Source organism: Leifsonia tongyongensis (assembly GCF_010686705.1).
Lineage (GTDB): Bacteria > Actinomycetota > Actinomycetes > Actinomycetales > Microbacteriaceae > Diaminobutyricibacter > Diaminobutyricibacter tongyongensis.
The window spans coordinates 1-54055 of the sequence record NZ_JAAGWY010000006.1; the positions used below are offsets into that span (position 1 = coordinate 1).

Sequence of the window (54055 nt, forward strand, 5' to 3'; positions counted from 1 at the left end):
GTCAGCTGCTTGGACACGATCTTCAACACGGCGACACGAGCACGAGACATAAACCCGACTGTGACGGATGTCCCGACTCATCAGGGACCTATCAACTGTGACCTATCTCCTGAACCCAGACACCTCCGGGCGCACTTTGTGATGAGTCGGGACATAGGTCTCACCTGAGTCGCGACTTAGGTCTCATCTAGGAAGCCCCTGGCCATCGGCCGGGGGCTTTTTGGTTGTTGCGCCAGTAGGTGTGATGAGTCGGGACATAGGTCTCACCTGAGTCGCGACATCGTTCATAGTTCAGAAGAGCCCGGCCATCGGCCGGGCTCTTTGTTTTCGTCCCGAGAGAGGCCGCGTGCTCGCCGACTTGAGGCATATCGGGTTCCCTGAAGCCGCGACAGCGCGTTCGACTCAGGTCGCGCCGGACAGTCGGACCCCAGACACCTGTCTTGTGGGTGTTGCGCCGCTCTTCGACTGTTAGCGCCGATGGGGTCCGAAAGGTGAGAAATACTCTTGAATACGGAAGGCGCGGGGGCGTACCGTTCGACCATGTACGCGGACGACCCGGACCCTGACGCCGACGATTACGTGATGGGCTACTGGATGTACGAGGAGGAGGGGCGCGCCTACCTGGCCACCCGTCCCGACCTGAACTTCGGGGAAGACCACCTGATCCGCTCGGTGGAACTCACCGATTACGGCCCGCGAGGCGGCACGATCACGGTGAGCGTCTCGTACAACCTGACGCCTGAAGAGACCCAGGCCTTGATCCGGGAAGCTCAGGGCAGGCAGACCCTGCGAGGCGAATAGTCCTCGAACGGCTGCCGAGCCGAGTCTGTGACCTTTCGCATAAATGAGCGACGCACGTTCTCTTGAGTTCGCTCTGCGCACCCTGTTAGCTGAAGTGTCCGTGCTTTCGATCCCCCGCGAAGGCAATTCCCGGACATGGGCGCAACTCGTGGGCGGGCCGGTCGGGCCGTCTGAGGGTGTCCGAGCGGCGGCGGCTGAACCTTTCGGGTAGGTTGGGTCGTCGCCGCACTTCGATGCCCGGGTCCGGAACGCTCACCGGGAGAAGAGATCCAAGATCGCCATCACACCGTGGGTGATCCCATCGAGGATCCGCTCGACCCAGAGCCGTACGGTGTAGAGTCCGACACGCGTCGGGCGGCGCGCGCTCAGCCTGCCGCCCGCCTCACCAGTTCGCCGATCCGCGCCTCGACCTCGGGTGTCAGCTCCGTGATCGCATAGGCGACCGGCCACATCTGCCCGTCGTCGAGGCTCGCCGGATCGTTGAATCCAAGGGTCGAATACCGGGTCTTGAACTTCTTCGCCGGCTGGAAGAAGCAGATGGTCTTGCCTTTCCTGGCGTAGGCGGGCATCCCGTACCAGAGCCGGGGCGTCAGCGTCGGCACGCTTTCCAGGATGACGGTGTGCACACGAGCGGCCAGCTCGCGGTCCAACCCATCCAGTTCGGCGATCTTCGCCTGTACGTCGGCCTCGCCGTCCTCCCGGACGGTCTTCCCGCCTCGGCGGGCAGCCTTCCGCACCTCCGCCGCTCGCTCCTTCATCGCCGCGCGTTCTTCCGCGGAGAACACGTCTGGTGACTTCTCTGGCGTCTCGCTCATCGAACGCTCCTCATTTGCGTGAACCTTGGCTTCGCGTGAACCTTGCCGACGCACCCATCCTAGGGAGAGGGCCATAATGTGCTCGAGGTCCGCAGGCACAGGATGAAGGGAGCACGGGATGCGGAACGAGTCAGTCCCGCGAGCTGAACGCAACCACGCCCGGCCGATGCGTCAGCTCCCACCCGCCCTCGTCGCAAGCTACGCCGGGTCACCCGAGCGCACGCGCTCACTCTTCCGACGCACCCTGGTCATCGTCATCGTCTCGCAGGTGTTCGGGGGAGCGGGACTCGCAGCGGGCGTCACCGTCGGCGCACTGCTCGCCGAGAGCATGCTCGGCGCTCCCGGTTTCGCAGGCTTGTCTGCTGCACTCTTCACACTCGGATCGGCGGCAGCCGCGTTCGTCGTCGGCCGCGTCTCGCAGCGTCAGGGCCGTCGGTCCGGTCTCACGGCAGGCTTCCTGGCCGGCGCTGCCGGGGCGCTGGGCGTGATCGCCGCGGCGACGATCGGCAGTGTCCCGCTGCTCTTCATCTCCTTTTTCGTCTACGGCGCCGGCATCGCCACCAACCTCCAGGCGCGTTACGCCGGAACGGACCTGGCCCCGCCGCACAGGCGCGGAACCGCCGTGAGCCTGGCGCTCGTCTCGACGACCCTCGGTGCTGTCGCCGGACCCAACCTGGTCACCCCGATGGGCCGGGTCGCGACGTCTCTCGGCATTCCCGCTCTCGCGGGCCCGTTCCTGCTCGCGGCCGCGGCCTACCTCATCGCCGGCGTCGTGCTCCTCGTTTGGCTGCGCCCGGACCCGTTGCTGCTCGCGGCGGCCATCGAGGGTGCATCCGCTCGCGCCGGCGTCGACGCGACCGCCGAGGGTTCCGCGCTGACCGCGCTCCGCAATCGCGGCGTGGTGGTCGGGGCCACCGTGATGGTGCTCACGCAGGTGGCGATGGTCGCCATCATGACGATGACGCCCGTCTACATGGGCGCCCACGGCCATGGCCTGACAGAGGTCGGCGTCGTCATCGGGATCCACATCGGCGCGATGTACCTGCCCTCGTTGGTCACAGGCGTGCTCGTCGACAAGCTCGGGCGGATGTTCATGGCGATCGCCGCCGGCGTGACGCTCCTTGCGGCCGGGATCGTCAGTGCGACCGCCCCGCCGGATTCGCTGGCTCAACTGGTGCTCGCCCTCACTCTGCTCGGACTGGGCTGGAATTTCGGACTGATCAGCGGCACGGCACTCGTCGTCGACGCGACGACCCCGCAGAACCGCGCGAAGACGCAGGGCTCGATCGACGTGCTGATCGCTCTCACGGGTTCGGCGGGAGGAGCGCTCTCCGGAGTGGTGATGGCGAGCACCAGCTATGCGCTGCTGTCGCTCGCCGGCGGCATCCTCTCGATTCTCCTGATCCCTGTGGTGCTCTGGTCGCGCCGCCCGACCGCCGCCGCCTGAGCGCGCCAGTCCTCATCGAGTCGTCACGCTCTCCCCTCAAACGCGACGGTTAGGGGGAGTTGGTGACGACTCGAGGGCTCGCATCGACGGCGAGACCTTAGGCTGGCGGCATGGCCGGTGGTGCAGGCGACGAGCGCAGTGTCGCGGAGCGCGTCTTCGCCATCGCCGACGCGTTCGAGCGCGGGGGCGAGCTGACGCTCAGCGAGGTCGCCCGCCGCGCGAACCTGCCGACGTCGACCGCCCATCGCCTGCTCGCCGAATGGGTCTCCTGGGGCGGGCTCGTGCGCGGCGACGACGGCCGCTACCGGGTCGGCATGAAGTTGTGGCGGCTGGGCGTGCGGCAGCCCACGGCACGGCGACTCCGTGAGGTCGCGCGCCCTTACCTCGAGGACCTCCTCGAGGCCACGGGCGAGCACGTCCACCTCGCGGTGCGCGACGGGCTCGGCGTCGTCTACCTGGAGCGCTTCTCCGGGCCTGGTGCGGTGAGGGTGATTAGCGATGTCGGATCACGCCTGCCGCTCCATGCGACCGGTGTCGGTCTCGTCCTCCTCGCCTACGCGCCGCCGGAAGTGTTCGCGGAGGTTCTTGCCGGTCCTCCGCGGAAGTTCCTCCCCAACACGTTGACGGGTGAGGCCGAGTTGCGATCGCGGCTCGCGGACATCCGCTCGACCGGCATCTCCCGGTCGGTGGAGGAGTTGACCCGCGGCGCCTTCTCCGTCGCAGCCCCGGTGCGCGATAGTGCGGGTGACGTGGTCGCGGCCGTCTCGATCATCGCGCATGTCGAGCGGAGGGATGAGCCGCAGTTCCCGCTCGGCGTGCGGATGGCGGCGCGCGGCATCTCGGGAGCCCTCAGCATCCGTCGCTGATTCGCTTTCCACTCAGTGGAAATCCGTACCCCAGAGCGACGACGAGCGACCACGATGGGTAAACCTTCCCATCGACGCGAAAGGCGGGACCCGTGCGAACGCAGGTCGCCATCATCGGAGCCGGTCCCGCAGGGCTCCTGCTCGGCCACATCCTCCGCCGCGCCGGCATCGACTTCGTGATCCTCGAACAGAAGTCACGCGAATACGTGCTGGGGCGCATCCGGGCCGGGGTTCTCGAGCAGGGCTCCGTCGACATCCTGCGCGACCTCGACCTCGACGCCGACCTCCGGGAGCGCGGGCTCACCCACCACGGCATCTACCTGCAGTACGAGAGCAGGCGCCACCACGTCGACTTCCTCGAGCTCGTGGGTCGCACCGTGACCATCTATGGTCAGCAGGCGCTCGTGCACCACCTTCTCGCCGAGCACGACCGGTTCGGCTCCGACGTGCGGTTCGAGGTGGATGCGGTGCTCCCGCACGCCATCGATTCGAACGATCCGTACGTCACGGCCATCCACGCCGGCGAGGAGCTCCGCATCCACGCCGACTTCATCGTGGGCGCCGACGGGTACCACGGCGTGTGCCGGCCGGCCATCCCCGGTGTCTCAGCGTACGAGCGCAGCTACCCGTATGCCTGGCTCGGCATACTCGCCGACGTCGCTCCGTCGACCGACGACCTCATCTACGCCCTGCATCCCGACGGTTTCGCGATGCACTCCATGCGGTCGGTCGAGGTCTCGCGCCTGTATCTCCAGGTCGACCCCGACGAGTCGATCGACGCCTGGCCGGACGACCGCATCTGGGATGCGCTCCAGGAGCGGCTCGGAGTCCCTGGCTGGACGCTCCAGCAGGGGCCCATCACCGAGAAGTCGATCACGCCGATGCGCAGCTTCGTCGCCTCCACCCTGGAGCACGGTCGCCTGTTCCTTGCCGGTGACGCGGGCCACATCGTCCCACCCACCGGCGCGAAGGGCCTCAACTCCGCCATCGGCGATGTGGCGCTGCTCGGCCGCGCGCTCATCGCGCAGCAGGGCGGCGACGAGTCGCAACTGCGCGTGTACAGCGGCTCCGCACTTGCACGCCAGTGGAAGGTGCAGCAGTTCTCGCAGTGGATGACCGAGTTACTCCACGTCGATCGCCGGCTGGCGCCGTCCGAAGCCGCATTCCGCTACCGCAGTCAGGTCGGCCGGCTCGAATACACCACCGCGTCCCGCCATGCCGAGGCGGCGCTCGCCGAACAATATGCCGGACTCCCGTTCTGAGGATGCACCACAGATGACCGAACCCACCCAAAACGAGATCAGCCGCGAGATCGCTGAAGGCCATGCTGCAGCGGCCGAGGCAGGTCGCCTGCCGGAGCAGGCGCTCCGTGACTTCGCTCCGTACCGTAGCTCCCTACTGCGGCATCCGACCCACGAGCTCGTTCGCGCCGATCCCGAAGAGATCGAGCTCGTCTCACCCACCTTCGGGCACTCGGATGTCGGAGTCCTCGAGAACGACCTCACCAGCCAGCACAGCGGCGAACCGCTCGGCGAACGCATCGTCGTCACGGGGCGCGTCCTCGACGGCGAAGGGCGCCCGGTGCGCGGACAGCTGATCGAGATCTGGCAGGCCAACGCAGGCGGACGCTACGTTCACAAGCGCGACCAGCATCCGGCTCCGCTCGACCCCAACTTCAGCGGCGTCGGGCGCGCGATCACCGAAGACGACGGCTCCTACCGGTTCGTCACGATCAAGCCCGGCCCGTATCCGTGGCGCAACCACCGGAACGCGTGGCGGCCGGCGCACATCCATTTCTCCTTGTTCGGTACGCAGTTCACGCAGCGCCTGATCACCCAGATGTACTTTCCGAGCGACCCGCTCTTCGCTCTCGACCCGATCTATCAGTCGATCGTCGACCCAGCAGCCCGCGACCGGCTCATCGCCGAGTACGATCACGATCTGAGCGTGCCCGAATGGGCTCTCGGCTACCGGTGGGACATCGTGCTCACCGGAAACAAGGCGACCTGGATGGAGCCGGAGGAAGGCGAGCATGTCTGAAACGAATGAGCACGCATACCCGCAGACCCCGTCGCAGACGATCGGGCCCTTCTACGGGTTCGCGCTGCCGTACGACGGCGGACCGCAGGTCGCAGCGCCGTGGCAGGCCGACTCCATCCGCCTCCACGGCGTCGTCTCCGACGGGGCCGGCGAGCCGGTTCCGGATGCACTGCTCGAGGTCTGGGGCGCCGACAGCTCCGGCGTCCCGATCGCGAGGGTCGGCAGCATCCACCGCGACGGCTACACGGTAACCGGGTTCGGGCGTGCACCGACCGACCGCGCAGGAGCGTATTCGTTCACCACCGTCAAGCCCGGACCGACCCGTGCCGGCGCGGCCCCCTACCTGCTCGTGACGGTGTTCGCGCGCGGGCTCCTGCACCACCTCTTCACGCGGGCGTACTTCGGCGACGAGTCCGACCGCAACGAGGCGGACCCCTTCCTCGCCGGCGTCGATGAAGCCCGGCGGGGGACGCTCGTCGCGGTTCCCGACGCCGAGCGAAGCTACCGGTTCGACATCCACCTCCAGGGGGAGGCGGAGACCGTCTTCCTCGACTTCCGGGGGGATGGCCGTGGCTGACGCCTTCGATTGGGGACTTCTCGAGCCGGCGGGGGAAGCTGGATCGGCTGCCGGCGACGACGCGGTGCTGAGTGCGCTCGTCGCCGTCGAACGTGCGCTTGTGCTCGCGTGGGCGGATCTGGACGGACGCAACGGCGAAGCGCTGGCGGCACTGCTCGACGCATCGGCACTCGACCGGGGGGCTCTTGTCGCAGGACTCCGCAGAGACGGTGTGCCGGTCATCTCACTGGTCGAACAGCTTCGGGCGCAGGCGGGCGACCGCGCTGACGAGGTTCATCGTGGCGCGACGAGCCAGGACATCCTCGACTCGGCGCTCATGCTCGTCTCGCGCGACGTCCTGGCCGCAGCCCGCGGCGAGCTCCTCGCGGCGGGCAACGCGTTCGCGGCCCTCGCCCGCCGTGAGAGCGCGACACCGTACGTCGCGCGCACGCTCACGCAGGAGGCAGAGCCCACCACCCTCGGCGCCGCCATCGCGGTGTGGCTCGACGCCGTGTCGTCGTCGGTCGAGGCCCTCGACGCTGCGGCGTTTCCCGTGCAGCTCGGGGGAGCGGTCGGCACGGGCGAGGCCTTCGCACGCCTCTCGGGCCGTGCGGATGCGCCTGCCGCACTCCGCGCATCCGTCGCACGTCACCTCCACCTCGCAGATCCCGGGCGGGCCTGGCACACCGACCGCTCGCCCGTGCTCGCCGTCGCCGGGGTGGCCGCACTCGTGTGTGTGAGCGCAGGACGCGTGGGCCGTGCCCTCGCCCTCGGCGCCCGGGACGGCATCCTGCAGCCCGACCAGGGCGGCGGGTCGTCCGCGATGCCGCACAAGCACAATCCGGTCGATGCGGTCATCCTCACTGCGAACGGCCTTCGAGCGGGTGGCCTGGTCGCGACCTTGCACGCGGCGGCGCTCAGTTCCGATGCCCGCCCAGCGGGCGAATGGCATGCGGAGTGGCAGGCATGGCGCGGTCTGCTCCGTCTCGCTGCGGAGAGCGCGGCCGTGCTCGCCAACGCCGCAGCCCATCTGGTGGTCGATCCGCCGGCGGCGACCGGGGCCGTGACCGCGATCGCCGCAGCCAGTGCCGTCGTGGACGCGTCACGCGCCCGGTTCGCCGCGCTCGCACCCGAAGCGGGGATCCCCCGATGACGGTTCCCACCCTCCGCGGATTCATGTCCTCCGCGGCACCGACGGCAGCGGCGAGCCCGCTGCTCGTCCTGCTTCCCTCCCTCGGCACAACAGCCGACCTCTGGAGCGACGTGGTCTCCCGGCTCTCCGCCTCGCCTGACGCTCCGCGCATCCTCCGTGTCGACCTTCCGGGTCACGGCGCCTCGCCGGCCGCCCGAGAGCCGTTCACGGTCGCCGACCTGGCTGCCGGAGTCCTGAGACTCGTCGACGACATCGGCGGCGGCGCATTCCGCGTCGCAGGGGACTCGCTGGGAGGCGCGGTCGCCCTCGAGCTCGCCATTTCAGCCTCGGACCGCGTGCTCGGGTTCGGGATGCTCTGCTCCGGCGCCCGCATCGCCACCCCCGACTCGTGGGCCCAGCGCGCCGCCCAGGTCCGTGCCTCCGGCACGGCATCCGTCGTCGCCGGAAGCGCCCAGCGCTGGTTCGCCCCCGGCTACCTGAATGCGCATCCCGACGGCCCCGGCCCCGCCGCACTCAGCACGCTGGTGGACGTCGACGACGAATCCTACGCGCGCTGCTGCGAGGCGCTCGGCTCATTCGACCGGACGACGGCGCTCGGCGGAGTGCGCGCGCCCGCGCTGATCGTGGCGGGGGCGCATGACCCGGTGTGCACGCCCGAGTCGATGCGGCAGCTGGCCGAACGCCTGCCGAACGCACGCTTCGTCGAGTTGCCGGGCGCATCCCACCTCGTGCCACTCGAGGACCCGGCACGGACCGCAGCCCTGCTGGCCACGCTCCTGGAGGACACAGCCCTGGAGCCCGGTGACCGTTTCGAGCGCGGGATGACGGTGCGCCGGGCGGTTCTCGGCGACGAGCATGTCGATCGCGCGACCGCCGCCATCACGCCCGAGACCGCCGACTTCCAGGACTTCATCACGCGATATGCGTGGGGCGAGGTCTGGGCGCGGCCGCAACTCACGCGGGCCCAGCGCTCGATCGCGACCCTCGCCAGCCTCGTCACCGGCGGTCACGAGAACGAACTGCGGATGCACGTGCGAGCGGCCCTCCGCAACGGGCTGACGCGTACCGAGATCGCCGAAGTCATCCACCACACTGCGCTCTACGCGGGCCTGCCTGCGGCGAACGCCGCGCTTGCCGCGATGCGCGAGGTGTTCGCCGAGCAGAGCTCCGAACCCACTGACCGGTCAGCCGGCGACATCGAGGAGAACGATGGATAAGACGTACGCGAGCGCCGCCGAAGCGGTCGCCGACATTCCTTCCGGAGCGTCGCTCGCCGTCGGAGGGTTTGGCCTGTCCGGCGTTCCGATCGTGCTGATCCGGGCTCTGCTCGCGCGGGGCGTGGACCGGCTCGAGGTCGTCAGCAACAATTGCGGTGTCGACGGCTGGGGCCTCGGCGAATTGTTGTCGGCGGGGCGCATCCGCCGGGTGATCGCCAGCTACATCGGCGAGAACAAGGAGTTCGCGCGGCAGTACCTGGGCGGCGAGGTCGAAGTCGAGCTCACCCCGCAGGGAACACTCGCCGAGCGACTGCGCGCAGGCGGTGTCGGCATCCCCGCTTTCTACACCGCGACCGGTGCGGGCACTGCCGTCTCAGACGGCGGGATGCCCATCCGCTACGCCCCCGACGGATCGGTCGCCGAACAGAGCAGCCCCAAGGAGCTGCGGCCCTTCGACATCTTCGGCCGCAGCAAGGAGTACGTGCTGGAGACAGCCATCAGCACCGACTTCGGCCTCGTACGCGCGGCAGTGGGCGACCGCCACGGAAATCTCCGGTTCGAGAAGTCGGCACGCAACTTCAACCCTTTGGCGGGAATGGCGGGGCGCGTCACGATCGCCGAAGTGGACCGGCTCGTCGAGCCCGGCGAGCTCGGCCCGGACGACATCCATCTGCCCGGAATCTACGTGGACCGGGTCGTCGAGCTGACGGCCGACGAGTCCTCCGACCTGCCCATCGAAAAGGTCACGGTCCGCCCGCGACCGGAGGGACGCTGACATGGCACGCACCCGCGACGAGATGGCCGCTCGAGCCGCCCGCGAACTGACCGACGGCGACTACGTGAACCTCGGCATCGGGCTTCCCACGCTCATCCCGAACCACCTTCCCGACGGCGTGCACGTGGTGCTGCACTCCGAGAACGGGATCCTCGGGGTCGGCCCATACCCCTGGGAAGGCGAAGAGGACCCCAAACTGATCAATGCGGGCAAAGAGACCGTGACAGTGCTCCCCGGCGCGAGCTATTTCGACTCGGCTGCGAGTTTCGGGATGATCCGGGGTGGACGCATCGCCACCGCTGTGCTCGGGGCGATGCAGGTCTCCGCCGCCGGGGACATCGCCAACTGGGCAGTGCCCGGAAAGATGGTGAAGGGGATGGGCGGCGCGATGGATCTGGTGAACGGCGCCGAGCGCGTGATCGTCGTGATGGAGCATGTCGCGAAGGACGGCTCGGCGAAACTCATCCAGCAATGCACGCTTCCCCTCACCGGACGAGCCTGCGTCGACCGCGTCATCACCGATCTCGCTGTCATCGATGTGACGGGCGACGGCCTGGTGCTTCGAGAACTCGCCCCCGGGGTGACCGTCGACGAGGTCGTCGCTGCGACCGGTGCGCCGCTGGCGATCGCACTGATGGAGGCTGCGGATGCCTGAGCTTCGCGACGTCGTCATCTGCTCCCCGCTGCGCACACCGGTCGGCCGGATAGGTGGTGTGCTCGCGCCTCTCCATGCGCTGCAGCTGGCCGAGACCGTGCTTCGAGCGCTCATCGCGCGTAGCGGGCTCGATCCGGCAGCGGTGGATGGCGTGATCGGCTCGCAGGGCTACCCGACGATGGAGGCGCCCGCCTTCGGTCGCGTCGCGGCCCTCAACGCCGGCTTCCCGGTGACGACCGTCGGGTACCAGCTCGACCGGCGCTGCGGCTCAGGCCTGCAGGCCGTGGTCAACGCGGCGATGGAGGTGCAGACCGGAGTCAGTGACGTGGTCGTCGCCGTCGGCGCCGAGTCGATGTCGAACGCGCCCCTCTACACCGAGCAGGGCCGCCGGGGTGTTCCGGCCGGTGGGTTGTTCCTGCACGACGCGCTGGCGCGGGGTCGCGAGACCGTCGGTGGCCGCGACTATCCCACGCCCGACGGCAACGTCGGTACGGCCGAGACGCTGCGCCGGGAGTACGGCATCACCAGGGAAGCGCAGGATGCGCTCTCCCTCCGCTCGCATCAGCGCGCGGTCGCCGCGCAGGAGTCCGGCGCGTTCGACGCCGAGCTGGTGCCGGTGGACGTGCCGGGACGACGCGGCGTCGCCGTGGTCGACCGGGACGAGCATCCGCGTGCCGACACCTCGCTGGAGGCGCTCGCGGCGCTTCGGCCGGTGCTTCAGCGAGTCGACCCGGATGCGACAGTGACCGCCGGAAACTCGAGCGGCCAGAACGACGCGGCCGCTGCCTGCGTCGTGACCACGCCCGAGCGCGCGGCAGCACTCGGCCTCACTCCGGCACTGCGGCTGCGGTCGTGGGCGGTGGCCGGTGTGGATCCGCGAGTCTTCGGCATCGCTCCTGTGCCCGCCGCGAACCTCGCGCTCGAACGCGCGAGCGTCGGCTGGGCCGACGTCGACGTGATCGAACTGAACGAAGCGTTCGCCGTGCAGGTGCTCGCCTGCCTCGCCGACTGGGGCATCGACGCGGAGGACCCGCGGCTCAACCCCCGTGGCAGCGGCATCTCGATCGGTCATCCGATCGGAGCCACCGGGCTGCGCATGCTCGCGACGCTCGCCAGCGAGCTGCCCGCCCTTGATGGAACCCTCGCCGTCGAGACGATGTGCATCGGCGGAGGCCAGGCGCTCGCGGCCGTATTAGAGCGCGTCTGAGCGCCCGCCCGCACCCCTCGAAGCCTGTTACCGGAGCGGGAACGGACGCAGCGGCACGCCCCCGAGCTCCTCGTCGATGCGGATCAGCTCGTTCCATTTGGCGGTCCGCTCGCCGCGGGTGATCGAGCCCACCTTGACGAGGTCCGCACCCCAGCCCACCGACAGGTGTGCGACCGACACGTCTTCGCTCTCACCCGAACGCGCCGAGACGATCGTGCCCCAGCCCACCGCGCGCGCGGCCGCGTGAGCTTGCGCGGCGCGGCTGACCGTGCCCGCCTGGTTGACTTTGATCAGCGCCGTGTTGCAGGCCCCGTCGGCAGCGGCAGCGGTGATCCGTTCCGGACTCGTGACGATGTAGTCGTCGCCGACGATGAGAGAACGCTCGCCCAGAACGGCGGTCGCGGTGCGCATCCCGTCCGGGTCGTGCTCGCCGGCCGGGTCCTCGATCGCGACGATGGGATAGTCGCGCAGCCACGAATCGATGACGCCCACCCACTCGTCGGCGGCGTACGTCCGCCCCTCCGACGAGAGGGTGTAGTTGCCGCCCGCTTCGAACTCGCTCGCGGCGACGTCGAGGGAGATCGCCATGTCGATGCCCGGTCGAAGACCCGCTCGGACGATGCCATCCGTCAGCAGCGCGAGGGCCTCCTCGTTGCGGGCGACAGCGGGCCAGTGGCCGCCCTCGTCGGCCACGCCGAGCACCGGACCACGCGCCGCGAACAATTCGCCGGTGCAGCGATAGACCTCGGCCACCTGGCAGAGCGCATCGGCGATCGACGCCGCCGTCAGCGGCACGACCATGAAATCCTGCAGGTCGACGCGCCGGGCAGCGTGAGCGCCGCCGCCGATGATCTGCACCTCAGGGCGCGGAAGGGATCGGACGTCGGTATCCAGATACCGCCAGAGCGGCTCGCCGGCGACCGCGGCCGCCGTGTGCAGGGTCGCCAGCGAGGTTGCGACCGTCGCATTCCCGCCCAGGTATGAACGTGTCGGGCTCGGGTCCAGCTGGTCGATGATCGAATCGATCTCCTCCTGTGCGCTGACATCGACACCGGTCAGCGCGGGCGCGATCACCGTGCGGACGCGTTCGATGGCGTCGCCGACATTCATCCCTCCCAGTCGGGTGCCGCCGTCGCGCAGGTCACTGGCTTCGGCCGAACCCCGGGACGCGCCGGCGGGAGCGATCGCCCGCCCGCGGACGCCACCCGCCGTGAAGATCTCTACCTCCACGGTCGGGCGGCCGCGCGAATCCCAGACGCGTCGTGCGCGGAGCTCGCTGATCGGCTGGCTCATGAGAGGGCATCCTTCCAGGCGCTGAAGACAGTGCGCGGGTCGCGGAGCGGAGTATGGATGTTCGGGGTCGCGAACGCTCGCACGGCATCGTGATGGGCGGGGGTGAGGTACTCGGCCGGCGAGCGCCCATCGACGCGGGCCAGGAGGAGTGCAGGCAGCAGCTCTGCCGTGCGGCTGAGCAGGAGGTCGCGCGATTCCCATTCCACATGCGGCAGGTACGAAGCGATCAGAGCGCCGTAGGAGGCCTCGACCGCAGGCCGGTGCGTGTCGAGTACCAGGTATTTCAGCAGCAGGTGGTTGAGGCAGAAGGCGAGATCGAAGGCCGGGTCGCCCCACCACGCGCACTCGGCGTCGAGGAACACCGGGCCGTCCGGCCCGACGAGGATGTTCTTCGGGCTCACGTCGCCGTGCACGAGAGCGAGCCGGGTACTCAACGTCCTCGCCGCGATCCGCTCGAGGGCGGGAGCCAGTTCAGGATGCCGGGCGCCGGTGTGCTCCAGATACGGTTGTATCCGCAGTGCGGCGAACAGGTCGCTCGTGTCGAAGTCCTGTGCGAGGTCGGGACGGGCAGCGCTCATCCGATGGATCCGGCCGAGTCGGTCGCCTACCCCGGTCGCAACGTCCGGATCGATGCGTCCGGCGAAGAGTTCGGACTTCCATACCGGATAGTCCTCCGGCTCGAGGTATTCCATGGCCAGGAGGTTCTCCTGCGGGTCGCTCGCAAGAATGCGCGGACACGCTCCGGGGACGAGATCGCCGACGACGCGCAGCCATTCGGCTTCGTACCGGCTCCGGGTGAGCGGGGCATGCCAGTCGCCGACCTTCAGCTCCTCCAGCGGCTGCTTGACGACGAGCTCGGCTTCCCCCGACCGGACCAGCCAGATCTCCGACGAGACCCCGCCGGTCAGGGGGAGCCCCTCCGGGGCGCCGGGTCCCGGAAGCAGTCCGTTCCGCCGGAGGAAATCGGCCAGCTCGGCCGGCACCGCGCGCGTAGCCTGCATCATGGTCACGCCTGCTGCAGTGCCGCGTGGAAGGCGACCTCGGGGGCGACACAGTGCTGCTGCAGGGATCCCACACCGGCGACGACCGTGTCGACCACGTCGCCTGGCCGCAGATAGCGCGGCGGCTTCATCCCGAGGCCCACTCCGGACGGCGTGCCGGTGAGGATCAGGTCGCCCGGGTACAACGTGAGCACGTGCGACAGGTACGACACCAGCTCGGGAACCGGGAAGATCAGGTCCGCGGTGGTACTCGACTGCACGGTCTCCCCATTGACCCGGCACGAGAGTTCGATGTCGTCCCGGTCCGGATACTCGTCAGGGGTGGTGAGCACGGGCCCCAGCGGAAGGAAGCCGGCGAACGACTTGCCGACACTGAACTGAGGGGCGGATCCGCCGGCCAGCTGCACATCTCTCGCCGAATAGTCCTGCGCAGCGGTCAGGCCGGCGACGTGATCCCACGCCGCTGCCGGCGTGACGCGCCGGGCCTCGCGTCCGATCACGACGGTGAGCTCGACCTCCCAGTCGACCTGGTCGGTCGGGAGCTCGAGAATCCCGACCGGCGCGGCGATGCTGGCGGGGAATTTCGTGAAGACGAGTGGCGCATCCGGCAGCTCCAGTCCGCTTTCGAGCGCATGCGCGCGGTAGTTGAGACCGACCGCGAAGACCTGGCGCGGGCGTGGCACGACCGCATCGAACTCGGTCGGCGCGGGGAGCGCGGACTCGCCGGGCGACCCGCGCGTAATCGTGACGCCGTCTGCCCAGGCGCGGAACGCATCCCAGCGCTCGTAGACCTCTTGCACGTCGGGCCCGAACGCGCCGTCACTCGCCGCATGGACGTCGAGCACGCTCGTGTCGCCGACGAGGACGGCGCGGCCGCCGATGTTTGCAATCTTCATCTGCTTCTTCCGTGCCTTCAGGCGGCGGTGATGCCGCCGTCGATGATGAGTTCCGAACCGGTGATGAACGACGCTGCGTCGCTCGCGAGATACAGGGCGGCATCGGCCACCTCACTCGGAGTGCCGAGGCGTCCGAGAGGCTGGCGCGCGATCAGCTGCTCCCGGTGGGCGACGGGGTCGCTCGCCTCGCTCAGGAGACGGCCGACCCACGGCGAGTCCACTGTTCCGGGGCAGATGCAGTTGCAGCGGATGCCCGCCTTCGCCCACTGGACGGCGATCTGCTTCGTCAACGCGATGACGGCGCCCTTGCTCGCGCAGTACGCGGCCCGGTCCGGGAGTCCGATCGAGCCGGCGACAGAGGCCGTGTTGACGATCACGCCGCTGCCCGCCTCGAGCATCTGCGGGATGACGGCCCTGCTCATCAGGTACGTTCCGCGCACGTTCACGCTGAAGACCCGATCCCATTCCTCCGGCTCGCAGTCGATGAGGTTCTTCGTCGAGCCGATCCCCGCATTGTTGAACAGGGTGTCGACCGGGCCGCCCGCGAGCGCAGCCCGCACTGCCTCGTCGACCTGGTCCACCTGGGAGATGTCTGCGCTCAGGCGCATGGCGCCGTCGGGGATCCTGTCGGTCGCGAGATCGATGCCCACCACCTCGGCGCCGCGGGCGAGAAGTCCGCGCACGAGTTCGAGTCCGATGCCGGAGCCGGCGCCGGTGACGATGGCACGCCGACCACGGAAGTCGTCGATGGGGAAGGGCCGTACCTGAGCGCTCACGCGATGTTCTCCTTTGCTGCGGGGTGTCCGTACGCGGCCTGCTCCAGGCCGCGGATGTAGCCGATCGCGAACAAGCGCCCCAGCGTCTCGTAGCCCGGGCGCTGGTTCGACTCGCCGTCGAGCGTCGGAACGTGGTCTGGCCGCATGGGGCCCTCGAATCCGATCTCGTGGTACGCACGCATGCACTCGGGGAGGTCGGTCTGCCCCGCGTCGTGGAAGGTCTCCTGGAACTTCTCGACGGTGCCCTTCACGTCGCGGAAATGCACGAAGGGGATGCGCTCCGAGCCGAACTCCCGGATCAGGGCCGGCAGGTCCGTCTCGCCGTCGATCACTTCGCGCATGAGGGCGAAGTTGCCCTGGCAGAAGGTGATCCCGGAGTTCTCGGAGGGCACGATTTCGAGCATCCGGCGGTAGGCGGCGACCGAGCTCATGATGCGCGGAAGGTTCCGGTCCCACGGGCGGGGCGGGTCATCCGGATGCAGGCCCAGACGCACGCCCGCCTCCTCGGCTACCGGGACCACGGCCTTCAGGAAGTATTCGAGTGCAGACCACAGCTGCTCTTCGGTGACCTCGCCGGGCTGGACGAGGGGCGGCTTCTTCTCCGACTCGGCGAGCGAGAACCCGGTGACGAGGGCGCCCCCGCGCGTGGGGATCGCGGTGTCGGTGCGGCCCCAGCTGGAGAGGGCCATCCAGTTGTAGCAGAGGGTGGTGACGCCCAGCTCGCCCATCGCCTTCACCTGGGTGATGACGTTGTCGATCTCTTCGTCGCGGCCGGGAAGACCGAGCCGCGCCTTGTCCATCGGCGCGCTGTCCTCGAAGCCGACGACGGTGAAGCCGTGGTCGGAGAAGAGTTCGCTGTTGTGTTTCAGCGCCTTCTTACCCCACGGCACCTCGTCCGCGTCGATGTCACCGAACCCTCTGGCGCCGACGGATGCGAACATCCGCTGGTCCTGCTCGGCGCCGTTGAGGAGCGCGACGATGGTGTCGACGCCGCACTGCTTGATGAGTTTCCAGGATGCCTCCGGTCGCGGCGGCAGCATCTCACTGAGTTGTATCGAGGTCATGTCCTGTCCTTATCTGTGAAGTCGCGGTGTGGTGCGGGTCGGCTCAGGCGTCGGGGAGTGGCGCGGCGATGCGGCAGAGCAGGCCGCCGTCGACGGTGATCTGCGCGCCCGTGATGAAACTCGCGCGGTCGCTGGCGAGGAAGGAGACGACCTCGCCGATCTCACCCGGTCGTGCGATGCGGCCGAGCGGATGCGCGCTGCCCCACGTCGCGAGGACCGATTCGATGCCCGCGGGTGTGCCGTCCGAGAACTCCGAAGCAGAAGTGCGCAGCATCGGTGTGTCGACGGAGCCGGGGAGCACGCTGTTCACCCGCACGCCGTACTGAGCTTCGTCGACCGCCATCGCCCGGCACAGCGCATTCAGGGCGCCCTTGCTGGCGACGTAGGCCGCGACGAGATTCTGGTTGGCGACGCCCTGCACCGACGAGATCACGGCAACGCTGCCGTTCCCGGTCGAACGGATGGCCGGCAGCGCGACATGGGCCGCCAGGTAGACGCCTTTCACATTGACGTCGAACACTTCGTCCCAGAGAGCGGGCGACGTCTCGACCACATCGCCGTACCGCTGGATGCCTGCGGAGGTCGCGAGGTGGTCGAGCCGACCGAACTCGCTCAGCGCGAGACCCACGGCCCGCTCGCTCGTCTCGATGTCGTCGATCGGTCCGATGGTCGCGACGGCGCGGCCGCCCGCAGCCTCGATCTCCGCGACCGTCTCGTCGGCGGCATCCTGCGTCAGTCCGTGAACGACGACCGAGGCGCCCTGCCGTGCGAAGGCCAGGCAGATGCCCTTTCCGATGCCCTGCGAGCCGCCCGTCACCAGGGCGACCTTGCCGTCGTGCTCTGCCATCTTCGTCTTCCTCTCGTTACGTGTGTTCGTGCTGCGTCGAACTCAGCCGGCCGACGCCGGGGAGCGGGATACGGTCAGCATCGTCCGGATCGTCGTCGACTGTTCCGCATCCAGAGCGAGGACGCTCCGCCTGTCCGGTCCCGACGTCGGCGTGCTCGCGGGTTCGATGGCGATCACGCGGGCACGGCGGAACCACGGAAAGTCTGCGCTGTAGTTCAGCTCCTGCCAGAACCAGGCGTACGGCAGCTGGTCCGCGTCCCACTCGACCTCGACGGTGAGTCCGGTGCGCGTATTGGTCACGCGGTACCACGGGCGCTCGAAGTCGGAGAGCCAGCCGAACACCAGCTGCGCGGTGCCCGGCGCGGGAAGCAGTGTGAGATCGAGGGGGTCGCCGGCCACTGTCGTGGCGTTCGGCCAGCCGAAACTCTCACCGGCTGCAACCGTTCCGTCCGTCTCCGGGTCGGCTGTGAACCTCCGTGCCCCGGTTTCGATCCGGCACTCGTCGGAGAGCAGGTCGGCGCCGAACGCCGGATGCTGCACGTAGTCGAACTCGAGCGCCTGGGCGCTGAGGTTGGTCAGGCGGTCCTGCACCTGAAGTGTTCCCTGATGCAGCCGGACCTCGCGTTCGATGCATACGGGCAGCGACAGCAGTTCAAGACGAAGGATGACGACGTTGTCGCGCGCATCGACGACCGTCCACGCGGACACGGCCACCTCACCGTGGAAGCCGACAGCAGCACCGTGGACCGTTCGCGGCGCCCCGGCGTTCGGCGAGAGCGTCTGCCAGCCGCCGCGATACCCGGCGAAGAAGTTCGCGAACGAATCGGCGCTCACGTACGGCGCTCCGGCGAGCACCTGCTCGGCGCGGTCGCGCGACGGTGTCGACCACATCACTTCGGAGCCCGAGGTGTTCTCGACCACCGAGAAGACCTCGGCGCCGCGTCGCGGATCGAGCACGACGGTGAGCAGCGGGCTCCGGAGGGTGATCGCGTGCTGGGGGATGACTGACATGACCACGATTCCGGCTAACCGGCGAACGCCGTGATCGGGACGCCGCGGGAGCCCGTCGCGACGGCGAACACGGAGCCGGCATCGGGCTGGGCGATCAGCTTGTCGGCATCGAGGCCGGACGCGGCGCTCGTGATGTAGAGGGTGTCGTCCGCCCCGAAAGCGCATGAGGAAGGCTGCGTCACCGGCATCGGAACGCGGCCGATGACCTGCCCGCGACGATCGACGCGTACGACCTGCGCGCCGCCCCACATCGCGATCCAGATGCCGCCTTCCTGGTCGACGGCGAGCCCGTCAGGCAGGCCATCCTCTTCGTCGAAGGCGAGCAGCACCTCGAGCTCGCCGATCTCACCGCGGTCTGCGTCGAAGGGGGCGACCATGAGCCGGCGCGTCATCGAGTCGACGAGGTAGAACTCGGTGTCGTCGGCGTTCCAGCCGAGCCCGTTCGGCAGGGTGAGGCCCTCGTGCACGACCCGCGAGGCCGAGCCGCCGTCCCACACTCGCAACGCGCCCTGGCCTGGAACGAACTCCATGTGGTTGGTGCCCGCCCAGAGGCGTCCCCGCGAGTCGCATTTGGCGTCGTTGCTGCGCAGCTCGGGCGACACGAAGTCGGGCGCCACCAGCGCGAGCTCACCGTCGACGACGAAGCCATACCCGTCGGAGACGGCGACAGCGAACCCCGGGGCGCTCTGCCGCGGAACGGCTGCGCCGAGCATGGTGGCGAGCGTCACCGAGCGCTGGTCGCCGCTCGCGAGATCCGTTTCGAAAAGACCGCCGCGGGTGATGTCCACCCACACCAGCCGACCCGTACGGTGGTCGAAGACCGGGCCTTCCCCCACCTCGGAGCGGGCGCGGATGACCACCTGCGGTTCGTCGTATTCCGTCACTGACGTCATTGTCGTTCCCTTTCGTCGCCCTGGCTAGAGCACCCCGTAGGCGCGGAAGGCCTCGGTTGCGCTCATCCCGTTCTCGATCGCCGCGCGGACGACGTTCTCAGCACTGGCCTTCTCCAGAGCTCGCGCGAGCACCTCGTCCTCCACGGCACGTGGGATGACGAGCACACCATCGATGTCGCCGACCACGAGATCGCCGGGCGTCACCGAGACACCGCCCACCTCGATCCCCACGCCGTAGTCACGCACGATCGTTCTGGCGCTCGAATCCTGCGCGTAGGTGCCCGTGCTGAAGACGGGGAAGCCCTGGCCGAGGACCTTCGCGGTGTCGCGGTGGAACCCGTGGACCACGGCTCCCGTCGCGCCGCGCATCTGCGCCGTGGCCGTGAGGATCTCGCCCCACATGGCCGCCTCCTGGGCCCCGCCGCGTGCGAGGTAGACCTCGCCGGGCTGGAGTGCGTCCAGCGCCTCGGTGAGGTAGCCGAACGGTTTGGTCTGCGGTCCGAAGACATCCGCGACGAGGACAGGCATCGCCCGGCCGGCGACCCGCATGCCCGGAAGCAGCGGACGGATCTCCGGGGGGAGGAACTGGTGGTAGAACCCGAGCTGGTCGAGGATGTCGCCGAGCACTGCGGTGTAGAGCTTCTCGTTGATCAGCGCGAAGCGTTCGGCGTCCGAGCCCTGGGTCATCGGGTATCTGTTCCTGTCCGGTTTCGAGGTGACGATTGCGACGATCATATGGACTTGTATACTTGTTTGCAAGTGTTGTCGTGAGAGGAGTCGCCATGTCGGCCGAGTCGCTGTCGGGTGATCCCGGTGCCCGCGTGCAGACGAGGGGTCGACCGTTCGAGGTGTTCGGCGAGTTGAGCCCTACCGCCCCACCGCCTCTGCGTGGTCGGCGGTCCGACTGGGTCTACCAGGAACTCAGCGATGCGATTCGAAGCCTCCGCCTGCCGCCGGGCGCAGCCTTGTCCGAACCGGCCGTGGCCGCCTGGCTCCAGGTCAGCCGCGCTCCGGCGCGCGAGGCGATAACCCGGCTGGCGGATCAGGGACTCGTCACTGTCGTGCCACAAGTGGGCACGCAGGTGGCGCCGATCTCGATGCGAGCGGTACGCGATGCGGTGTTCATCAGGAAGGCATTGGAGACGTCCGCCTTCCAGGATGCGGTCAGCACGAAGGAACTCGACACACGGGAGCTACGCACCATCGTCGAGCGCAACCGGAAAGCTGCACTCGACAACGACCTCGAGGCGTTCATCGAAACCGACGATCGCCTGCACCAGCTCGTGTTCGCACTGGCCGGCGTTCCCGAGGTCTGGGGCCTCGTGCACGGTGCCAAGCTTCAGCTGGACCGGCTGCGGTACCTGAATCTCGCGGTGGCTATCGACAACCCGGAGGTCGTCAGCGAGCACCAGCGGATCGTCGATGCTCTCGACGATCGCGACGAAGCGGCAGGCGTCGCCGTCATCCATCAGCACTCCTACCGCATCCTCGGCGACACCGAGGAGTTACGAAAAGAGCACGAGAGCTATTTCACCGCCTGAGAGTCACGACGACAGCGCCGCCAGCAGCCCCTCGAAGTCGTCGCGGCAGCCCTCGCAGCCCTTCAGGTGCGCAGCGATGGCCGGGTATCGGCGCGCGGCGTCCACTCCGGCGAGGATGAGTTCGACGTAGACGTGCATCAGCGACATCGTCTTGTCGCAGCCGGCGTCGTCGGGCTCGGTGCGAAGGAAGGCAGCAAGGCTGGAGCGTGCGCTCATCGGCTCTCCCTCCCGTCCGCATCCAGGTAACCGTTAGTGACAAGGTAGACCCGCAACTTTCGTCGCGCATCGAACAGCGTCTTGTAAAGGGCGCCACGTGTGGTCTTCAGGCGGAGCGCCAGTGCATCGATCGGGATGCCGTCGACGACGATGGCGAGGAAGACCATCCGCTGACGCCGCGTGAGCTGCGATTCCACCGCGACCCGCACCGCCGCGAGGAGCTCGGCGTCCTGCGAGGCGTCTTCGGGCGAGATCCCGAGCCGGTCGGGCAGACGATCCCAGTCGGGCCCGTCGAGCGGCACGGTGGGATGCTGCCAGAAATGGCGACCCACCTTCGTCGAGACCTCGAACATCGCGAATTTGCACGCCCAGGTCGTGAACCGGCTCTCGCCACGGAATTCGTGGAGCCTGCGGATGACGGCGATCACCGCATCCCCTGCCGCCTGGTGTGCGAGGTCGTCGAGTTCGGGACCCGTGACCCGGATCGCCGCCGCCCGGCGTTGTACTTCGCCGTGTGAGACGCGCAGCAGCAGCTCATACAGTCGCGCGGTCGCGTCCTTCTGGATCGACCCGCCCGCGGTGAGAGTGCGTCGCCACTCGGCGGTCTCCGCTTCGGCCTCCGGCGACGGGCGCCACCGCGGCGTCGCATCGGGGGCGTCCATGTGCTCGATGCTACGGGTCGCGACCGAGCCTGAACCTGAGATTTCGCTGGGCGCGCCCGACCCGATGCGTAAGCATCCGCGCACGGCCGTCACTAACGCGGGGAAGCACCACCCATCGAAGAAACGAAGGAGAATCATGAGAACCGCAGTTCGTCTTGCTCTTGCGGGAGTGGCGGCCGTCGCCGCGACCGCGCTCTTCGCCACCCCTGCACTGGCCTCGACGCCGCCGGCCGGGTTCGGTCATTCCACTCCGGCCGTCTTCGTGCAGACCGACGGTCTCGGCGGCAATGCAGTCGTCGCCTACGACCGTGCACCCGACGGATCACTGCACCAGGCGGGCACCTACCCGACAGGGGGTCTCGGCGGTGCGCTCGCGGGATCTGTCGTCGATCACCTCGCCTCCCAGGGGTCGCTCGTCTCCGATCGAGGGCTGTTGTACGCGGTGAACGCCGGAAGCAACACGGTGACCGTCTTCCTCATCCGCGGTGACAGGCTCATCCGCCTCGAGACTCTCGGTTCGGGTGGCGCCTTTCCTGTCAGCGTCACGACGCACGGTTCGCTGGTCTACGTGCTGAACGCGCGAAACGGAGGCACCGTCCAGGGCTATCTGCGGGTGGGCGATTTCCTGGTGCGGGTTCCGTCCTGGAACCGCGCTCTGGGGCTGGATGCGAACCTCACGCCCGAATTCACCAGTACTCCCGGGCAGGTCGCGTTCACACCTGACGGATCGAAGCTCGTCGTCACGACGAAAGGCAACGGCAGCGCGATCGATGTCTACGGGGTGAACCGCCTCGGCGCGCTCACCGCACAGCCCGTGAAGAACGTGGAGCCGGGAGCGGTCCCGTTCGCCGTGACGTTCGACGCCGGCGGAAACCTGGTGGTCGCCGAGGCCGGAACGAACTCGGTCGCGACGTTCAGCATCCACTCCGACGGCACGCTCGGGCTGATCGCCCAGGCAGCCACAGGCCAGGCGGCGACCTGCTGGATCGCGGGGGCGGGCGCATCCTTCTTCGCGTCGAACGCCGGCAGCGGAAGCGTCTCCGGTTACAGCGACACCGGCAGCGGTGCGCTCGCGGCACTGGGCAACACCGCCACCGATGCGGGGACCGTGGATGCCGCCGCGACCGCAGACGGCGGGTTCCTCTACGTCCAGGCCGGGAAGGCCGGCATCGTCGACGCGTTCCGTGTCGGGGCAGGTGGCAGCCTGACCGCGGTCGGCTCGGTCGTCGTCCCCGGCGCCACAGGCGGAGAGGGCATCGCAGCTCCGTAACCCGGCGGATGCATCACGAGAGGTGCGAGAAGTGGCGGATGCGCGTTGTCGAGACCACTTTTCGCACCTCTCGACGTGTGCGCAACCCCCTGTGCCCGGTGACGCCGCGGTGGGAGGATCATGCCATGACCGACGCGACGAGCGACCTCTTCACCCTTCCGAAGGCCGAACTCCACCTGCACATCGAGGGCACGCTCGAGCCTGAGCTCGCATTCGAGCTCGCCGACCGTAACCGCATCCGGCTGCCCTACGAGTCTGTCGACCAGCTCGCGTCGCGGTATTCGTTCACCGACCTGCAGTCGTTCCTCGATCTGTACTACGCCACGATGACGGTGCTCCGCACCGAGGACGATTTCGCCGAGCTGACCCGCCGCTATCTCCGGCGCGCGACCGCACAGGGCGTGCGGCACGCCGAGATCTTCTTCGACCCGCAGGCGCATGTCTCCCGCGGAGTGCCGTTCGAGGCGGTAGTCGACGGGATCGGTGCGGCGCTCGCCGAGGCGGCCCGCGACCAGGACGTGTCGGGCGGGCTCATCCTGTGCTTCCTCCGAGACCGGCCGGTCGTCGAGGCGGAACAGATCCTCACGACTGCGCTCGCGCGCGTCGACACCCTGATCGGCGTCGGCCTCGATTCGGCGGAGGTCGGGTATCCGCCGTCGCTGTTCGCCGACGTCTTCGGGCGGGCGCGAGCCGCCGGTCTGCATGCCGTCGCCCACGCCGGCGAGGAAGGGCCGGCCTCGTACATCGGCGAAGCTCTCGACCTGCTGGAGGCGGAGCGAATCGACCACGGCATCCGCGCTGTGGAGGACCCCGCGCTCGTGGGGCGGCTCGCGCATGAGGAGACCGCTCTTACCGTGTGCCCGCTGTCGAATGTGCGGCTGCGCGCCGTGCCCGACCTGACCGCGCATCCGCTTCGGTCCTTGATGGATGCGGGCGTGCGGGTCACCGTCAACTCCGACGACCCCGCCTATTTCGGCGGCTACATCGGCGACAATTTCGTCGCGGTCCAGGATGCGCTCGAGCTCACCGACCTCGACATGATGCGGATTGCCCAGAACTCGGTGGAGTCCGCGTTCGCTCCGCTCGACCGCAAGGTCGCGCTGCTGCACGAGATCGACGGATGGGCGGCCCGAGCGGGCGTTCCCCTCACCTGAGCGCGCGCCGGGGTCAGTCCTCGCCGATGTCCTCGTTCCAGAGGTCGGGGTTGGCTTCGGTGAAGGCGCGCATCCGCTCGATCAGGAGGGGATCGTTGACCACCGTGACCTCCACGCCGTTCTCGGCCAGCCACTCCTGGCCGCCGCGGAAGGTGAGGTCGTCGCCGACGATGACCCGCCCGATCCCGAACTGGCGAACCAGCCCGGAGCAGTACCAGCAGGGCGACAACGTGGTCACCATGACGGTGTCGCGATAGCTGCGCTGGCGTCCGGCGTTGCGGAAGGCGTTCGTCTCGGCGTGCATGGACGCGTCACCGTCCTGCACGCGGCGGTTGTGGCCGCGGCCGAGCAGGCGACCGTCTGCGGTGAACAGGGCCGCGCCGATCGGGATGCCGCCCTCGTCGCCGCCGAGCCGCGCCTCTTCGGCCGCGATGGCCAGCTTCTCGGCATCCGTCGGATACAGCATCTCGGATGGGGTGAAGCGCCCGGCTGTGTCGTTCATGTTCGGGCCGGTCATGCCACGTCGTCCGCCGCGTCGACGCCGACCACGACGGTCGGCGCTCCCGAGAACGGCGCCCCGAGCCTCACCCGGAACGCCCGGAAGAGCACCCAGTACAGCACCCCGGCGACGACGAAGCCGACCAGGGGGGTGAGGTCGCCGATCTGCGGAGCGGCCTGGACGACGAGGCCGGTATAGAAGACCTGGTTGGAGAACAGACCGATGGAGACGATGCCCGCGACGACGAGCGAGATGGCTCCGGCCGGGTTGCGGTACTTCGCGTGGTCGGGAACAATGCTGGCGATCTCCGTTCCGCGGCGCAGCAGGCGGTCGGTGAGCACGATGCCGAGCCAGGGCGCGATCCAGTAGGCGATCACCAGCAGGAAGTTCTCGTACTTGGTGCCCGCGTCGGCAAGCGCGGCCCAGGCGATGAAGAAGCCGAGGACCCCGAACCCGAGAGCGACGATCGCGCGCCGGAGCCGGAACGGGATCTTGATGCCGGCAGCCAGGAACGACATCGCGCCCGAGTAGATGTTGAGGGCGTTCGCGGCGATCGCCCCGATCGCGATCGCGAGAAGGGTCAGGTCGCGGATGACCGTCGGCATGGTCGCCGTGAACGAGGTCGTCGGGTCGTCGAGGTTGAAGCCGGCGATCGTCGCAGCGGCAGCGCCGGCCGCCATGAGGACGATGCAGCTGATGAAGTTGCCGAGTCCCGCAGCCCAGCCGATGGCCTTCGCGCTCGTGTTCGCGGGCAGGTAGCGGCTGTAGTCGGAGGCGTACGGGTTCCAGCCTGCGGCGTACCCGAAGGCGGCGGCCGCGGTGAGCGTGAAGCCCGCGAAGCTGAAGCCGCCGCCCTTGACGGGACCAGCGAGGTTCGCGTGCAGGAAGATCGTGATCGTCGCCACCAGGAAGATCGCACCGAGCACGTAGCTCGCGTAGCGCTCGAACACCTGCACCAGGTCGTGGCCGATGAACGCGACGGCGACCTCGATCACCACGACGATGAGGAGGGCCAGCACCGTCGACATGCCGGTGAGGGTCGCGAGAGCGAACGCTCCGCTGACCGAGTTGACAGCGAACCAGCCGAGACCGGCCATGACGGTGTTGAGCGCGCTCGGCAGGATGTTGCCGCGGCTGCCGAAGGCGGTTCGCCCGATGACCATCTGGGCGAGTCCCTCGCGCGGACCCCAGGTGGACAGGATTCCCTGTGTGAGCGCTCCGAGCGCCGTGCCGAACGCGAGCGCGATCATCGCGTTCCAGAAATCGAGTTTGAAGATCGCAATGGCGAGGACACCGACGAAGATGGTCGCGAACTCGAGGTTCGGCGCCGTCCAGGTCGCCAGCAGCTGCCACGGCGAGCCGTGGCGCCTGTCGAGAGGGATCGCCTCGATGCCACCGGACTCGATGGTCGCGGCGCTGCTGCGAGGTGCGGTGGCGTGGAGGGCGTCTGTCGCCGGGGCATTGGTCATGTTGGGAACTATAGGGTCGTCCGGGCCTCAGCAGTACCTCGGGCCACGGATTTCACAAGACATTTACACAGGAGGGCGCGGACGGGGTGTACACAACTTCTGCCACCCGCCCGCGCCCTCGGCAACTGTCAGTCGGCCAGCCCGAGGGCGAAGCTGACCGAGCCGCGGTCATCGAGTGCCGCATCCAGGACCTTGTCGTCCAGTGCGAGGGCCGCGCCCGGCTCGAGGAACACCCGCGCGCCGTCGCTCTCGACGACCTGGTCGGCCGGTTCGGGCTCGGCGGCGACCCCCACAGAGAACGCGGTGTTCTCGGGGTTGGTGCTGCTGATGCGCAGTCCGGCGTCTTCTGCGCCGACGGCCTGTTCGGCCAGGGTCTTGACGATCGTGCTCGCGTTCTCAGTCAGGGTGAGCATGCTCTTCCTTCCGGTTGGCGTTCAGGAGTCAGCAACGATTCCCCACCTGCGGCGGCGGTTCAACCCCGCGCGCCCGATTGCCAGCGAGTTCCCACACTCGAGCGACAGGCGGCCCGCGCGTGCAGAATGGAGGCATGGCCGACGTCCCAGCGATCGAACTCAACGACGGCAACACCATCCCGCAACTGGGCTTCGGCGTGTACAAGATCGCGGACGATCTGGCGGCGGATGCGGTCGAGTTCGCCCTCGAGACCGGGTACCGCCACCTCGACACGGCTGCCTTCTATGAGAACGAGCGCGGCGTCGGGGACGGCGTGCGGCGCAGTGGTCTGCCGCGGGAAGACGTCTACGTCACGACCAAAGTCTGGTGGACCGACAATGGCCACGACAGCACTCTCCGGTCGTTCGACGAGAGCCTGGAGCGGCTCGGATTCGACTACGTCGACCTCTACCTGATTCATTGGCCGGCACCGCAACACGACCACTACGTCGACACCTGGCGGGCCCTCGAGAGGGTGCGCGCCGACGGTCGTGCCCGTTCGATCGGGGTCGCGAACTTCCACATCCACCACCTGGAGCGGCTCGCCCGCGAGACCGCGACAATCCCGGCCCTCAACCAGATCGAGCTGCACCCGTGGCTCCAGCAACGGGATGCGCGCGCGTACGACGCTACGCACGGCATCGTCACCGAAGCGTGGTCTCCGCTCGCCCGCGGCCGCATCCTCGACAACGAGCCGCTCGCCCGCATCGCCGCGAAGCACCGTGTCTCGCCGGCCCAGGTCGTGATCCGCTGGCACCTGCAGCTCGGCAACGTCGTCATCCCGAAGTCGCAGACGCCCGCGCGCATCCGCGAGAACTTCGACGTGTTCAGTTTCATGCTCGATGACGACGACCTCGCCGTCATCGCGACCCTCGACTCCGGCTATCGCACCGGCAAGGACCCCGACGACCTCGGCTGACCCGCGCTATTCGCCGGTCGGATGCGCACCAAGCGCATCCACCACCCACGCGTACGAGAACGCGCGCTCCCGCCACGCGTTGTACCGTCCCGACACCCCGCCGTGCCCTGCTGCCATCTCGGTCTTGAGGAGCGCATCCGCCCCCACCTCGCGGAGCTTCGCGACCCATTTCGCCGGTTCGACGAAGTAGACGCGGGTGTCATTCAGGCTGGTGACGGCCAGGATCCGCGGGTAGTGCGTCGCGTGCACGTTCTCGAGCGGCGAGTACGAACGCATGTACGCGTACACCTCGGGGTCGTGCAACGGGTCGCCCCACTCGTCCCATTCGGTGACGGTCAGCGGCAGTGAAGGATCGAGGATCGTCGTCAGCGGGTCGACGAACGGGACCTCCGCCAGGATGCCCGCGAAATACTTCGGCGCCATGTTGGCGACCGCACCCATGAGCAGGCCGCCCGCGCTGCCTCCCTGGGCGACGAGTCGGTCGGGGCTGGTGATGCCCGTGTCGATGAGGTGGCGAGCGCACTCCACGAAATCGGTGAAGGTGTTGCGTTTGCGCAGCAGTTTGCCGTTCTCGTACCAGGGGCGGCCGAGCTCGCCGCCGCCGCGCACATGGGCGATGGCGAAGATGATGCCGCGGTCGAGCAGGCTCAGTCGCGCGATGCCGAAGGTCGGATCCATGCTCGCCTCGTACGAGCCGTAGCCGTAGAGCAGGAGTGGCGCAGGCGTGTCGGTCGAGACGAGGTCGCTCCGGTACACCAGCGAGATCGGGATGCGCGTTCCGTCGGCCGCCGTCGCCCACTCGCGTCGCTGCACGAAGAGTTCGCGATCGAACTCGCCGAGAACCGGCTGCTGTTTGCGCATCCGCAGTTCGCCGGTGGCGACGACGTAGTCGTAGACCGTCCAGGGCGTGACGAAGCTGCCGTACCCGAGCCGCAGCGTCGGCTGGGTCCATTCCGGGTTGCCTCCCGTCCCGACCGTGAAGAGCTCTTCATCGAACGTCAGCTCATGCAGGCGGTCGTCGCTGGAGCCGCCCTCGTGCGGGATGGCAGCGACTGCGACCCGCGTGAGTCCGTCGCGCCGGTATTCGACGGCGACGAAGTCGCGGAACGCGTCGACCCCTTCGATGCGCACCTGCGGGCTGTGCGGGATGAGCATCCGGCGGTGACCTTGAGGGTCGCTCGCCGTCACGCTGATGAGTTCGAAGTTGACGGCGTTCTCGTTGTGCACGATGAGCAGGCGATCGACGCCCGCGACGACGGCATGCTCGACGTCGTACTCGATGCCCTCGCGACGCGGCCAGACGACGGTGAACTCGCCGGTGGGATCGCTCGACGGCAGCAGCCAGGTCTCGCTCGTGATGTTCGACCCGGCCTCGATGACCAGGAAGGCGCGGCTGCGGGTGAGCCCGACGCCCACCGCGTACTTCTCGTCGGCCTCGTAGAAGATCCGCTCGTCGGTGCTCGAGTCGTCGGTGCGCGAGTCGTCGTCGGTCGCGCCTTCCGCGTCCGCCGTGGGTGCGGTGCCGACCGTGTGCCGCCAGACGGTGTCGGAGCGCCAGGCGTCGTCGACGGTCGTGTAGAAGACGTAGCTCCCGCTCGGGTCGAACAGCGCGCCGCCCGCCGTACCCTCGATGCGGTCGGGGAACACGACTCCATCGTCGGTGAGCGAGCGGATGCGCACCGTGTAGCGTTCGTCGCCCTCGGTGTCGACGCCGTAGAGCAGCCGGGTGCCGTCCGCGCTCACGTCGAAGCTGCCGAGCGAATAGAAGTCGTGCCCTTCGGCCTCGACGTTGTCGTCCAGCAGGATCTGCTCACCAGGCAGACCGGTCGCCTTCGACGCATCGTCGATGACAGGAGGCTCCCAGTCGTCCGCATCCGCCACCGAGACCCGGCAGTGGATGCCGTACTGCCTGCCCTCGACCGTGCGGGTGTAGTACCACCAGTCGCCTTCGCGGGTCGGAACGCTCAGGTCGGTCTCGAGAGTCCGGCTCTTGATCTCGTCGAAGATCTGCTCGCGCAGCGACGACAGGTGCTCGGTGCGGGCGTTGGTGTACGCGTTCTCCTCGGCCAGGTGTGCGAGCACGGCCGGGTCGTCCTTGTCGCGCAGCCACTCGTAGTCGTCGACGTACACATCGCCGTGATGGATGCGCTCGATCGGTTTCTTGGCGACGGCAGGTGGCGTGAGCATGTCTCTCAGGCTACCGGCGGTCACCCGTCAGCGGCTCCGCTGCTGCGTCGTCGCTCCGACGTTCGCGTCGAGCCATTCGGTGAGCGGACGGCTGTCGTGCAGGAAACCGATGATCCGGTCGGCCGCCTGCGGCGTATTCAGCCACGGTGCCGGCTTCCATTCGCGCCACGCCGAAAGGTCTTTGTTGCGGAGGAGCTCCGCGCGCGGATGATCCTTCGGAAACCCGCGCGGAGCCGACGCGAGGCTCTCGTGCACGGTGATCTGGATGTCGCGCGCCTTGACCGTCGCGATGGCCTCTTCGAGTTCCTCGCCGAGTTCGTCGTCGGCGACGGCGGTGCGGTAACGCGCCAGCTGGTCGGGCGCCATGGTGTGGCATCCGGCCCCGGCGCCCAGCCCGGATGCGGAGAAGTGGACATAGCCACCCCCGCCGAGCAGTGCCCCGATCGCCGTTTTGTATGGCGACTTGTCCGCACTGAACCGGATGTCCCGGTACGGCCGGAAGATCTTGGCCTCACCGAACTCGGGCGCCAGCTCGTCGACGAGCGCCTGCATCGGCGCGAGCACGTCACGCTCGTAGCTGTCTTTGTGCGCTGTCCAGTACGCCTTGGAGTTGTCCACCTCGAGACCTCGGTAGAAGTCGAGCGCGGCGTCGGGCCAGCCTTCGAATCCCATGCCAGTGAGAATACTCTGGGACCCATGACGGAGACGAGCACCGAAACCGGGCTGGACGCGCATCCGGAGCAGCACCCGACCCCGACCGGCGACCAGTGGTGGCGTTCCGCCGTCGTCTACCAGGTGTACCCGCGCAGTTTCGCGGACGCGACCGGCGACGGGATCGGCGACCTGCAGGGGGTCATCCAGCACCTCGATCATCTCGAGGCCCTCGGCGTCGATGTCATCTGGCTCTCACCCATCTACGCGTCGCCGCACGACGACAACGGCTACGACATCAGTGACTACCGGGCGATCGATCCGCTTTTCGGAACGTTCGATGATTTCGACGAACTGCTCGCCGACCTCCACCGCCGTGGCATGAAGCTCGTCATGGACCTCGTCGTGAACCACACCTCGGATGAGCATCCGTGGTTCGTCGAGTCCGCGAGCGGGCCGGACAGCCCGAAACGCGACTGGTACTGGTGGCGCCCTCCGCGTCCGGGTATGGTCGGCGGGCTCCCGGGCGCCGAGCCGAACAACTGGGGGTCCTTCTTCTCGGGCTCTGCCTGGCAGTTCGACCAACGGTCGGGGGAGTACTACCTGCACCTTTTCTCGCGCAAGCAGCCCGACCTCAACTGGGAGAACCCGGCCGTGCGCGGCGCCGTCTACGACATGATGAACTGGTGGCTCGACCGGGGCGTCGACGGGTTCCGGATGGACGTCATCAACCTGATCTCCAAGCACCCCGACCTGCCCGACGGCGTCGTGCCGCCCGGCGCGCTGTATGGGGACGGCTACCCGTTCTACGGGCAGGGGCCGCGCATCCACGAGTTCCTCCACGAGATGAACGAGCGCGTCTTCGTCGGCCGAACCGGCCAATACCTGACCGTCGGTGAGATGCCGGGGGTGACTGTGGCGGATGCGCAGCTCTTCACCGACCCGGCCCGGGCCGAAGTCGACATGGTCTTCCAGTTCGAACACGTCGGTCTCGATTACGGTCCGGGCGGCAAATGGGACCCGCGGGAGGCCAGCGTGCTCGACCTGAAGCGATCGTTCGCGCGGTGGCAGGAGGGCCTGGCGCGGTCGGGCTGGAACAGCCTGTACTGGGACAACCACGACCAGCCACGCGTGGTCAGCCGTTTCGGCGACGACGGTACCTTCTGGCGCGAGTCGGCGACAGCTCTCGCGACGGTGCTGCACCTGCAGCGCGGGACCCCGTACATCTACCAGGGTGAAGAGCTCGGGATGACGAACGTGCCGTTCGAGGGCATCCAGGACTTCCGCGACATCGAGTCGCTGAACCACTACGCCGAGGCGGTCGGCGTGAAGGGCGAGCGGGCGGATGTCGTGCTCGCCGCCCTGCGCAGGACCAGCCGTGATAATGCCCGCACCCCGGTGCAGTGGTCGGATGCACCCCATGCCGGCTTCACGACAGGTTCACCGTGGATCGCCGTCAACCCGAACTCCACGAGGATCAACGCCGCCGCGCAACGCGGGGACCCTAACTCGGTGTTCGCGTACTACCGGGGGCTCATCGCCTTGCGGCACAGCGACCGGGTGGTGTCGCACGGAACCTTCGAGTTGGTGCTGTCCGAGCATCCGACGGTCTTCGCGTTCAGCCGCACGCTCGGTGACAGGCAGCTGCTCGTCCTGGCGAACCTGAGCAGTTCCGCCGCCGAGTACGACGTAGCAGCCGTGCCGGGGTGGGAGGGAGCCGAGCCGGTGCTCGGCAACCTTCCGGACGCGGCGCCCGCGGTCGACGGACGCCTCGCCCCCTGGCAGGCCCAGGTCTTCGCCCGCGCCATCTAGCCACCCAGCCCGCCGGCTCAGCGGTCCAGGGCCTCCCGCATGAACGCTTCGATGAACACGTCGAACGCCGCGATCGTGCGCTCGCGGTCGCCCGTCATCAGGTAGCCGAAGTGGAGGCCGAGCGTCGTGTCCGAGATCCAGTTGGCGAGCGTGCTCGCCCGGTCGGCCTCGACACCGTGGTCGATGAGCCAGTTGTCGAGGAGCGCGAGCCAGCTCGCGAACGAATCGGTCATGCGCTTGCCGATGTCAGGGTCGACGGCCTCGAGCGCTCCCGCCTCGAACTGCAGGCGGAGGCCCGTGCGGTTGGCGTCGCGCAGCGAGTAGCGGAACGACTCCTTGTACCAAGCGGTCAGCTGCTCGCGGTCGAATGCGAGCACGTCCACGCCCTCGAGCACCTCGTTCTGGAGCCGCACACTCTCTTCGAGGATGGCGTCGATCATCTCGCGGCGTGAGCCGAAGTGGTACACGAACGAGTACGTGCTGACGCCGAGCGCGCTCGCCAGGGACCGGAAGGTCATCCTCGACAGCGGCTCAGTAGCGACGTGATCGAGGATCTGCGCAAGCAGCTCTGGTTTTCTATTCGGATCAGGTGTTCGGCCCACGTGACAACAATAGGCGAGACAATACCGAGTCGATGATCGCGGGTCGCGCCCGCGCGGCGCGGGTCAGTGCTTCGGTTTGCCGCCACCACCGCCCGGGCCGCCGCCGCCGGGGCCCTGATTGCCGCCGCCGTTTCCGGCCCCCTGCTGAGGTGCGGGCGCTGCCGGAGCGGGTGCCCTCGGCGGTGCCGGCCGGCTCAGGTACTTGCCGTCGACGGGCGGGAACGCCCCGCCGCCGTAAGCCGCATTCAGCGCAGCGGCGATCGGTTTCACGATCGAGAACTTCACGTTGCCACCGCCGACGCCCTGGAAGGTCTGGCTGCGAAGGGCGACGTTGCCCTGCACGTTGCCGACCCAGGTGGCCTGCGCGATCTTCGTGGTCGACGTCACCAGCCAGTTCTCTTGGGAGTTGTCCGTCGTGCCGGTCTTGCCGAAGATCGGGATGCCGTCACCGGGGTTCGCCGAGGCGGCCGTGCCTCCGCCCTGCAGCACGCCCTGAAGTGCGAAGATCGCAGCCGCCGCGACCCCGGGGTCGATCGGATTGGTCGTGTTGCACTTGGTCTTGGGCACGGCGTGGAGGGTGCCGTCGGCGGCCACGATCTTGTCGATCGCGACCGGGCTGCACGCGACCCCGTGGTTCGCGATGCCCGCGTACGCCGTCGCCATGGTCAGCGGCGCGATGTAGTTCGTGCCGAGCACCGACGACGGGTTCGCCATGTACGGGTTCGCCTGCTCGTCGGCGCCGTGCACGCCGAGCGCCTGCGCCCCCTGCTTGATGCCGCACAGGTCGAGCTTCGTCGCCATCATGGCGAACGCGGAGTTCACCGACTGGGCTGTCGCGTTCATCACATTGATGCGTGAGACGGACTCGCCCTCGTCGTTGGCGACCTGCCAGGGCGCGCCGCCGATGTCGTTGCACGGGTCGCTCTCATGGAACGACGTCTGCGGGAAGGTGTGGTGCGACGCGTCGATGACCTCGTAGAGCGAGTGCCCTTCTCTCAGCCATTCGAGCAGGTCGTACGCCTTGTACGACGATCCGGTCTGGAACCCCTCCGAGCCGCCGTACGCGTAGTCCGTGTTGTAGTTCACGGCTGTCGACCCCGGCGCCGGGGTCGCCGTGTTGTCGTAGGCCCTGTTCTGCACCATCGTGATCACGCGGCCTGTCCCGACCTCGGTCGACACGTTGGATGCTCCCAGGTCGAGATTCGGGCTGGTCGGCGGGATGTAGCTGCTGAGTGCGTGCTGCGACACCGCCTGCAGGTCGAGGTTCAGGGTCGTGTAGATCTTGAGGCCCCCCCGGTTGAGGAACAGGGTGCGTGCATCCGCCGTGGCTCCGAAGATCGGGTCCTGCTGGATGATGCGCTGCACGTAGTCGCAGAAGAAGGCCGCGCTGTACGCCTGAGCGGTCATGCACCCGTTCTGGACGGGCGTGATCTTCGGCTGGATCTTGGTCGCGACCGCCGCGTCGTGCTGCGCCTTCGTGATCTTCCCGTTCGTCAGCATCCTGTCGAGAACGTAGTTGCGACGCTCGAGCGTGAGGGCGTAGCCGTTCTTCGCACCGTTGTCGGTGCTGGCCGGCCTGTCGATGCGCAGGTTGTCCGGATTGTTCAGGATCGCGACCAGCGTGGCGGCCTGCTGAAGGTTGAGAGTTTTCGCAGAGACACCGAAGTAGTACGCGGCCGCGGACTGCACTCCGTAGACCCGTCCGCCGAACAGCGCGATGTTCAGGTAGCTCTGCAGGATCTGGTTCTTGCTGTACTCCTTCTCGAGCCCGATCGCGTACCGCATCTCCTTGAGCTTGCGAACCGGGTCGACCTGCGTTGCGTCGTAGTAGCACGCCTGGTAGGCCGCCAGCTGCTTCTTCTGCACAGCCGCGGTGGCGGTCACGTCGACCTGTTTGGTCTCGCAGCGCTGGACGAGGATGTTCTTCACGTACTGCTGCGTGATCGACGAGCCGCCCTGCACGTCCTTGTGGAGCGCGGTCAGCAGTGCGCCGCGGATGGTACCGGTCACGTCGATGCCGCCATGGTCGTAGAACCGCGGATCCTCGGTCGCGATGGCTGCATCCTTCATGACCTGGGCGATGTCGTCCCAGCCGACTTCGACGCGGTTCTGCGAGTAGAAGGTGGCGATCGGCACCTCCTTGCCGGCCCTCGTGGCGTACATCGTCGACGCCTGCGCCAGCGGCTCGACCTTGATGTATTCGGGCAGACCGTCGAACACCCCGATGGTGTCGTCGGCTGCAGTGCCGGTGAGTGCGACGGCGGGCGTGACGGCGGCCGCTGCGAGAATTCCTGCGACGATACTCAGCGCAAGGAAGCCCACTGCCGCTCCGGCCACGCCCCAACGTGTACGTTCCGGAGACTTCATGGCGCCATGATACGCGTCGCACCTCTGGACGGAACCGTGAGATCGCCGGTGCTCGCGCACCTCGCACGAGGGGTCAGTCGCCGGCGCGCAGCTTGTCGCAGAGTTCAGTGAGCTGTTCGAGTTCGTCCTGGTCGAGGCGCCCGCCCACGCGGGCAACGATGGTCTTCATGTGTTCGACGGCGACGCTGCGGAACATGTCGTACCCCTCGTCGGTGAGGCGGATGATCGTTCCGCGCGCATCGTTCGGCTCCGGGCATTTGGCGACGAAGCCGCGCGAGACGAGGCGGTCGACCAGCCGGCTCACGCTCGGCTGGGTGAGGAGCACGTGCTTGTTGAGGTCGCGGAGGCGCAGCTCGCGGTTGGGCTGGCGGGTCAGGTTGAACATCACGTCGTACTCGTTGAACGAGATGTCCCTGGTGGGGAATTCTGCAGCGAGGGTGCGCATGACGGCGACCTGCGCCCGGAACAACGATTCCCACGCGGTTACCGCATTGACCCGTCGGCTCATGGCCGCCTCCCCTGATCGAACCCCCGGCACCATTATCGATGCGGATGCATCGATTGTGCCAGCAGTTCGGGGCCGGGAGGCGGATTGCGGGAGACAGCGCCAGCCACAGCGCCGGGGACAGGTGCCGGGAGACAGATTGAGGGCCGGCCGCAGAGGCTAGCGGCCGGCCCTCTCCCTTGCACCAAGAGTGTCCTGCAATCACATTCCGCGTTGGCTGCCACAGCAAACAACTAACGCTCTTCGACTATATAACGAAGAGGTAACGACCGCTAGTTACCAGTTCGTTATTTTTCTGCGAATTTCCTTTGGGGCGGATAGCGACGGGCTTTGCCGCCGAATAGTTGTGATCAAGTACTGTGCGTGATACAGTACCTGTCGTGATGAACATACCGGATGCCGCGACGGGAGCGACGGGCGAGAACAACGCCTTCGCCGCCGATCTGCTGCGCGGCCACACCGACACGATCGTGCTCGGCATCCTCCGTCGCAGCGAGCAGTACGGCTTCGAGATCTACAAGGCCATCCGCGATGCGACCGGCGGCGAGCACGAGATCAAAGAAGCGACCCTCTACGCCACCTATCGTCGGCTCGAGAAGGACGGCCTCGTCGAGTCCTACTGGGGCGACGAGACCCAGGGCGGCCGGCGCAAGTACTACCGCATCACCGACGCCGGCCGCGCGGTCTACCGCGGCAACGTCGCGGCCTGGGTCGCGACCCGGCGCATCATCGACAACCTCCTCGACGTGAAGGACACGAAGAATGGCTGACAACACTTCTCCCCGCCCCCGTGGCGGCGACGTCCACCGGCTCCTCGACGAGGCCTTCGCCGGCATCGACATGACGCCGGAGACCCAGGATCTCAAAGAGGAGGTGCGCGCGAACCTCATGGCGCGCGTCGCCGACCTCGAGGCTGCGGGCGTCAGCCCCGTGGATGCTGCGCAGCAGGCCGTCGACGAGCTCGGTGATCTGCACGAACTCGTGAGCGAGTCGGTCGGCGCGTCCGGCGCGAGGCCGGCGACCGTCTCGGGCTCCCAGAGCGCGGCCGTCCGGCTGGCCAGGGTGCGCCCGAAGCCCGCATTCGTCGTGCGCGTCGTCATCGAGTCGATCGTCGCGACGGCAGGCCTCGTGCTGGGCGGCGTGGGCGCGACCGGCGTGCTCCCGGTTCCGGTGGGCGTCACCATCCTGCTGCTCGGCATCGGCGCCGCCGCGGTAGGCCTGATCGTCGGCGACTCGCTCATCCAGGAGACAACGGCGAACCATCCCATGCCCAGGGGCCGCGCAGGCGGCTATGCGCTCGCATCCTTCCTGTCGCTCTACGGGCTCGGTTTCGCGGGGCTCGTCGCCGTCGGCGCTCTTCCGCTGTGGGGGATCGTCTTCGCCGCAGTCGGCCTGGTGGCCGGCATCGTGCTCTTCGCCTTCCTCGGCGCGACTCAGACCAATCGCCACAAAGCGTGGGTGCGGCAGGCGCAGCGCGAACTGACGGTGCCGAACCGCTTCGAGGAGGAACCCGAGTCGGCCGCCCGCTTCGGCATCTACACCGCCGTCATCTGGATCGTCGCACTCGCCGTCTTCGTGGTGCTGAGCTTCACGGTCGGCTGGCTCTGGTCGTGGCTCGCGCTGCTGGGCGGGTTCGTGGCCATGCTGCTCGTGCTCGCCCAGATGCTCTTCGGCTCACGCCGGAACTGAACTGCCGTAGTCGTAACAGAAAAAGACGGTGGCCCGGATGCGCCAACATCCGAGCCACCACAACCCCAGCCGTTCCGCGAACGGAACCTGCGTCAACAGTCACCGAGGGTCCACCGCTATGGTACTGCGCAGTCCGGGCGTCACGGCTTCCACCGAAAGGAAGGACGCCACCATGGCGATCAACACAACGCCGGCCCTCGAAGCCGACGGTCTCGTGAAGACATACTCCACAGGGCGAGGCAAGCCGCCCATCCGCGCGCTCGACGGCCTAAGCTTCGCCGCCGACGCGGGAACGGTGTTCGGCTTGCTCGGACCCAACGGCGCGGGCAAGTCGACGACCATCAAGATCCTCTCGACGCTGGCGAAAGCCGACGCCGGGAGGGCGACCGTGGCCGGGATCGACGTGAGTCGGCATCCGGCCCGGGTCCGCAAGGCGATCGGCTTCGTCGCACAGAAACCGGTGTCCGACCCCGTCGACACGGGCAGGGAGAACCTCGTTCTCGCGGGCCGCCTCCAGGGACTGAGTGCACCGGATGCTCGCGCTCGGGCGGCCGAACTGCTCGACCGTTTCGGGCTCGGTGACGCGGCCGACCGCCAGGTGAAGACCTACTCGGGCGGCATGGCCCGCAAGCTGGACGTCGCGATCGGCCTGATGAACCGGCCGCAGGTGCTGTTCCTCGACGAACCCACCACCGGGCTCGATCCGGAAGCCCGCGCGGAGCTCTGGGCCGAGATCGAGAAGATGACCCGGATCGAGAACATGACCGTGCTGCTCACCACCCACTACCTCGAAGAGGCGGACCGGCTCGCCGCCCGGCTCGCGATCGTCGACCACGGCACCGTCGTCGCGCGTGGCACGCCGGAAGAGCTGAAGAACGGCCTGCGGGGAGACGCCGTCATCATCGAACTGGCCCCAGACAGCGACCCGGCGTACGCCCTCGCCGCCCTCGCCAATGTGGAGGCGCTGCGCGAGATCGGAGCCGACGGACGCACCATTCGTGCCAGGGCCGACCTCGGTGCGGCGACGCTTCCACAGGCGCTCGCCGCCCTCGAGCTGGCCGGGCTCCCGGTCGCATCCGCCACCGTCGCCCGCCCCAGCCTGGACGACGTGTACCTGCGGCACACCGGCCGCACCCTCAGCAAGGCACAGAACCACGCACTGGAGAACGCATCATGACCATCGCACTCACCCACACGTTCATCCTGACCGGGCGGATGCTGCGAGCGTTCAGCCGGTTCCCGGCCTTCCTCGTCATGAACCTCGTGCAGCCCGTGATCTGGTTGCTGCTCTTCGGGCAGCTCTTCAAGTCGGTCGTCGAGATCCCCGGCTTCGGCACGGGGCAGAGCTACCTCGAGTTCCTCACGCCCGGCATCGTCATGATGATGGCGCTGTTCGGCAGCGCGTGGTCGGGCACGGTGTACATCCAGGACATGCAGCGCGGAGTGATGGACCGCTTCCTCACGTCGCCGACGAGTCGTCCGGCGATGATCGTCTCGAGTCTCGTCTACCAGTCGATCCTCGCGATCGTGCAGAGCCTGATCGTGATCGGGATCGCCTGGCTCGCCGGCGCGCGGTTCTCGGGCGGGCTCGCGGGCATACTGATCCTGCTGCTCGCGGTCGTGCTCCTCACGGCGATCTTCTGTTCGCTCTCGAACGCGGCGGCGCTGCTCGCACGCGAGCAGACGGTGCTCATCGGGATCTCGCAGCTCATCACGCTGCCGCTCATGTTCCTGAGCTCGGCGATCATGAACACCGAACTGTCGCCGGAATGGGTGCAGACCGTCGCGAAGTACAACCCGTTCGAATGGGCGGTGGTCGTCGGGCGCGAGGCGCTCAGCGCGAGCCCCGACTGGGCCACGATCTGGGTGCACCTCGGATTTCTCTCGGCGCTCACCGTGGTGATGGCCGCGCTCGCCACGAGCGCGTTCCGCGTCTACCAGCGCTCGGCATAAGCCGCGCGCGGCGCCCAGAGGAGATTGGTTGCCACGAATTCGGTTTCAAGTTCAGCTGAAGCGAATTCTCTGGCAACCAATCTCCCTAGAACAGGTCGGGGCTGGGCGCGCTCGCGTGGCGGATCGAGACGTCGGCGTGACGGTCGAACCGGTAGCCGACGCCGCGCACGGTGCGGACGATGTCTTCGTAGCGGCCGAGCTTCGCACGAAGTCGGCGCACGTGCACGTCGATGGTCCGCTCGTTCGGGACCTCGTCGTCCGCCGCGCTCCACAGGGATGCGATGAGTTCCGCGCGCTCGATCGTGCGTCCCTCGCGCAGCACCAGGTACTGCAGCAGCTCGAACTCCTTGTAGGTGAGGGCGGCAGGCTGATTGTCGAGCACCAGGCGCTTGCGCGAGATGTCCACGACGACGCCGCCGGATGCGCGATCCTCGTCTTCCTCGTCGGCAACGTGGCGGTGCTTGGCGATCGCCGCAGGGTCTTGGAGTGCGAGGCGGACCACATCCACGTCACGTCCGCCTGCGCCCTCGGGGGCGAGGGCGACGGCGGCGTAGGTCTCGGCGGCCGGCGCGAGCTCGGCGGTGAGGCGCTTGAGTGCCTCGACGATGCGGCCCAGGTCGGTGCCCGCCGCAGCGGCCTTCGCCTCGTCGATTCCGACGTAGAGAACGAATCCGCGGGCTTCGGTGCCGTTGGGGACGGCCCGGATCTTCTGCGCGGCGGCAGCGCCAGGAGCGGATGCACCGGGAGCGGATGCGGCAGGAGCAGCGGATGCTGCCGTGGTGGTGAGGCGACGGGCAGGGGTGTACGGAGCGGTTTCGACGGTTGCGAGAGACATGGGAGGAATCCTTTGGGGTGATGATGCGGTGAATCCGTCGCAGTCTGGGTGGTCCAGTGCCGAAAAGGGATACGGCTGTGCCAGGGATTCGTGTGTTGTGTCGGGCCTCAGATCGGCCGGTATCGGATGCGGGTGTGGGGCATCCGGGGAGTCCGCGGCCGTAAACGACTCAGTAGGTCGGCGGCGTCGGGACTCGGCGAAGGGTCGTCAGATCAGCGACACATTCGGCAACACATGACAGCGTCGCGGCCGGGCATCATCATGCCGGCATCCCCAGGGGCCTCGAAGGAGGTCAGGGTACGCGAATCGTGAGTCATGCTGGCTAGTAAAACGGAGAATGACTCGTGATGTCAAATCATTACGGAATGTTTCAGACCGTTCCGTACAGGCGGTCGCCGGCGTCACCGAGGCCGGGAACGATGTAGCCGTGCTCGTTGAGGCGTTCGTCCAGGGCGCCGAGGACGATCGTGACGTCGCGCCCCTCCGTCGCCTTCTCGAGAGCTGCGAGGCCCTCCGGCGCCGCGAGGAGGCAGATGGCGGTCACATCGACCGCGCCGCGCTTGAAGAGGAACTCGATCGCGGTTCCGAGAGAGCCGCCGGTCGCGAGCATCGGGTCGAGCACGAAGCACTGGCGGTCGGAGAGGTCCTCCGGCAGCCGCTCGGCATAGGTGGTCGGTTCGAGGGTCTCCTCGTTGCGGACCATGCCGAGGAAGCCGACCTCGGCGCTCGGCATCAGTCTCACCATGCCTTCGAGCATCCCGAGACCGGCGCGCAGGATCGGGACGACCAGCGGTTTCGGCTGGCTCAGGGTCACACCGGTGGTCGAGGTGACGGGCGTCTCGATGTCGACGGGCTCCACGCGCACCGCACGGGTCGCCTCGTACGCGAGCAGTGTCACGAGCTCCTCGGTCAGGGCCCGGAAGATCACAGACGGGGTGTTCTTGTTGCGGAGCACCGTCAGTTTGTGGGTGATCAAGGGGTGGTCTGCAACGTGGACTCGCATAGGCTCAATCTATCGGACTGCCGCGATGAGCGCCCGGCGAACGGAGGAGACGAGTGGCCCTGGCTGCCCCCGCCGGATTCGACGCGTTGATGCGCAAGGCGATAGCCGAGGCGAGGCGAGCACTGGACACCGGCGATGTGCCGGTCGCGGCTCTCGTCGTGGATGCGGACGGCCGCGTCATCGGGACCGGCCGCAACGAGCGCGAGCTGCGCCACGATCCCACGGCGCATGCCGAGGTCCTCGCCCTGCGCGAGGCTGCGGCAGCGCGCGACGACTGGCACCTCGAGGGATGCACCCTCGTGGTCACCCTCGAACCGTGCGTGATGTGCGCCGGGGCGATTCTCGCCGCGAGGGTGCCCCGGGTGGTGTTCGGCGCATGGGACGAGAAGGCCGGCGCGGCCGGGTCGGTGTACGACGTGCTCCGCGACCGTCGGCTCAACCACCGGGTCGAAGTGTTCGCCGGGGTCGAGGCCGAGGCGTGCGGCGAACTCCTGTACGACTTCTTCGTCGCGAAGCGCTGAGCTCGCGCATCCGCTCGCGCTGGGCGCGCCGCCCCTACTCGAGGCCTTTGATGACGATGGCGTCGGTGGCCGGGTGCGTCCCCTCGGGGTCGACCCAGACATCCGGTTCGATGTAGATCACGCGAGCGACCGGCACGGCCTTGCGGATGCGCGCCTCCACGACGTCGATCGCGTTCGCCACATCCGCCAGCCGGTCGTCGCCCGCCACGGCCACTTTCGTCGCCACCAGGAGTTCGTCCGGGCCCAGGTACAACGTCTTCATATGGATGATGCGCTCGACTTCATCGCCGTCGAGCACCGCTCGCTCGATTGCAGCGAGGTCGTCATCGCTCGCCCCCTCGCCGACCAGCAGGCTCTTCGTCTCGATTCCGAGGACGATCGCGACCGCGATGAGCAGCGTGCCGATCAGCAGGGTGCCGATCCCGTCGAAAACGCCGTTGCCGGTGATGGCCGTGAGCCCGACGCCGAACAGCGCGAACACGAGACCGATGAGCGCCGCGACGTCCTCGAGCAGCACGACCGGGAGTTCGGGAGCCTTGGCGCGGCGGATGAACTGGGCCCACGACTGCGCGCCCTTCAGCGGGGTGGACTCCCGGACCGCCGTGCGCAGCGAGAAGCTCTCGAGCCCGATGGCGATGAGCAGCACGAGCAGGGGCACCCAGATGTTCTCGAGCGCATGCGGATGCCGCAGTTTCTCGATGCCCTCATATAAGGAGAACACGCCACCGACCGAGAACAGGATGATCGACACGACGAACGCGTACACGTACCGCTCGCGGCCGTAGCCGAACGGATGCTCTTTGTCGGCCCTCTTCTTCGCCTGCCGGCCGCCGAGCATGAGCAACAGCTGGTTGCCGGAGTCGGCGAGCGAGTGGACGCCCTCGGCGAGCATCGACGACGACCCCGAGACGAACCACGCGATGAACTTGGTCAGAGCGATTCCGAGGTTGGCGAGAAGGGCCGCGAAGATCGCCTTGTTTCCACCGGATGCGCTCATGCTGACAATCCTAGGATGGTCGTGTGACCGAGACCCAGAGCATCCTTCTTCCCACCATCGCGATCCTGGGCGCAGGCTCGATGGGCCGCGCCATCCTCAGCGGACTGCTGAAACCCGGGGTGGAGGTCCAGGGGGGCATCCGCGTGACGAACCGGACCAGCGAGAAGGCTCACGACTTCGCGGAGGCCCCCGGAATAACGGCCTTCGCGACCGAGGAGGAGGCCGAAGCCAACCAGCTTGCCGTGGCCGGGGCTGAGATCGTGCTCGTTGCGGTCAAACCGGGCATGGTGACCGACCTGCTGCGCGAGATCGCGAGTTCGGTCACGCCCGGTGCCGTCGTCGTGAGTGTGGCAGCCGGTGTCACCATTGCGACCTTCGAGTCGATCCTGCCGAAGTCGGTCTCCGTCGTCCGCTCGATGCCCAACACGCCGGCGATCGTCGGGCGTGCGGTCACCGGCATCAGCGGCGGCCCTCGTTCGACGGCCGACGACCTGGCCCTCGTGCGCACCCTGTTCGAGACCGTCGGCGAGGTCGTCGAGGTTCCGGAGAGCCAACTGGATGCCCTGGGCACCATCTCCGGGTCGGGTCCCGCCTACGTCTTCTACCTCATCGAGCAGCTGACGGCGACGGCGGTGGACAAAGGGTTCACTCCCGAGCAGGCGAAGACGCTGGTCCACGGGACGTTCCTGGGCGCATCCGAACTGCTGGTCGCATCCGGTGAGGACCCCGCGGAGCTGCGCCGCCGTGTCACCAGCCCCAACGGGACCACCGAGCGCGCGATCGGCGTGCTCGAGACCGCCCACCTGAAGGCACTCTTCGACCGAGCGACCGACGCCGCACTCGCGCGCGCCCGCGAACTCGCCGAGCCGTAGCCCTACGAGCCGACCGCCGAGCACAGGGTTCTTCCCGAAAAGATTGCGTTATTTCGGGAAGGACCCTGTGCTCGACGTCAAGGCGGAGCGGATTCGGCGCATGAGGGCGTCGCGGCGTGTAGACAGATCCGCCGAGGTGACGAAGACGACCGACCAGCCGGCCTCGGTGAGCATCTCGCGACGGCGGATGTCGTCGTCGTACGTCTTCCGATCGGTTCGGTGATGATCGCCGAGATATTCGATCGCGACGAGGGCCTCGGGGTAGGCGAGGTCGATCATGGCAACGAGCTTTCCGCGCGCGTCATGCACCGGCAGATTGAGTGCCGGCTCGGGCAGCCCGGCCGCCAGCATTGCGAGCCTGAGCCGCGTCTCCTGGGGTGAGAGCGAGCCGTAGCGCACGAGGGTCAACGCCTCGCGAAGGTTTCTCACTCCGCGACGACGCCCGAGCCGGCCGACGACCGCTTCAAGCGACTGGAGGGAAGAGGGTGGCGGCTCGCCCGAGTATGGCTCCGTTCCCGTCACCAGATAGTCCCCGACGACGACCAGGTCGGTGACCGAAAGAGTCGAGCGCAGCTGACCCCAGGATTCCTCCGAGGAGAAGCTGCGAAGTCCAAGGTGTTCGGTGGTGGTCTGGCCAACATCGTCGAGTTCGTGCGAACAAAGCCCTGCAGCTTTGGGCGCCCGCGCGGGGGCGAAGACTGAAGTGTGAACTGTTCGCGCGTCAACTCTTTGAGGCAGTGGAAGTCCGTGAAGGAGGGCCGCGGATTCATGACTGAAGTATTCGGTCGGGCGCATCCGCACCCGATACGCAAGGCACACGTCCCGATGGTCGGACAGCTCCCCGCCGACTACCGCGACTCCTCGAAACGGTCTGCGCACATCGTCAAGGTACAGACGCCCCTTGCCTATGCCGGCCGCCCTCGCCTGCTGGTACGAGAACCCCGAGCGCGGAAGTGAGCGCGGAATGGGTTGCCTGTTTCGCATCCCGACATCCTCGTGAATTTGCAGGGCAAGCGTCCGAATCTTTCCACAGCCGCCGCGAGCACAGTGTTGTTCCCGAAATCCGTCCCTCATATCGCGAACAACCATGTGCTCGACGGAGCATGTAACGCGCGGCGCGGGACGGATGCATGGTACTCGGGTGGGGGAATGACTACCCTTGACCCATGGCCGACATCTTTGACGTGATCGCAGACGCGACCCGACGCGAGATCCTCCGGGTCTTGCTCGACCGTTACGTCGACGATGTGCACCATTCCGGCGAGATCAGCGTCTCGGAGATCGTCGCCAAGCTCGAGTTGAGCCAGCCGACCGTGTCGAAGCACCTGAAGGTGCTGCGCGATTCCGGGCTGGTGAAGGTGCGCGAGGAGGGCCAGCACCGTTACTATCAGCTCGACTCCGAGCCACTGGAGGATGTGGAGGACTGGGTGATCCCGTTCCTCTCGTCCGATTTCGACCAGGTCGACGTCCGCGAGGCGCTCGCCCAGGAGACACGTGAGTTCGCCGGGTCCGTCGGGAAGGTTCTCGCCGACACGAGTCATCGGGTCACCACGGCCGTCGAGAAGGTCACGCCGCGCAAGTGGCGTCGCGATTAGCCTCGCCATCTCCTCTTCTTTACTCGTGTCACACGAGTACCATTGCGTTTACCCGAACGCAAAGGACCATACCTCATGGCTGCCGATCTTTCCGACGTGCGCTTCCTGACGGTCGCCGAGGTGGCCGACATGATGCGAGTGTCTCGCATGACCGTCTACCGGCTGGTGCATTCGGGCGAGCTTCCGGCGATCCGTTTCGGGCGCTCGTTCCGCGTGCCCGAGTCGGCCGTCGCCCAGGCACTGGAGAACCACGTCGCCGAGACCGCCTAGGTTCCGCTAGACTTGGCCTTTGTGTCGCCGCGAAACCCGCGGCAAACCCCCTATTCTTTGTGAGGTCTTTGTGGGTTCCGTAATCAAGAAGCGCCGCAAGCGTATGGCGAAGAAGAAGCACCGCAAGCTGCTTCGCAAGACGCGCCACCAGCGTCGCAACAAGAAGTAGAGCTTTCGCGGGGAGTTTTCCCCGTCGCTGTACTGGTCGAGAGCGCCGGTCCCTTCGGGTTCCGGCGCTTTTTGCTTTCACTAGACTCGACACGTGTCCCACGTCGACCTGACTCTGATCGGCAAGCCCGGCTGCCATCTCTGCGATGACGCGCGCGACGCGATCACCTCGGTCATCGCCGCCCTGCCCGAAGGCTCGCCGCGGGTGTCCCTGTCGGAGCGTTCGATCCTCGACGATGCCCAGCTGCTGGAGCGCTACGCCGACGAGATTCCGGTGGTCCTGATCGATGGGCGGATGCACACCTATTGGCGGGTCGACCCGGCCCGACTTCGTACCGCACTCCTGGAGGCATCATGATCCGCCACGTCGTCTTGTTCAAGCTGGCTGCGACGGATGACGCGGAGCGCGCCGAGCAGGTTGAGACGATCGCGCGCGGCCTTCGGTCGCTGCCCGCATCCATCCCGGAGATACTGCGGATGGAGGTGGGCGCGAACGTGCTGCACCCCGGCGCCAATTTCGACCTCGTCCTGATCGCCGACTACGAGGATGCGGATGCGCTGGCCCGGTATCAGGTGCATCCGGACCACAAGGTGGTCGCGTCGTACATCCAGTCCGTGGTCGCCGACCGTTCGGCGGTCGACTTCGAGGTCAGATGACGGGACGCGCGTCGATCTCGTCGTCGGTTCGGCGGTAGTCGCGGATGAACGTCTCGCGCGCCGGTGCGTAGAGCTCGCGGATGAGTTCGGCTGTGCGCTCGCCGTCGCGGGCTTTCGCTGCCGCTGCGATCTCCGCCACGGCTGCGGCGACATCGTCGATCTCGAACGGCACCTGCCAGACGGTGACGTAGCGGAGCAGCTGCGGGCTCAAGCCTTCGGCGGCGGTCAGCAGCACGGTGTTGTCGGCCGACTTCTCGAATTCGGTGAAGAAGTCGCGGAGGGCCGCGCCGAGGCCGGGAAGGTCGCGCGATTTCGCCAACTTCTTCGCGTTCCGGCTGAACTGCTCTAGCCGTCCGATCGCTGCCACATCCATCGTGGCCACCGACGTGCGCGCCGCGTACTCGACCAGGATGCCGGTCGTGTAGATGGCTTCGTCGATCGCGCGCAAGTCGATGGGTGCGACGCGCGTGTACCGGTTGGGTGCGAGTTCGACGAGCCCGATGTCGGCGAGTTTCATGAGCGCCTCACGCACCGGCGTGCGCGATACCCCCAGCCAGGCGGTGAGCTTGTCGTCGAGCAGCAGCTCGCCGGGCTCGAGCGTGCCGTCGATGATCGCGGTGTAGAGGCGTTCGTAGACGACGTCTCGCAAGAGCCGGCGTTCGACCGGCCTGGAGTCCCTGGTGGGCAGCGGCATGGGTCAGCCCGCCTTCGGGGCCGTGTCGGCGACGGATTCGGCCAGGTCGTCGACGAGTGCGGTGAGCGCCACATCCCAGTACCGCCGGACGCCGTCGGCGGCCGCGTTCGCATCGCCGCGTCTGGACGCATCGACGATCTCGCGGATGATGGGGGCGCCGAGCTGGAATCCCCGCAGGGACGGCGTGGCTTTGAGTGCTCGACTGAGCTCGGGGACGTGCCGTGTCGTCAGCCGCGCGATGGTCTTGTTGTCGAGCCGCCTGACATAGATGTTGAGCAGCGAGTCCGTGAGGTGGGACTGGCGGATGTCCTCCGACACCCCAGTGCGCTCGTCGGCATCCGCCCGCTCGGCGAACGCTTCGAGTTCGGAGAGGTCGCCTGCGGTGAGCAGCGGCACCGTGTCGCGGACGACGCTGACGTAGAGGGCGCCGAGCGTTTCGACGAGTCCACGCAATCGTGCGATGTCGATGGGGGCGACGCGGGTGCGCTTCTGGGGGAGCACCTCGACGAGTCCCATCGCAGCGAGCTGGTTGAGGGCCTCCCGCACCGGAGTGCGCGACACGCCGACCCATTCTTCGATCTCCGAGTCGTGCAACTGCTCGCCGGGAGCGAGGTCGCCGTCGACGATAGCGTCGAGCAGCCGTAGGAACACTTCGTCACGGATCAGCCTGCGCGGAGTGACACTCTCGGTCGTGGGCACAGGCATACAGGCATATTACATCCGGGTTGTCGGTGTTTCGGCCCTCGACACCGGCGAAAGTCGAGGTCAAGGGCCGAAAACCGAGTGACACTAGGGCTGTGCGTAGAGGTTGCTCCCGAGCGCCTTCGCCTTGAGAGCGTCGAACTCGCCCTGCGAGATGATGCCACTGTCGAGGAGCTGCTTCGCTTTCGCGATGTCTTCGGCAGGCGAGGTGGCGGTGACAGACCGGATGTGGTCGTCGGCCGCAGCGCGCGCCTCTCCGACGGCGGCGGCCTGGCGCTCGGCCATCCCGCGGCCACGGGCGATGAGGTAGACGAGGGCGGTGAGGAACGGCATGAAGATCAGGAAGATGATCCAGAGGGCTTTCCACCAGCCGTTCAGCTTCTGGTCCCGGAACAGGTCTCCGATGATCGCGAAGAGGGCCATGAGGTACGCGATGAACGCGAAGCTCCAGAAGAAGATCCACACGATGTTCCAGAAGCTGTTCGACATGTGATCGTCCTTTCGACGGTCGCGCGCACCACCCTGGCCGCGCTCGTATCCACAAGCTAGCGCGGAAAGGCTCGCGGCCGACAGGGCGAGCTGCGTCGAATTCGGCGGGTAGGCTGACGCCATGATGCCCCAGCTTCCGCCCCGGGTGTGGGCGGGACGCGGGATGCTCGGGTGGATCCTCTTCCTCCCTGGCGTCGTCGTCGGAGCGGTCCTGTCGCTCGCAGCCGGGCTTGTTCTCGTCGCGATCGCAGTCGTCGCCTGGCTGGTCTGGCTGGCCGCGTGGATCGTGGGCTATGTCTGGGCGTGGATCTGGTTCGCCGGGCAGCGGATGCGCCGGGTCGAGTATCCGTTCGAGCTTCCGTCCCCGGTTTCGAGGCGGCACCGGTCGGATGTGTTCAGCTCGTCCTACCTGAGCGGGGCTCCGCGTCTCGTGGGGGCGGCTGCGCGGCTCGCCGGGTTCGTCCTCGGGCCGCTCGCGCTGGTGACGAGTGCGATCGGAACGGTCGCGCCTCGCTGGCGCGCGCGTCCGTACCTCGCTGTCTTCACTCTGCGCGCCGTCCTCGCGAAGGCGGTGGGGCTGGGCCGGCGGCGCGGCTGGCTGATCGACGGGCACGATCCCGCGGTTCAGACGCTCGATGACTTCCTCGTGGTGGCGTTTCCCCAGATCGCCGACTTCACCCGCTGGTGGCGCGACCCGGATGCGCCGGTCGACTATGTTCCTTCGCCCGGCCTTCACGACGCCACGGCAGAGGCGCTCGGGCTGGAACTCGGCGCCTACCCCGACCCCCTCGGCTTCCCGGGTCTCGCGGCCGGGGCGATGCGGCGGCGGCAGATCACGGGCTACCGCGACCTCCTGGTCAGCCAGCGGGAGATCGACGACCTGTGCGACCCCGACCTCGACGACCGCAACGACGTCGGTGTCGTTCGCATCTCATCCAGGGTGGGACCAGGCGGCATTCGCCACTGGCTCGTCCAGTTCCCGAGCACCAAGTCCTGGCACCCACGAGCAGGCGTCGCCCCCAACGACCTTACGGCCGACCTCGTGATCGGAGCGGACCGCGAGCCGACGATGACGCGCGCGGCACTCGCTGCGATGTCCCTCGCGGGCATCGCGCCGGGCGAGCCGATCATGCTTGCGGGCTTCAGCCTGGGCGGGATGGTCGCCGCCGAGGTCGCCGTGCGGGCCGAACGGTACGGGTTCACCGTCACGCACCTCGTCACGGCGGGTGCGCCGCTCGGCCGCGTGCGCGTTCCTGCGAGCATCCGCGTATTGGCTCTCGAACACCTTCTCGACATCGTGCCGCGGATCGAAGGGCGCGAGAATCCGTTCGACGGTGGCGAAGCCGGCGGTCGTGGCGGCGGCGAAACCGGCTCCGCCCCGAACTGGCTGACGGTCAAGGCCGGGCCGCCGCTTCCCGGGGGCTTCCGGCTGGGCGTCCTGCACCAGTCGACGGCCTACGCCGACACCGCCGGAGCCGTCGAGGACGACCCGCCGGGCGAACAGGTCGCAGCGGCGCTCACCGGGCTGGGCGTGTTCTTCGGACCCGGACAGCGTCTCGTCGACTACGCCGTGCTGCGGGATGGATCGTACGCGGTGCAGCCGTCGGTGCCGTTCTACCTGCACAGCACCGTCGAAGACGGGATCACCCGGGGCACGCTCCGCACGACGCTGCGTCGCCTTCCCGGTGTGATCGCCGTCGACATCTACCAGTCGCGTGCAGGCCTGCTGACGACCATCCTGTGGAATGCCGACGTGCTCGTGCGCAGTCTCCGCCCGTGGTTCACGACGGTCGAGCGTTTCGCGGTCTACCGCGGGCTGCTGTCGCTGCTCAAGCGCAGGCGTGCCGTCGGGTTCCACTTCCGGTTGCAGGCGAAGGAGACGCCCGGCGTCACCTGGGAGGCGACAGTGCAGCGGATGCCCGACGGGCGCTGGCGGGAAGTGATCGACATCGCCTTCGACAGCGCCGAGACGGAACGCGAGTTCCTGCCGCTCCTGCTGCCGGAGGGCTGGACCTCGACGGTCAACTACTACCCGCCGAACGCCTTCGAACCGGTGCGGGCGCGATAGCGGAGCCTGGATACGGGGCCGTCACCGGGTCAGGATGAGCGCATCCCCCTGCCCTCCGCCTCCGCAGAGCGCGACGGCTGCGCGGCCGGACCCGCGACGGTTCAGTTCGTGCGCCGCATGGACGACGAGACGTGCACCGGATGCGCCGATCGGATGCCCGATCGCTATGGCGCCGCCGTGGATGTTGACGCGTTCGTGGTCGAGGCCGAGGTCGGCCATGGACTGCAGCGCCACGGCCGCGAATGCCTCGTTGATCTCGACGAAGTCGAGGTCGGATGCGGAAAGACCGGTCTTCGCCAGGGCTGCGGCGATCGCGTGCGACGGCTGGGAGTGCAGCGAGTTGTCGGGCCCCGCCACCTGGGCGTTCGAGCCGAGGACAGCGAGCCAGGCGAGTCCCCGGCGCTCGGCGTTCTCCCTGCTCGTCAGGACGACGGCGGCGGCGCCGTCGCTGAGCGGGGACGAGTTGCCTGCCGTCAGGGTGCCGTCGTCGGCGAAACTGGGACGGAGCCTGCCCAGGATGTCTGCGGTCGAGTCGGGGCGAACGCCTTCGTCTGCCTCGATGACGATCGGATCTCCTTTTCGCTGCGGAATGACGACCGGAGCGAGCTCCGCATCGAAGAGGCCTGCAGCTGCCGCGGCGCCCGCCCGCTGATGGGAGGCGGCGGCGAACTCGTCCTGCGCCTCGCGCGTCAGGCCGAGCTTCGCGGTGTACCGCTCGGTGGATGCGCCCATCGAGTCGCCGTCGAACGCGTCGGTCAACCCGTCGTGCGCGGCCGAGTCGAGCGCGGTGATCGACCCGTACGACCAGCCGAGGCGCGACCCCGGAAGGACATGCGGGGCGTTGGTCATCGACTCCTGGCCGCCGGCGACGACGACCTCGGCCTCACCGGACCGGATGAGCCGGGCGGCGTCGATGATCGACGCGAGTCCGGAGAGGCAGACCTTGTTGATGGTGACGGTCGGCACCTGCCAGCCCAGCCCGGCAGCGATCGACGTCTGACGCGCAGGGTTCTGGCCGGCGCCCGCCTGGAGCACCTGCCCGAAGATCAGGGCGTCGACATCGGCGGCTCCCAGTGCGCCGGCGCCTCCCGCGGAGAGCCGTTCGAGCGCGGCACGCACCGCGACGGCGCCCAGATCGACCGCTCGCAGCGAGGCGAGGTTGCCCTTGATCTTGCCCTGCGGTGTTCGCGCTGCGGACAGGATGACGACGTCGGTGTTGGCGGTCATGGCGACTCCTTCGTGCCTGGAAAGCGGCTCGTGGCCGCACGCTTCCACGATCTCACACCCTGAACCACGTCGCACGCCAACGCATTCACAGGGTCAGGTTCTCCACAGATTTCCGCATCACGGACGCGGGGAAGCACCCGGCCCCTACCGTGGAGGAATGTTCGACGAGGAGGAAGAAGAGCCGCTTGCCGCCATCCCGCCCCATGACAGACCCCGCGAACGGCTGCGCCGCCTCGGCCCCGGAGTGCTCACTGACGAAGAGATCCTGGCGCTTGTGCTCGGCACGGGGCAACCGGGTCGCAGCGTGCTCGCGACGGCTCGGTCGATCCTCCGCCAGACGGGAGGGTTCAGTGGTCTCGCCGCGATGGATGTGACTCGGCTGGAGCGCCTTCCCGGCATCGGCCCGGCCATGGCGGGCAGGCTCACGGCCACCCTCGAGATCTGGCGCCGGGCGGGCACGACGTCGGCGTGGTCCCCACTCGTCGACGACGACGCCACCTCGCGCATCGTCGTGCCCGAACTCGCCCACCGGTCGACCGAGCGTTTCGTCGTGATCGTCGCCGACCGTGCACTGCGACCCCTCGAGGTCGTCTTCGTGCGCGACGGCGGAGACACTCCGGTCCAGGTCGAGCCGAGCGAGGTGCTCCAGGCCGTGCTCACACGAGGCGGCAGATCGTTCGCCGTCGCCCACAACCACCCGAACGGAACGCTCGAGGCGAGCGTCGCCGACATGGCGATCACTCGGCGGCTCGGCGCGGGCGCCGCGACGATCGGTCTCCGGTTCCTCGGTCACATCCTCGTCGCCGGCGCGGACTGGAGGCGCCTGTGAACGCGCTCCGGAAGCGATGCGGCGGTCGGCAGCTGCTAGGGAAGGAGGCGCGTCGGGCCGCGGAACAGGTAGGTCGTCTCGCGCAGGTTCGACAGATGGAGCATCAGCATCAGTACGCGGGCGAGGCCCATCCCGAACCCACCGTGCGGTGGCACACCGTAGCGGAAGAAGTCGAGATAGAACTCGAGCTCCTCGGGGTCCAGCCCCTTCTCGCGAGCCTGGGCCTCGAGCACCTCGATGCGGTGCTCGCGCTGCGCGCCCGTCGAGATCTCGACGCCGTTGAAGATGAGGTCGTAGCTGTTCGTCAGGGTCGCGTCGTCCGCGTGGCGCATGTGGTAGAACGGGCGGATGCTCGAGGCGTAGTCGGTCAGGAACACGAACTCGTGGTCGAAGACCTCCTTCACGTACGCGGAGATCTGACGCTCGCCCTCGGGGTCCATGTCGTCATCGTGACGGGGCACTTCGTAGCCGCGCTCAGCGACGATCCGCTTCGCTTCGGCGAGAGGGATGCGCGGGAACGGTGTCGACGGAACGACGATGTCGATCCCGAACAGTTCCTTGATCTGCTCACCGTGCTTGGCTTTCACGGCCGTGAAGCCGGCGACGATGAGATCCTCGTGCAGCTTCATCACGTCTTCGTGGCTGTCGATCCAGCTGACCTCGCTGTCGACGCTCGTGAACTCCGTCGCGTGGCGGCTCGTGAAGCTCGGGTCGGCGCGGAACGCCGGTCCCACCTCGAAGATCTTGCCGAACCCGGCGGATTGGGCCATCTGCTTGAAGAACTGCGGGCTCTGAGCGAGGTAGGCCTTGGTCTCGAAGTAACCCACTTCGAAGAGCTCGGCGCGCGACTCGCTGGCGCTCGCCATCAGCTTCGGTGTGTGGATCTCGATGAAGTCGTTGTCGATCCAGTATTCGCGCATCGCGTGCTCGAACGTCGTCTGGATGCGGAAGATCAGGTTGTGCTTCGGCTCGCGAAGGTCGAGGAAACGCCAGTCCATGCGTTTGTCGATGCCGCTGTCCGCAGCAATCGGCGCTTCGGGGATCGAGGCGGTCTCCACGACGAGAGAGGCGAGCTTGATCTCGATGCCCCCGAGCTTGACCCGTTCGTCGTGCTTCAGCTCACCGGTGGCGACGACGAACGTGCCCTGGGAGAGACCCGAGATGGTCGTGGCGGGCTCGTCGGCGACGACGGCTCCATCGGCATCGGTCGTGCGCGGATTCACCAGCTGAACGGCGCCCGACTCGTCGCGGAGGACGACGAACTGCACCTTCTTCTGGTCTCGAACCGTATCGACCCAGCCTGCAACGGTGACAGGGCCGTCAGGGAGAGCGGACAAGTTCTTGATCAAATCGCGTGCGGTCACAGGGGTCAAGCCTACCGCCCGCCCGTTCCCGGCGAATTCAAGGCAAAGCCCTCCGTAGACTGGGGGCGTGGTAGCAAGCCAGGTACATCTCGTCCGACACGGAGAGGTGTTCAATCCCGATGGAATCCTGTACGGCAGGATGTCCGGCTTCGGCCTCTCCAAACTCGGGCACCGCATGGCCCAGGCGGCTGCCGACGACCTCGTGGAACGCGACCGGGCGATCTCGGCGATCGCGGCATCCCCGCTTCAGCGCACGCGCGAATCGGCCAAGCCGATCGCACTCGCCTTCGGCCTGCCCATCGCGATCGACGACCGCATCATCGAGCCGACGAACCACTTCGAGGGCACGGTGATGAAGCGGGCTCTCCGCAAGCCGCGCAACTGGCCGTACATCGTCAATCCGGTGCGACCCAGCTGGGGCGAGCCGTACGCGAGCATCGTCCTTCGCATGCGTGCGGCGATCGACGCAGCATTCCTGTCCGTCGAATCGGGGGATGTGGTG

Annotated in this window: 59 protein-coding genes (1 of these 59 cut by a window edge); 30 read left to right on the plus strand and 29 right to left on the minus strand. The window is 67.8% G+C overall.

Annotation, left to right across the window (positions count from 1 at the left end):
• Positions 1–540 precede the first annotated feature (540 nt).
• Complete coding sequence (locus G3T36_RS19040; RefSeq protein WP_163291461.1) at positions 541–801, plus strand: hypothetical protein; 261 nt, start codon at positions 541–543, stop codon at positions 799–801.
• A gap of 365 nt (positions 802–1166) precedes the next feature.
• Here G3T36_RS19040 and G3T36_RS19045 read toward each other — a convergent pair whose 3' ends face one another.
• Complete coding sequence (locus G3T36_RS19045) at positions 1167–1616, minus strand: iron chaperone (RefSeq protein ID WP_163291462.1); 450 nt, start codon at positions 1614–1616, stop codon at positions 1167–1169.
• Between the two features lie 118 nt (positions 1617–1734).
• Between G3T36_RS19045 and G3T36_RS19050 the strand changes: the two genes are divergently transcribed.
• The 10 genes from G3T36_RS19050 to G3T36_RS19095 all read left to right on the plus strand — a co-directional run bounded on the left by G3T36_RS19050 (position 1735) and on the right by G3T36_RS19095 (position 11532).
• A complete protein-coding gene (locus G3T36_RS19050) occupies positions 1735–3063 on the plus strand; it encodes an MFS transporter (protein ID WP_163291463.1) in 1329 nt (442 codons plus the stop codon).
• Positions 3064–3173: 110 nt separating this feature from the next.
• Positions 3174–3929, plus strand: coding sequence for an IclR family transcriptional regulator (locus G3T36_RS19055; RefSeq protein ID WP_163291464.1), 756 nt, complete (start codon positions 3174–3176; stop codon positions 3927–3929).
• A 92-nt stretch (positions 3930–4021) separates the two neighbouring features.
• Complete coding sequence (locus tag G3T36_RS19060; RefSeq protein WP_163291465.1) at positions 4022–5191, plus strand: 4-hydroxybenzoate 3-monooxygenase; 1170 nt, start codon at positions 4022–4024, stop codon at positions 5189–5191.
• Positions 5192–5204: 13 nt separating this feature from the next.
• Entirely contained in the window at positions 5205–5969 is a 765-nt protein-coding gene (pcaH, locus tag G3T36_RS19065; RefSeq protein WP_338031651.1) for a protocatechuate 3,4-dioxygenase subunit beta, read from the plus strand.
• Positions 5962–6546, plus strand: coding sequence for a protocatechuate 3,4-dioxygenase subunit alpha (gene pcaG, locus G3T36_RS19070; protein WP_163291467.1), 585 nt, complete (start codon positions 5962–5964; stop codon positions 6544–6546). Before pcaH ends, pcaG begins: the two co-directional genes overlap by 8 nt.
• A complete protein-coding gene (locus G3T36_RS19075; RefSeq protein ID WP_163291468.1) occupies positions 6539–7678 on the plus strand; it encodes a lyase family protein in 1140 nt (379 codons plus the stop codon). The genes pcaG and G3T36_RS19075 overlap by 8 nt, the downstream gene beginning before the upstream one ends.
• Positions 7675–8895 carry a bifunctional 3-oxoadipate enol-lactonase/4-carboxymuconolactone decarboxylase PcaDC gene (gene pcaDC, locus G3T36_RS20200; RefSeq protein ID WP_338031652.1) on the plus strand — a complete coding sequence of 407 codons (1221 nt, stop codon included), beginning with the start codon at positions 7675–7677 and terminating at the stop codon, positions 8893–8895. The genes G3T36_RS19075 and pcaDC overlap by 4 nt, the downstream gene beginning before the upstream one ends.
• On the plus strand, positions 8888–9670 hold the full coding sequence (locus G3T36_RS19085; RefSeq protein WP_163291469.1) for a CoA transferase subunit A: 783 nt from the start codon (positions 8888–8890) through the stop codon (positions 9668–9670). The genes pcaDC and G3T36_RS19085 overlap by 8 nt, the downstream gene beginning before the upstream one ends.
• 1 nt (position 9671) lies before the next feature.
• Positions 9672–10325 (plus strand): CoA transferase subunit B, encoded by a 654-nt coding sequence (locus tag G3T36_RS19090; protein WP_163291470.1) that lies wholly within the window; start codon positions 9672–9674, stop codon positions 10323–10325.
• Complete coding sequence (locus G3T36_RS19095; protein ID WP_163291471.1) at positions 10318–11532, plus strand: acetyl-CoA C-acetyltransferase; 1215 nt, start codon at positions 10318–10320, stop codon at positions 11530–11532. The genes G3T36_RS19090 and G3T36_RS19095 overlap by 8 nt, the downstream gene beginning before the upstream one ends.
• A 27-nt stretch (positions 11533–11559) precedes the next feature.
• Here the strand turns inward: G3T36_RS19095 and eno are convergent, their stop codons facing one another.
• The 9 genes from eno to G3T36_RS19140 are packed head-to-tail and all read right to left on the minus strand — an operon-like array spanning position 11560 to position 20048.
• Positions 11560–12825: a phosphopyruvate hydratase gene (gene eno / locus G3T36_RS19100; RefSeq protein WP_163291472.1), complete on the minus strand. Its 1266-nt coding sequence runs from the start codon at positions 12823–12825 to the stop codon at positions 11560–11562.
• Entirely contained in the window at positions 12822–13829 is a 1008-nt protein-coding gene (locus tag G3T36_RS19105; protein WP_163291473.1) for a phosphotransferase family protein, read from the minus strand. The genes eno and G3T36_RS19105 overlap by 4 nt, the downstream gene beginning before the upstream one ends.
• A 2-nt stretch (positions 13830–13831) precedes the next feature.
• Entirely contained in the window at positions 13832–14722 is an 891-nt protein-coding gene (locus tag G3T36_RS19110; RefSeq protein ID WP_163291474.1) for a fumarylacetoacetate hydrolase family protein, read from the minus strand.
• 17 nt (positions 14723–14739) lie between these two features.
• Positions 14740–15498 (minus strand): SDR family NAD(P)-dependent oxidoreductase, encoded by a 759-nt coding sequence (locus tag G3T36_RS19115; protein WP_338031653.1) that lies wholly within the window; start codon positions 15496–15498, stop codon positions 14740–14742.
• The gene (locus G3T36_RS19120; RefSeq protein WP_163291475.1) at positions 15495–16562 is read right to left on the minus strand and encodes a mannonate dehydratase; all 1068 of its coding nucleotides are present in this window, start codon (positions 16560–16562) and stop codon (positions 15495–15497) included. The genes G3T36_RS19115 and G3T36_RS19120 overlap by 4 nt, the downstream gene beginning before the upstream one ends.
• Positions 16563–16605: 43 nt before the next feature.
• Complete coding sequence (locus G3T36_RS19125) at positions 16606–17409, minus strand: SDR family NAD(P)-dependent oxidoreductase (RefSeq protein WP_163291476.1); 804 nt, start codon at positions 17407–17409, stop codon at positions 16606–16608.
• A gap of 42 nt (positions 17410–17451) precedes the next feature.
• Positions 17452–18420, minus strand: a complete 969-nt coding sequence (locus G3T36_RS19130) for a DUF4432 family protein (RefSeq protein ID WP_163291477.1) — start codon at positions 18418–18420, stop codon at positions 17452–17454.
• 14 nt (positions 18421–18434) lie between these two features.
• Positions 18435–19313, minus strand: a complete 879-nt coding sequence (locus G3T36_RS19135; RefSeq protein WP_163291478.1) for an SMP-30/gluconolactonase/LRE family protein — start codon at positions 19311–19313, stop codon at positions 18435–18437.
• Positions 19314–19337: 24 nt separating this feature from the next.
• A complete protein-coding gene (locus tag G3T36_RS19140; protein WP_205245094.1) occupies positions 19338–20048 on the minus strand; it encodes an RraA family protein in 711 nt (236 codons plus the stop codon).
• A gap of 47 nt (positions 20049–20095) precedes the next feature.
• Here G3T36_RS19140 and G3T36_RS19145 point away from each other — a divergent pair, with 47 nt between their 5' ends.
• Positions 20096–20854, plus strand: coding sequence for a GntR family transcriptional regulator (locus G3T36_RS19145; protein ID WP_163291479.1), 759 nt, complete (start codon positions 20096–20098; stop codon positions 20852–20854).
• Between the two features lie 3 nt (positions 20855–20857).
• Here the strand turns inward: G3T36_RS19145 and G3T36_RS19150 are convergent, their stop codons facing one another.
• Complete coding sequence (locus G3T36_RS19150; protein ID WP_163291480.1) at positions 20858–21070, minus strand: hypothetical protein; 213 nt, start codon at positions 21068–21070, stop codon at positions 20858–20860.
• Positions 21067–21732 (minus strand): sigma-70 family RNA polymerase sigma factor, encoded by a 666-nt coding sequence (locus G3T36_RS19155; protein ID WP_163291481.1) that lies wholly within the window; start codon positions 21730–21732, stop codon positions 21067–21069. The genes G3T36_RS19150 and G3T36_RS19155 overlap by 4 nt, the downstream gene beginning before the upstream one ends.
• A gap of 136 nt (positions 21733–21868) precedes the next feature.
• Here G3T36_RS19155 and G3T36_RS19160 point away from each other — a divergent pair, with 136 nt between their 5' ends.
• Complete coding sequence (locus tag G3T36_RS19160) at positions 21869–23002, plus strand: lactonase family protein (RefSeq protein WP_163291482.1); 1134 nt, start codon at positions 21869–21871, stop codon at positions 23000–23002.
• 125 nt (positions 23003–23127) lie between these two features.
• Complete coding sequence (locus tag G3T36_RS19165) at positions 23128–24156, plus strand: adenosine deaminase (protein WP_163291483.1); 1029 nt, start codon at positions 23128–23130, stop codon at positions 24154–24156.
• Positions 24157–24169: 13 nt separating this feature from the next.
• Here G3T36_RS19165 and G3T36_RS19170 read toward each other — a convergent pair whose 3' ends face one another.
• The 3 genes from G3T36_RS19170 to G3T36_RS19180 form a co-directional block, all read right to left on the minus strand.
• On the minus strand, positions 24170–24673 hold the full coding sequence (locus G3T36_RS19170) for a nucleoside deaminase (RefSeq protein WP_240148677.1): 504 nt from the start codon (positions 24671–24673) through the stop codon (positions 24170–24172).
• Positions 24670–26124 carry a purine-cytosine permease family protein gene (locus G3T36_RS19175; protein ID WP_163291484.1) on the minus strand — a complete coding sequence of 485 codons (1455 nt, stop codon included), beginning with the start codon at positions 26122–26124 and terminating at the stop codon, positions 24670–24672. The genes G3T36_RS19170 and G3T36_RS19175 overlap by 4 nt, the downstream gene beginning before the upstream one ends.
• 128 nt (positions 26125–26252) lie before the next feature.
• Entirely contained in the window at positions 26253–26537 is a 285-nt protein-coding gene (locus tag G3T36_RS19180) for a Fe-S cluster assembly protein HesB (RefSeq protein ID WP_163291485.1), read from the minus strand.
• A gap of 134 nt (positions 26538–26671) precedes the next feature.
• Between G3T36_RS19180 and G3T36_RS19185 the strand changes: the two genes are divergently transcribed.
• Positions 26672–27496: an aldo/keto reductase gene (locus G3T36_RS19185; RefSeq protein ID WP_163291486.1), complete on the plus strand. Its 825-nt coding sequence runs from the start codon at positions 26672–26674 to the stop codon at positions 27494–27496.
• A 6-nt stretch (positions 27497–27502) separates the two neighbouring features.
• On the opposite strand, the gene G3T36_RS19190 is transcribed toward G3T36_RS19185, so the two are convergent.
• Together G3T36_RS19190 and G3T36_RS19195 are read right to left on the minus strand one after the other, a co-directional pair.
• Entirely contained in the window at positions 27503–29683 is a 2181-nt protein-coding gene (locus G3T36_RS19190) for a S9 family peptidase (protein ID WP_163291487.1), read from the minus strand.
• A 27-nt stretch (positions 29684–29710) separates the two neighbouring features.
• Positions 29711–30355, minus strand: coding sequence for a DUF2461 domain-containing protein (locus tag G3T36_RS19195; protein WP_163291488.1), 645 nt, complete (start codon positions 30353–30355; stop codon positions 29711–29713).
• Positions 30356–30379: 24 nt separating this feature from the next.
• Between G3T36_RS19195 and G3T36_RS19200 the strand changes: the two genes are divergently transcribed.
• A complete protein-coding gene (locus tag G3T36_RS19200) occupies positions 30380–32146 on the plus strand; it encodes a glycoside hydrolase family 13 protein (protein WP_163291489.1) in 1767 nt (588 codons plus the stop codon).
• Between the two features lie 17 nt (positions 32147–32163).
• Here G3T36_RS19200 and G3T36_RS19205 read toward each other — a convergent pair whose 3' ends face one another.
• From G3T36_RS19205 to G3T36_RS19215, 3 genes are all read right to left on the minus strand, one after another.
• A complete protein-coding gene (locus tag G3T36_RS19205) occupies positions 32164–32748 on the minus strand; it encodes a TetR/AcrR family transcriptional regulator (RefSeq protein ID WP_163291490.1) in 585 nt (194 codons plus the stop codon).
• 63 nt (positions 32749–32811) lie between these two features.
• Complete coding sequence (locus G3T36_RS19210) at positions 32812–35115, minus strand: transglycosylase domain-containing protein (protein WP_163291491.1); 2304 nt, start codon at positions 35113–35115, stop codon at positions 32812–32814.
• Between the two features lie 73 nt (positions 35116–35188).
• Positions 35189–35623: a MarR family winged helix-turn-helix transcriptional regulator gene (locus G3T36_RS19215; RefSeq protein WP_193571394.1), complete on the minus strand. Its 435-nt coding sequence runs from the start codon at positions 35621–35623 to the stop codon at positions 35189–35191.
• A 380-nt stretch (positions 35624–36003) separates the two neighbouring features.
• Here G3T36_RS19215 and G3T36_RS19220 point away from each other — a divergent pair, with 380 nt between their 5' ends.
• From G3T36_RS19220 to G3T36_RS19235, 4 genes are all read left to right on the plus strand, one after another.
• Entirely contained in the window at positions 36004–36390 is a 387-nt protein-coding gene (locus tag G3T36_RS19220; RefSeq protein WP_163291531.1) for a PadR family transcriptional regulator, read from the plus strand.
• Positions 36383–37309, plus strand: coding sequence for a permease prefix domain 1-containing protein (locus G3T36_RS19225; protein WP_163291493.1), 927 nt, complete (start codon positions 36383–36385; stop codon positions 37307–37309). Before G3T36_RS19220 ends, G3T36_RS19225 begins: the two co-directional genes overlap by 8 nt.
• A gap of 172 nt (positions 37310–37481) precedes the next feature.
• Positions 37482–38486: an ATP-binding cassette domain-containing protein gene (locus tag G3T36_RS19230; RefSeq protein ID WP_163291494.1), complete on the plus strand. Its 1005-nt coding sequence runs from the start codon at positions 37482–37484 to the stop codon at positions 38484–38486.
• A complete protein-coding gene (locus tag G3T36_RS19235; protein ID WP_163291495.1) occupies positions 38483–39262 on the plus strand; it encodes an ABC transporter permease in 780 nt (259 codons plus the stop codon). The genes G3T36_RS19230 and G3T36_RS19235 overlap by 4 nt, the downstream gene beginning before the upstream one ends.
• An 85-nt stretch (positions 39263–39347) precedes the next feature.
• Here G3T36_RS19235 and G3T36_RS19240 read toward each other — a convergent pair whose 3' ends face one another.
• The gene (locus G3T36_RS19240) at positions 39348–40097 is read right to left on the minus strand and encodes a winged helix-turn-helix domain-containing protein (RefSeq protein ID WP_163291496.1); all 750 of its coding nucleotides are present in this window, start codon (positions 40095–40097) and stop codon (positions 39348–39350) included.
• Between the two features lie 370 nt (positions 40098–40467).
• Positions 40468–41100, minus strand: a complete 633-nt coding sequence (gene upp, locus G3T36_RS19245; RefSeq protein WP_163291497.1) for a uracil phosphoribosyltransferase — start codon at positions 41098–41100, stop codon at positions 40468–40470.
• Between the two features lie 89 nt (positions 41101–41189).
• On the opposite strand from upp, the gene tadA reads away from it, so the two are divergent.
• On the plus strand, positions 41190–41621 hold the full coding sequence (tadA, locus tag G3T36_RS19250) for a tRNA adenosine(34) deaminase TadA (RefSeq protein WP_193571400.1): 432 nt from the start codon (positions 41190–41192) through the stop codon (positions 41619–41621).
• Positions 41622–41655: 34 nt separating this feature from the next.
• Here tadA and G3T36_RS19255 read toward each other — a convergent pair whose 3' ends face one another.
• Positions 41656–42618, minus strand: coding sequence for a cation diffusion facilitator family transporter (locus tag G3T36_RS19255; RefSeq protein ID WP_163291499.1), 963 nt, complete (start codon positions 42616–42618; stop codon positions 41656–41658).
• A 23-nt stretch (positions 42619–42641) separates the two neighbouring features.
• On the opposite strand from G3T36_RS19255, the gene proC reads away from it, so the two are divergent.
• On the plus strand, positions 42642–43490 hold the full coding sequence (gene proC, locus G3T36_RS19260) for a pyrroline-5-carboxylate reductase (RefSeq protein WP_163291500.1): 849 nt from the start codon (positions 42642–42644) through the stop codon (positions 43488–43490).
• Between the two features lie 48 nt (positions 43491–43538).
• On the opposite strand, the gene G3T36_RS19565 is transcribed toward proC, so the two are convergent.
• Entirely contained in the window at positions 43539–44579 is a 1041-nt protein-coding gene (locus G3T36_RS19565) for a hypothetical protein (RefSeq protein ID WP_193571395.1), read from the minus strand.
• 77 nt (positions 44580–44656) lie between these two features.
• On the opposite strand from G3T36_RS19565, the gene G3T36_RS19270 reads away from it, so the two are divergent.
• The 5 genes from G3T36_RS19270 (at position 44657) to G3T36_RS19290 (ending at position 46180) form a co-directional block, all read left to right on the plus strand.
• Complete coding sequence (locus G3T36_RS19270) at positions 44657–45085, plus strand: ArsR/SmtB family transcription factor (RefSeq protein WP_163291501.1); 429 nt, start codon at positions 44657–44659, stop codon at positions 45083–45085.
• Between the two features lie 75 nt (positions 45086–45160).
• The gene (locus tag G3T36_RS19275; protein WP_163291502.1) at positions 45161–45355 is read left to right on the plus strand and encodes a helix-turn-helix domain-containing protein; all 195 of its coding nucleotides are present in this window, start codon (positions 45161–45163) and stop codon (positions 45353–45355) included.
• Between the two features lie 70 nt (positions 45356–45425).
• Positions 45426–45524, plus strand: a complete 99-nt coding sequence (locus G3T36_RS19280) for a 30S ribosomal protein bS22 (protein WP_003792170.1) — start codon at positions 45426–45428, stop codon at positions 45522–45524.
• Between the two features lie 93 nt (positions 45525–45617).
• Positions 45618–45881 (plus strand): glutaredoxin family protein, encoded by a 264-nt coding sequence (locus G3T36_RS19285; protein ID WP_163291503.1) that lies wholly within the window; start codon positions 45618–45620, stop codon positions 45879–45881.
• Entirely contained in the window at positions 45878–46180 is a 303-nt protein-coding gene (locus G3T36_RS19290) for a Dabb family protein (protein ID WP_193571397.1), read from the plus strand. The genes G3T36_RS19285 and G3T36_RS19290 overlap by 4 nt, the downstream gene beginning before the upstream one ends.
• On the opposite strand, the gene G3T36_RS19295 is transcribed toward G3T36_RS19290, so the two are convergent.
• The 3 genes from G3T36_RS19295 to G3T36_RS19305 all read right to left on the minus strand — a co-directional run bounded on the left by G3T36_RS19295 (position 46173) and on the right by G3T36_RS19305 (position 48065).
• Positions 46173–46874, minus strand: coding sequence for a GntR family transcriptional regulator (locus G3T36_RS19295; RefSeq protein WP_163291504.1), 702 nt, complete (start codon positions 46872–46874; stop codon positions 46173–46175). The two genes, G3T36_RS19290 and G3T36_RS19295, sit on opposite strands and share 8 nt — an antisense overlap.
• Before the next feature lie 3 nt (positions 46875–46877).
• Positions 46878–47579, minus strand: a complete 702-nt coding sequence (locus G3T36_RS19300) for a GntR family transcriptional regulator (RefSeq protein ID WP_163291505.1) — start codon at positions 47577–47579, stop codon at positions 46878–46880.
• Between the two features lie 84 nt (positions 47580–47663).
• Positions 47664–48065 carry an SHOCT domain-containing protein gene (locus G3T36_RS19305; protein ID WP_163291506.1) on the minus strand — a complete coding sequence of 134 codons (402 nt, stop codon included), beginning with the start codon at positions 48063–48065 and terminating at the stop codon, positions 47664–47666.
• 121 nt (positions 48066–48186) lie between these two features.
• On the opposite strand from G3T36_RS19305, the gene G3T36_RS19310 reads away from it, so the two are divergent.
• Entirely contained in the window at positions 48187–50133 is a 1947-nt protein-coding gene (locus tag G3T36_RS19310; RefSeq protein WP_163291507.1) for a thioesterase domain-containing protein, read from the plus strand.
• A gap of 21 nt (positions 50134–50154) precedes the next feature.
• Here G3T36_RS19310 and G3T36_RS19315 read toward each other — a convergent pair whose 3' ends face one another.
• The gene (locus tag G3T36_RS19315) at positions 50155–51360 is read right to left on the minus strand and encodes an acetyl-CoA C-acetyltransferase (protein WP_163291508.1); all 1206 of its coding nucleotides are present in this window, start codon (positions 51358–51360) and stop codon (positions 50155–50157) included.
• Between the two features lie 157 nt (positions 51361–51517).
• Between G3T36_RS19315 and G3T36_RS19320 the strand changes: the two genes are divergently transcribed.
• Positions 51518–52189 (plus strand): JAB domain-containing protein, encoded by a 672-nt coding sequence (locus G3T36_RS19320; protein WP_163291509.1) that lies wholly within the window; start codon positions 51518–51520, stop codon positions 52187–52189.
• A gap of 35 nt (positions 52190–52224) precedes the next feature.
• Here the strand turns inward: G3T36_RS19320 and aspS are convergent, their stop codons facing one another.
• Entirely contained in the window at positions 52225–53538 is a 1314-nt protein-coding gene (aspS, locus tag G3T36_RS19325; RefSeq protein ID WP_193571403.1) for an aspartate--tRNA(Asn) ligase, read from the minus strand.
• A gap of 82 nt (positions 53539–53620) precedes the next feature.
• On the opposite strand from aspS, the gene G3T36_RS19330 reads away from it, so the two are divergent.
• On the plus strand, positions 53621–54055 hold the 5' portion of the coding sequence (locus G3T36_RS19330) for a histidine phosphatase family protein (protein WP_163291511.1). Its footprint extends 216 nt past the window's final position; the window shows 435 of its 651 coding nt (coding positions 1–435); it begins with the start codon at positions 53621–53623; its stop codon lies beyond the right edge, outside the window.

Bases quoted from the DNA above. Each gene is read 5' to 3' on its own strand.
- G3T36_RS19220 (WP_163291531.1), top strand. From the start codon at position 36,004: ATGAACATACCGGATGCCGCGACGGGAGCGACGGGCGAGAACAACGCC.
- G3T36_RS19125 (WP_163291476.1), bottom strand. From the start codon at position 17,409: ATGGCAGAGCACGACGGCAAGGTCGCCCTGGTGACGGGCGGCTCGCAG.
- G3T36_RS19565 (WP_193571395.1), bottom strand. From the start codon at position 44,579: ATGGTTGTTCGCGATATGAGGGACGGATTTCGGGAACAACACTGTGCT.
- G3T36_RS19130 (WP_163291477.1), bottom strand. From the start codon at position 18,420: ATGTCAGTCATCCCCCAGCACGCGATCACCCTCCGGAGCCCGCTGCTC.
- G3T36_RS19040 (WP_163291461.1), top strand. From the start codon at position 541: ATGTACGCGGACGACCCGGACCCTGACGCCGACGATTACGTGATGGGC.
- G3T36_RS19275 (WP_163291502.1), top strand. From the start codon at position 45,161: ATGGCTGCCGATCTTTCCGACGTGCGCTTCCTGACGGTCGCCGAGGTG.
- G3T36_RS19305 (WP_163291506.1), bottom strand. From the start codon at position 48,065: ATGTCGAACAGCTTCTGGAACATCGTGTGGATCTTCTTCTGGAGCTTC.
- G3T36_RS19150 (WP_163291480.1), bottom strand. From the start codon at position 21,070: ATGAGCGCACGCTCCAGCCTTGCTGCCTTCCTTCGCACCGAGCCCGAC.
- G3T36_RS19045 (WP_163291462.1), bottom strand. From the start codon at position 1,616: ATGAGCGAGACGCCAGAGAAGTCACCAGACGTGTTCTCCGCGGAAGAA.
- G3T36_RS19160 (WP_163291482.1), top strand. From the start codon at position 21,869: ATGAGAACCGCAGTTCGTCTTGCTCTTGCGGGAGTGGCGGCCGTCGCC.
- G3T36_RS19190 (WP_163291487.1), bottom strand. From the start codon at position 29,683: ATGCTCACGCCACCTGCCGTCGCCAAGAAACCGATCGAGCGCATCCAT.
- G3T36_RS19240 (WP_163291496.1), bottom strand. From the start codon at position 40,097: ATGTCTCTCGCAACCGTCGAAACCGCTCCGTACACCCCTGCCCGTCGC.
- upp (WP_163291497.1), bottom strand. From the start codon at position 41,100: ATGCGAGTCCACGTTGCAGACCACCCCTTGATCACCCACAAACTGACG.
- G3T36_RS19050 (WP_163291463.1), top strand. From the start codon at position 1,735: ATGCGGAACGAGTCAGTCCCGCGAGCTGAACGCAACCACGCCCGGCCG.
- G3T36_RS19210 (WP_163291491.1), bottom strand. From the start codon at position 35,115: ATGAAGTCTCCGGAACGTACACGTTGGGGCGTGGCCGGAGCGGCAGTG.
- pcaDC (WP_338031652.1), top strand. From the start codon at position 7,675: ATGACGGTTCCCACCCTCCGCGGATTCATGTCCTCCGCGGCACCGACG.
- eno (WP_163291472.1), bottom strand. From the start codon at position 12,825: ATGAGCCAGCCGATCAGCGAGCTCCGCGCACGACGCGTCTGGGATTCG.
- G3T36_RS19215 (WP_193571394.1), bottom strand. From the start codon at position 35,623: ATGAGCCGACGGGTCAATGCGGTAACCGCGTGGGAATCGTTGTTCCGG.
- G3T36_RS19120 (WP_163291475.1), bottom strand. From the start codon at position 16,562: ATGACCTCGATACAACTCAGTGAGATGCTGCCGCCGCGACCGGAGGCA.
- G3T36_RS19165 (WP_163291483.1), top strand. From the start codon at position 23,128: ATGACCGACGCGACGAGCGACCTCTTCACCCTTCCGAAGGCCGAACTC.
- G3T36_RS19270 (WP_163291501.1), top strand. From the start codon at position 44,657: ATGGCCGACATCTTTGACGTGATCGCAGACGCGACCCGACGCGAGATC.
- G3T36_RS19135 (WP_163291478.1), bottom strand. From the start codon at position 19,313: ATGACGTCAGTGACGGAATACGACGAACCGCAGGTGGTCATCCGCGCC.
- G3T36_RS19200 (WP_163291489.1), top strand. From the start codon at position 30,380: ATGACGGAGACGAGCACCGAAACCGGGCTGGACGCGCATCCGGAGCAG.
- G3T36_RS19310 (WP_163291507.1), top strand. From the start codon at position 48,187: ATGATGCCCCAGCTTCCGCCCCGGGTGTGGGCGGGACGCGGGATGCTC.
- pcaG (WP_163291467.1), top strand. From the start codon at position 5,962: ATGTCTGAAACGAATGAGCACGCATACCCGCAGACCCCGTCGCAGACG.
- G3T36_RS19180 (WP_163291485.1), bottom strand. From the start codon at position 26,537: ATGCTCACCCTGACTGAGAACGCGAGCACGATCGTCAAGACCCTGGCC.
- G3T36_RS19255 (WP_163291499.1), bottom strand. From the start codon at position 42,618: ATGAGCGCATCCGGTGGAAACAAGGCGATCTTCGCGGCCCTTCTCGCC.
- G3T36_RS19295 (WP_163291504.1), bottom strand. From the start codon at position 46,874: ATGCCGCTGCCCACCAGGGACTCCAGGCCGGTCGAACGCCGGCTCTTG.
- pcaH (WP_338031651.1), top strand. From the start codon at position 5,205: ATGACCGAACCCACCCAAAACGAGATCAGCCGCGAGATCGCTGAAGGC.
- G3T36_RS19155 (WP_163291481.1), bottom strand. From the start codon at position 21,732: ATGGACGCCCCCGATGCGACGCCGCGGTGGCGCCCGTCGCCGGAGGCC.
- G3T36_RS19235 (WP_163291495.1), top strand. From the start codon at position 38,483: ATGACCATCGCACTCACCCACACGTTCATCCTGACCGGGCGGATGCTG.
- G3T36_RS19110 (WP_163291474.1), bottom strand. From the start codon at position 14,722: ATGAAGATTGCAAACATCGGCGGCCGCGCCGTCCTCGTCGGCGACACG.
- G3T36_RS19195 (WP_163291488.1), bottom strand. From the start codon at position 30,355: ATGGGATTCGAAGGCTGGCCCGACGCCGCGCTCGACTTCTACCGAGGT.
- G3T36_RS19300 (WP_163291505.1), bottom strand. From the start codon at position 47,579: ATGCCTGTGCCCACGACCGAGAGTGTCACTCCGCGCAGGCTGATCCGT.
- G3T36_RS19170 (WP_240148677.1), bottom strand. From the start codon at position 24,673: ATGACCGGCCCGAACATGAACGACACAGCCGGGCGCTTCACCCCATCC.
- G3T36_RS19175 (WP_163291484.1), bottom strand. From the start codon at position 26,124: ATGACCAATGCCCCGGCGACAGACGCCCTCCACGCCACCGCACCTCGC.
- tadA (WP_193571400.1), top strand. From the start codon at position 41,190: ATGCGCAAGGCGATAGCCGAGGCGAGGCGAGCACTGGACACCGGCGAT.
- G3T36_RS19095 (WP_163291471.1), top strand. From the start codon at position 10,318: ATGCCTGAGCTTCGCGACGTCGTCATCTGCTCCCCGCTGCGCACACCG.
- G3T36_RS19185 (WP_163291486.1), top strand. From the start codon at position 26,672: ATGGCCGACGTCCCAGCGATCGAACTCAACGACGGCAACACCATCCCG.
- G3T36_RS19225 (WP_163291493.1), top strand. From the start codon at position 36,383: ATGGCTGACAACACTTCTCCCCGCCCCCGTGGCGGCGACGTCCACCGG.
- G3T36_RS19145 (WP_163291479.1), top strand. From the start codon at position 20,096: ATGTCGGCCGAGTCGCTGTCGGGTGATCCCGGTGCCCGCGTGCAGACG.
- G3T36_RS19230 (WP_163291494.1), top strand. From the start codon at position 37,482: ATGGCGATCAACACAACGCCGGCCCTCGAAGCCGACGGTCTCGTGAAG.
- G3T36_RS19085 (WP_163291469.1), top strand. From the start codon at position 8,888: ATGGATAAGACGTACGCGAGCGCCGCCGAAGCGGTCGCCGACATTCCT.
- G3T36_RS19320 (WP_163291509.1), top strand. From the start codon at position 51,518: ATGTTCGACGAGGAGGAAGAAGAGCCGCTTGCCGCCATCCCGCCCCAT.
- G3T36_RS19140 (WP_205245094.1), bottom strand. From the start codon at position 20,048: ATGATCGTCGCAATCGTCACCTCGAAACCGGACAGGAACAGATACCCG.
- G3T36_RS19055 (WP_163291464.1), top strand. From the start codon at position 3,174: ATGGCCGGTGGTGCAGGCGACGAGCGCAGTGTCGCGGAGCGCGTCTTC.
- G3T36_RS19290 (WP_193571397.1), top strand. From the start codon at position 45,878: ATGATCCGCCACGTCGTCTTGTTCAAGCTGGCTGCGACGGATGACGCG.
- G3T36_RS19105 (WP_163291473.1), bottom strand. From the start codon at position 13,829: ATGATGCAGGCTACGCGCGCGGTGCCGGCCGAGCTGGCCGATTTCCTC.
- G3T36_RS19315 (WP_163291508.1), bottom strand. From the start codon at position 51,360: ATGACCGCCAACACCGACGTCGTCATCCTGTCCGCAGCGCGAACACCG.
- G3T36_RS19090 (WP_163291470.1), top strand. From the start codon at position 9,672: ATGGCACGCACCCGCGACGAGATGGCCGCTCGAGCCGCCCGCGAACTG.